The organism is Ornithinibacillus proteolyticus (assembly GCF_039581225.1).
Taxonomy (GTDB): domain Bacteria; phylum Bacillota; class Bacilli; order Bacillales; family Amphibacillaceae; genus Ornithinibacillus; species Ornithinibacillus massiliensis.
Genome location: NZ_JBCPXV010000031.1, coordinates 1 through 43,106 on the forward strand (window position 1 = coordinate 1; position 43,106 = coordinate 43,106).

The following is a 43,106-nucleotide window of genomic DNA, read 5'->3' on the forward strand; positions in this document are numbered from 1 at the left end:
TTTTCATTGAAAATGCCTCTATACTACTACCGCGCTCCGCTTGCTGGCCTCATCTTTGGTGTTGAAGTCGTAAGACTTCAACACCAAAGATGAGGTATATGTTCTCCCATAAACATTTTACTCTAACGCCCATGAATAGAGCTGTCACAGTTGCCGAAATATTACCAACAGAAGAAATTAAAAAAAGCCTGACAAAGATTTCTCTCTGTAGGCCCGATAATACTGATTCTGACTTTTATTCGTTTCCTTGATGATAAAAATCATTTAGATTATTTTCCACTTCTTCATCAAGGTTAGGGTTACTATTTTGGTTACGTCTACGATCCCACCAGGTTGATTCTGAGTATACAACAACTTCCTTATCTGAGACAATTTGTTTAACTTCTTCCTCGATAGTATCTGCTAAATTGGGGTAATATTTATTTCCGGTCATGATTGCAACAATAATTCGATCATCCGTCTCTGCCACCTGTGCTTGAACAATTTCTTTTCTTTCTGACAAATATTCCGAAATTTGCAACGTCCTTTCGTTCGTAAAACGATCCTCATTTTCAGCGTCTAAATTTTTATCACCTTCGTTGACATATTCTTGCTCACTTTGTGGATAGCCACCTAATTCTCCAATTGTTTTCTCCTGGTTATTTATTCGTTCTTCTTGTTCCTTCGGTGTTTCATAATTAATCGGTTGGATTGAATTATTGGTCGAATCATTCATTCCTTCTTCTGTTTCATTACCACAAGCAGCAGTTAATATTAAACTCACGAATGCAAGAAGTAATTTCCTACGCATAATAAACCTCCCTTACAGCTAGTTTGCTACTAGAGAGGTTATTTAGAAGCGGTTATATTATCCTTTTTACATAATTTTTGGAAATAGATTTATACCGATAACAAGACCATAAAATCCTTCTACCCAATAATCCGCTTCGACTCCTTTAGAAATTCTTTACGATTTATCCATTCTTGTTCCATCGATTGTAAATACATTTCCACACTAATCCGCCGTTTTCTCGTCAAAAAATGTAACCATTCCCGTAACATATCACTTGGAATAAATGTTGTCATTAAATACCGTTCCATCGCTTCTTCCTGTACCATATTATAAGATAACAAAGTATCCACTTCCCAATTAATAGCGGGTAAAAAACGTTGTGCCAGTTGGATGTAATCGTAATCCTGAAATGTACATTGTAATAAATCGAAATCAATGATAACTGTATCATCATGATGAATAAAATTATGTGATGCAACATCCCCATGAACCCAGGTACCGTTTCTTTCTGCCATTAATTGTTCTTTGTTCCATGGATAATTGGAGACTTTTTCTAAATAGTGCTTCATCGACATTGTTATATCCTGAAATAAATATAAATACCGATACTTTTCAAAAAGTTGCTCGGTTTCTATAAATTTCATTAGTCTTGCATGCCATCGTTTTACAAATAATTGTTTTCTAACCATATTTTTCACATAGATTTGATTAGCTGCAGCATGAAAATGTTTTAATGTGCTCACTGCTTTTTGCCTATCACTCTCTACTTGATAATTTAATTTTCTGCCGGAAACATATGGTGAAATCGTCCAATAATAATGTGTTCCTGTTGAGATTTCCTTTTTTCCATTCGGATAGCGTACAAATGGCACAATTTCCTTAGATTGAACTCGTTCAAAAAATTCCCATTGTTGTTTTAGATTTATGACATTGGAATGGCCTTTTAAGACATATTTATCTCCTGAGTTTGTTTCGATTAAATAAATATTACGTTTAATAGGATGAATCTTTCTCGCCTCAATCCTCCCCTCCCAATATAAAAGAGAAGAGAGACGATTGATTCGTTGATCGTCTCTACTTGATTGTTTACTCAATCTGCTGACTCTTCCTCATTATCCGCTCTTAATTCACCGAATCCGGGAGGGGTAGGAAAACCATTTTCAGGAAAACCCGACATAAATGGATACGTCGTATTCGGTCCCATTTGTGGCATATTAGCCTGCCCTTGGAACATACTTGGATCAAATTGTGGCATCATTGGCTGGCCTTGATTTTGCATCATATTCGGATCAAATTGTGGCATCATCGGTTGGTCTTGGCCTTGCATCATATTTGGATCGAATTGTGGCATCATCGGTTGTCCTTGCTCTTGCATCATATCCGGATCGAATTGCGGCATCATTGGCTGGCCTTGATTTTGCATCATTTCCGGATCGAATTGCATTGGCTGTTGTCCAGTACCCTGCATCATACTTGGATCAAATTGTGGTACCATTGGCTGACCTTGGTACATTGCAGGATTAAATGGGGATACATCACCCATTGGTGGGATTTTTGGAGCACCGCAACCACAATCCCCCGTTACATCCTCCACCATTGGCATTTGTTGCGGATAAACCATATGTGCTGGTAATGGTACTGGATGAATGGGAACCATCGGATGCATTCCCCAGCAAGGATTGATAGGATAACAAGGAATCATCTGAACCGGTTGGTGCATTGGTTGTGAAATTGGTTGATAGCTTATCGGCTGTGCTTTCGGTTGTTTTGCATGATGTACATCTTTCTCCGATGATTCTTTACTCTCAGAGCTTTCATCAATATTAAAGGTCATATTATACGTTGTATGCTTTTCCTGTTCTATTTTCGGAGCATGCATTAGCGGCATCGTCATTTGTGGAATTTGTGGCATCTGAGGCATTGGAAGTTCTGGTTTTACGACCATTTCTGGCTTCTCATCATCTTCTTTAATAACTGGAAGTGGTTTAGGACTGATATCCTTATACGGCGTCTCTACTTGCTTTTCTTTCTTGACCTCTTTTTTCACTTCCTTCACTTCTTTTACGGGCGCCTCTTTCTTTACTGTTTTAGCATTAGTTGGAATACGTATTTTCATACCAGGCATAATCATATCTGGACTAGAAATATGTGAATTTGCAGCTTTTAATGCTTCAAAATCAACTCCATATTTTTTAGACAGCTCCCACATTGTATCTCCCTTTTGTACAATATGAATTTTCAATGTTCAACGAACTCCTTTCACTTCTCGATTTCTGGGCTAATCACTCTATACCAAGATATGCAACTTAAATGGAAATGTTGAACTTTATTCGAAAAGAATGAAAATCATCTGAGCTCATATTATTGTCCTAAAACGATTATTTCCATATCTACTCCTGACTACAAGTTTTTTTACTTACCCTATCAGCAAAAAAGCCATTCTCAAGAGAGAATGACTTAATCAACAAATTCAAATTCGAATTGTAATATACGGATTGTGTCGCCGTCCTCTGCTCCTTTTTTACGAAGTTCTTCATCCACTCCCATGGAACGCATTTGACGTGCGAAACGACGAATTGCTTCTTCACGATTGAAATCTGTCATCTTAAATAATTTTTCAATTTTTGGACCTGAAACAACAAAGGCACCATCATCCTCACGAGTAATGGTAAATCCTTTATCTTCTTTTTGATAACGATAAACAACCTTTCCTTCTGTTTCCTCCAATTGCGGAGCGTACTTCGGTATTGTTTCTAGAAGGTCTGCTACGGCATATAATATATCTCTTAATCCATCCTTCGTAAGAGCAGATACTGGATATACAGGTACATCTTCACCAAGCTGTTCTTTAAATTTCTCTAAATTCTCCTCCGCACCCGGCATATCCATTTTGTTTGCCGCAATAACCTGTGGCCTTGTCATTAGTTTTTCATCATATTCTTTCAGTTCTGTATTAATCTTGACATAGTCTTCAAAAGGATCTCTTCCTTCTGTTCCTGCCATATCAATAACATGGATAATTACTCTTGTCCGCTCCACATGGCGTAAAAATTGATGCCCTAAACCTATTCCTTGGTGGGCTCCTTCAATTAATCCAGGTAAATCTGCTAAGACAAAGCTTCGTTGATCTCCAGTATCAACAACACCTAAATTAGGAGCTAATGTAGTAAAGTGATAATCAGCGATTTTTGGTTTAGCTGCACTTACAACAGATAAGAATGTAGATTTTCCAACACTTGGAAATCCAACAAGTCCCACATCTGCAATAAGCTTTAATTCCACTTTTATGTTTTTCTCTTCACCAGGCTCACCATTCTCCGCAAAATCTGGCGCTGGGTTTCTTGGCGTTGCAAAACGAGAATTCCCTCTACCACCTCTACCACCTTTGGCAATGACAGCCTCTTGCCCATGAATGGTTAAGTCGGCAATGACTTGTTCGGTATCCTCATCCATAATGGTTGTTCCAGGTGGTACTGAAACAATTAATGGTGCTGCATTTTTACCATGCTGATTTTTGCTCATTCCATTTTCGCCACGTTTGGCTTTAAAATGACGGTTGTAACGTAAATCCATTAGTGTATTTAATCCTTCATCCACCTTAAAGATAACGTCACCACCATTCCCGCCATCTCCACCCGCTGGACCACCCAACGGTACATATTTCTCTCTACGATAAGCAACAAGACCATTACCACCATCTCCTGCCTTTACGTAGACACTGACTTGATCGACAAACATAATACTCACCTCATCTATTCAAGCGAGGATAGGGAAAACGTAAACCTAACACTAGATTCCAGTTCCTCTGCTTGTATCCACACATTATTTAGCTTTTCAGCCATTCTATTTTTCCATCGTTCCGAGCTAATTGGCGGACCACTGAGTGTCACAACCAACTTAACGGCTGAATCTTCTTCAATTAGCTGTAATACACCATTTATTATTTCAAATTTATCCACTAAAATGTAATCAACTATTGTATTTCCGATATCCGTTAACACCTTATCATAGGCTTGTAGATTCCTATTACTTGTACCTATTTCATATGTAAATTGGATATGATTATGTTTTAAATTCGTCTGTATTAACCATAGTGCAAAGTTAGGGCAACTACTATTCATCAATAATCGCTCACGATTTAACCCCTCAATTATCTCGTCTACCTTTACTTTTACTTTATCCGCCTTACCCATGCTTAAGTATCCATGCACGATTTGTAAATCATTCATTAAATCATGCCTTTGTAATCGTAATAATTGAATCACTTCTTTAGCATCCACATTATCCTCCCCCATTATGTAGAATTATAGCAGAAAATGGGCATTCATACATTAAATGGAGAGCAAGGTGGATTGGATACTTAATTAAATCTAATAAAAAAACCCCAACCATCTAAAATGATTGGAGTTTGTATGTCATATTATGCTTCTTGAGCAACTGGGTATACACTAACTTTTTTGCGATCACGACCATAGCGTTCGAATTTTACAACACCGTCGATTTTAGCATAAAGTGTGTCATCACCACCACGGCCAACGTTTTCACCTGGATAGATTTTTGTACCGCGTTGACGGTAAAGAATAGATCCACCAGTTACGAATTGACCATCAGCACGTTTAGCACCAAGACGTTTGGACTCAGAGTCACGACCGTTCTTTGTACTACCTACACCCTTTTTAGATGCGAAGAACTGTAAATCTAGACGTAGCATTAGAGCACCTCCTATTTACTTTGTATCGTTATAAACTGACTATAATCACGTTCAATCGTTTGAAGTGATACAATCATACCTTCGAACAAGAGTTGTACGTTATCCATTATTTCTGATGGAACAGAATCTGGAATCGATACGCGAAGATAACCACCTTCACTACCTTGTTCAATTGCTAGATCAATATCTGTTAATTTCAATACAGCATTTACTGCTCCAAATGAAACCGCAGATACCCCTGCACAAACCAAATCATATCCGTAGGGTCCACTCTCTGCATGTCCAGATAATTCAAAGGTTTTTATTTGATTATTATCTCGGTATACAGTTATTTTTATCATAACAAGACCCTTATTGGTTAATTTTTTCGATTACTAATTTAGTATAAGGCTGACGATGACCTTGCTTCTTATGATAGTTTTTCTTAGGCTTGAATTTGAATACAGTGACTTTCTTTTGACGACCATGTTTTTCAACTTTAGCCGTAACAGTAGCACCTTCAACATAAGGAGAACCAACTTGAACGTTTTCCCCACCTACGAAAAGAACTTTGTCAAAAGTAACAGTTTCATCCACGTCTGCTGTAACTTTTTCAACGTAAATTACTTGGCCTTCTTCAACTTTAACTTGCTTACCACCTGTTTCGATAATAGCGTACATAACTGCACCTCCTTAATTAACTCAGACTCGCCATACAGGTAAACTATTATAGTTTTTCCATGACCTGTTCTGTGCGGTTGTAGCAACGGGTGCTACGATGAATAACATAAAAATGTTATCATGTATGCTTATCTTTGTCAAGAAACTTTCTATATCGTTGTATATGTTGCCACTTCACCGACCGTTTTATTGTAGTTTTGATCATAAAAATAACTTTTTAAGCATTCCGTTTCATCAATTGCTAGTCTTTGATTATCAGGCATTTGTATGTAAATCGCGTGCTTTACATCTCGCTTAAACTGCGAGAACACATCCATGAGCGTATACTGAAATGGCACTGTTATTGGGCTTACTGATTTTATCCAGTTGTTCCCTTTATACCGATTTAAGAGAAAACGAATGAAAACAAAATGTCTCTTCTTCCAATCGGCTCTGTTTTCTAAAAGTAAAAACACCATAATTAATAACGCACTGAGTGTAAATGGGAAAAATAACAGCTGTATTACAATAATTACCAAACAGATTATAATAGAAAAAACTAATGCCGTATTATAGGCGCGTTGAAACGAGTACCTTTGGGATAGCAAAAAAAATAATAGCTTTCCTCCATCCAGTGGCCATATAGGAAGCAAATTAAACACTAGAATTGTTGTATTATAGAATAAGATTGTATCAATGATTGAACTTGGTAGCAGAGAAAAAAAGGATGCAAAAAACATGAGAACATAAATAATAAGATGTTGAATGGGACCTGCTATCGTGACAAGAAATTCTTCTTTTACAGGTCTACTGCCTTGTTCATCGGTATCCATCACACCCCCAAAAACCCATAACATAACTTGATTAATTCGCCAATTAAAGTAGGAAGCTGCCATATAATGACCTAATTCATGTAATAAAACAATCATTAGAATGATGAACATTTCAACAAATGTACCAGTCAAAAAGGAAATAATCATAAAAACTAATAATAATGGATGAATGTGTATAGGAGGTATTAGTTTACGGATTTTCATCAACTTCTATCACCTGAACAGGGTCAACAAATTCGTTGTCTTTTTCAATCGCAAAATATACCATTTCATTATCCGTTGTAGGTGTAAACTCCCCAAGCCTTTGCTTACTATTTACAACTTGATACAGATGAACATCAATGGAACTTAAGAAGCCATATGTTGAAGTGGATCCATCGGCATGTTGAATAATTACTGTTTTATCGGTATCTTGTTTTTTCCCCGCAAATATAACAACACCTTCACTTAATGCAGCGACAGCTGTAGTTTCCTGAGGAGCAATCATAATTCCTTTACCATTAGATTGAAAAGTCTCTATCACATTACCAGAGACTGGTAATACGAGTGCTACTTCTTCCACTTCCTCTTTATCGCTAGGCGAGAAGGCTAGAGGAGTACCAAAAGAATCTTTATACCACTTATAAACACTAGCAAAAGGAAAATCCTCTGTCAGTACACTGCTCGTCCATTCTCGTGGTTTATCAAAAAATTCCGCATCACTTTGCCATATAATGGCGATAGAGAAAAACAACATGACAGAAAAAATACCTTTTAACATAATACCTGTGATAGCATTACTTCTTGTCTGATTAGAGGATGAAGGATCAATAAAGTTTGGATAAAATCCATGTCTTTCTTCATCCTGTGGTAAAGAAGGTATGATGGTACTTATTTTATTAGGATTTGATTTGGTTGGGATTCCACGTGATTTTTTCCGTTCATTGATTGATTTTCTAACATCTTTTATTTCTTTCTTCATTCGTCCTCATTCCTTCATTCATCATTTATACAATTGTATGAAGGGCTAGGACAAGATATGATTGTCCGAACTTAATTTAGTATGGTGAGAGGAACAAGCTTTACACGAATATTTGGATTTGCTGTTCAATCAAAAAAGAGGTTGGAACAAAACGAAAACATAGGGTAATAAAAAACGAACAATCACTATCATTACCAGGAAATATACGGATACTCCTGTGGGAGGAAAGGGCACTGCCTGAGACCCCGGAAGAGCTTTAGCTCTGAGGAGGCTCACCAGCCGCCCACGGACGCGTAGTATATTTCCGGGGCGGGTCTGATGCGCTAACTTTCATGTTCGGTTTTCCTATGTTAAAAATAGTTTTGTTCCATCCTCTTTTATTTTCTTACTGCTAGCTCCTAATGCCAAAGAACTTTTTAACTTTCTTGAACATACCGGTTTCGTCTTCTAGTGATTGTAATGGTACAGATTCTCCTAGAATTCTTCTTGCAATATTTCGGTATGCTATAGAAGCTTTTGTGTTTGGTTGGAATGCAACTGGTTCTCCGTGATTGGATGCTTTAATAACTTCATCGTCATCTAAAACAATTCCAATTAGATCAATCGATAAAATTTGTACGATTTCATCGATTTCAAGCATATCGCCATTCTTCATCATATGCTTACGTATTCTGTTAATGATTAAGGAAGGTGGGTCCATATCCTCTTTTTCTAGTAGACCGATGATTCGATCGGCATCACGAACACTAGATTTCTCAGGCGTTGTCACCACAATAGCTTTATCTGCCCCTGCTACAGCATTTTGATATCCTTGCTCAATACCAGCAGGGCAATCAATAATGATATAATCATATTCTGTTTTTAATTCCTTCACAATTTCACGCATGCCTTCTGGCGTAACTGCTGTCTTATCACTAGTTTGTGCAGCAGGAAGTAGTGATAAATAATCAAAACGCTTGTCCTTAATCAATGCTTGTTTTAATTTGCAACGGCCTTGAATAACATCTACTATGTCGTATACAATGCGATTTTCAAGTCCCATTACCACATCTAGATTTCGCAGTCCGATATCGGTATCAATTAAGCAAACCTTTTTACCCATTAATGCTAGTGCAGTACCTAAATTTGCGGTAGTAGTCGTTTTCCCAACCCCACCTTTACCAGATGTTATAACAATTGCCTCACCCATTGATTATTCTCCTTTCGAATCCACTTAAACGTTTGCGTTTATGTGTTAAAACTTGCAATCTATCAATGATAATTTTGTCTTTTTCTGTATCGATGAGACCACATTCCATATATACACCGTCTGATTGGTAATCTGGTGCACGACTTATGTAATCAGCTATACGGAGTTGACTTGGATTCATATAAGAAGCAGTTATAATGGCATTATGGTCACCATTTACCCCTGCATGAGCAATCCCATGCAGACTACCCATAATATATATATTCCCCGTAGAAACTACTTTCCCACCAGGATTGACATCCCCTATTAATAGCACATCACCGTTTACCTCGAGAACTTGTCCAGACCGAACAATTCGATTGTAAACCTTAATTTCTGTATCCTCGAGCATGGCAAGTGCTTCATCCCTAAGAATGACATTCGATTCTACGGATTGAACAGTAAATTGTTTCTTTTCGGTAATAATGTTCTCTAGTTGTTCCCTTTGATCATCATATAAGTAACGATTTCCAAGGTTAACTGTTACGGGTACAACCTGTTCATCCTTTTTGGAATGATTAACAGATAATTTTTCTTGTAATTCCCTACACGCATCTTCAAATGAACAACGATCATCAATGAATAGTGTAAGCCCGTCTCTCGTGCCTTTTATCGTAACATACTGTTTTGGTTTCATGTCTTGCAACGCTTTCACCTCATTAGTGCTTTCAAATCTTTACGTGTAGGTATAATGGAATAACAACTATCTAATCTATCATGTTTTATCCGTTTTCCATTTTGCAAGTCGTTTTGCAAATAATGGATAAATAATGAGTAGGAAAATAGAATTCGCCAAAATAGATGGTAATAATCGTAACATGATGTAATCCATCCATTCTGCACTCATAATTCCGATAACATAATAGATAAGATTTATCATCAACTCTGCAATTGTTATACTTATTATACCAAACAATAACGTTGAATAAATATTACTATGCAACATATTTCGTAGTTCAAGAATAATGTACATCGTAACACCATAGGTAAACATATATACACCCAATATGCCTGTATAGGCAATATCAAATAAAAGCCCGAAAATTAAAGCATACATAATAGAATAATAAGAATTATCGTGGTCGTAAAAGATGGCAATTAATACCAAAAACATTAAAATCCAATGTGGCGTAATCATGATGTCACCGTCAAGGAGACTACTTGGCAAAATATCTAATGCCACGCCCTCTAAGACAAGGATTAACAGTAGAATAAGGGGTAGGAATATACGTTTCATTCCTCTTCCCCCTCTTCTTCTTCATCCTCATCCTCATCATCTTGACCTAATAATCGTTCCACTACTACCACATGATTAATTTCATACATATTCGCTGCAGGCTCTACTAATGCAGTTCGCGTTAACCCATATTGATCTGGGATTATCTCTTTCACAGTGCCGATTGGTAGGCCAGCAGGGAATACGCCACCCATACCAGAAGATACAACTAATTCCCCTTCTTCGATGTCCTCGTCGGAATCCTCAATGATTTTAAATAACAGTGAATTTGTTTCCTTATCATAGGACTCAATTAGACCAAATATACCCTTTCCACCTTCTCTTGATACTGTTGCAGATATCCGATTAAATTCATCAAAACCGGTTAGCAATTGGACCGTAGCAGTCTTTGGTGAGACAGCTTGAACCTTACCAATCATACCCTCTGCGGTAATAACTGCCATATTTACTTCTACACCATCTGAACTCCCCTTATTAATTGTTAGCTGCTCAATCCATCTTTCAGGGGACCTCGCTGTTACCGTTGCATGAATAGGGTTGTAGGAGCGTATGGAATCTTCTTTATCGAGCAACGCTCTCAGTTCTTCATTTTCATCTTTAATTTCTTGTACTTCATAGATTAGCCCTTTGTATTGTGCTAATCTTTCTCTTAAGATTTGGTTCTCCTCATACGTATTTCGAATATCATCTATATTTTCAAAGATACCTGCTACGTATTTTACAGGTGTTGATATGACATTCTGTGCAACACCAATAACATCACTTACAAATTGCTCTGCTGTAGTTAAATTTACCCTATCCCTTATTGAGAACCCAACTAAGGCAACTAGGACAATGATCCCAATTAGGATAATAAATAATCTTTTTTTACGAAAAAATAACATGAAAACACCTACTTATTCTACTGTAGGACGAGAAGATACATTTGGTTGTCCTTTAAAATGCTGAATATATTCTAACGATTTTCCAGTGCCGATAACAACACTATCCAATGGGTTATCAGCGACAAACACTGGCATCTTAGTCTCATCACTAATTTTTTTATCAAGGTTACGCAATAATGCTCCTCCACCAGATAACACGATTCCACGATCCATAATATCAGCTGCTAGTTCGGGAGGCGTTTTTTCCAACGTGATTTTCACTGCATCAACAATAGCATCTACTGTATCCTGAAGAGCCTCAGAGACTTCACTACCAGTAATAGTTATCGTTTTCGGTAACCCAGTAAGTAAATCTCTTCCACGGATATCCATTTCCTCATCCGCTATCATTTCATCATTTGCTGAACCAAGGTCTAGCTTGATTTGCTCTGCTGTTCTTTCACCAATCATTAAACTATACTTCTTCCGAATATGATTTACAATAGAAGTATCCATATTGTCACCAGCATTGCGGATAGATTCCGAGGATACAATTCCTCCTAGCGATATCACAGCAACCTCCGTTGTTCCACCACCTATATCAACTATCATGCTACCTGTTGGCTCCCATACAGGTAGTCCCGCGCCAATTGCAGCTGCAAATGGCTCTGCAATTGGAAAGGCTTCTTTGGCACCAGCCTGTTTCGTAGCGTCAATAACCGCTCGCTCTTCCACCATTGTAATACCAGACGGTACACAGATCATTACATTTGGCTTCTTAGCGAATGAAGAGCGGCTTCTCATTGCTCGTTTTATATAGTATTGCATCATAGCAGCGGTAGTATCATAATCTGCTATAACGCCATCCTTCATTGGTCTAATAACGGAAATACTACCAGGATTTCTACCTAACATATTCTTTGCAGCATTACCTACTGCCTCTATTTCACCTGTATCTACATTCTTAGCAACCACAGATGGTTCTCGTAAGATTACACCTTTTCCTTTAACAAATACCAATGTATTTGCAGTACCTAAATCAATCCCTAAATCTTGAGAAAATCCAAAGATACCCAATAAAATCTTCCTCTCCAGTATCATGTAAGTTTTCTTTCTATGCCTGACAGTTCTCTTATATTTTATGTGGTGGACCGTATAATATAATCAAATATGCCATAATGATGGTATGGAAATATGTAACTGCGTCCAACTCTTTCCAATCTCAAGAAGCGCCACTTTCAACTAAATATGAAAATGGCGCTCATACTTTATCTATTTAATTATACGAAAAAACTATAAAAATTGATAGTACTTATACGTATCCTTTTTCCTTTAACGAGACAAATTTATGATCTCCTATAATTAAATGGTCTAGTAATTCGATCCCAATCATTTTTCCTGATTCAACTAATCGTTTCGTTACATGGATGTCTTCTTGTGATGGAGTAGGATCTCCTGAGGGGTGATTATGGGCTACAATAATCGAAGCTGCAGACCGTTTCACAGCCTCGCGAAACACCTCACGAGGATGGACTATAGAGGCATTTAAGGACCCGATGAAGATGGTCTGACGATGGATAATTTGATTTTTCGTATCCAAGAAGATGGTAACAAAATGCTCTTGATTAAGGTGTCGCATCTCTTCCATGATATAATCGGCACCATCTTCTGGAGAACGTATGACATAACGTTCATTTGGTTTATATTGACTTAGTCGCTTACCTAGCTCTAGCGCAGATAAAATTAATACACCTTTCGCACTACCAATCCCCTTAATTGCTGTTAATTCCTCGATGGTAGCATCTTTTAATAGCTTTAATCCTTCAAAATGCATGAGTAACCGATTAGCAAGGGTCATAACAGACTCTTCTTTAGTCCCACTACCTAATAAAATGGCGATTAATTCTTGATTGGAGAGGTGACTTGCTCCTAATGCTAAGAGTCGTTCCCTTGGTCGATCCCCTTTAGGAACATCCTTTATCATAATTGATGAAGCTTTCAAACTATTTCCTCCTTTCGTCTAGCAATAGAATAGCTCAAGATTCTACCTCTTACAAATAGACAAGATAGTATTTTTCCCTTCTGTAGATCCTTAAAATAGTAAAAAAGCAGAGCGGAAAAAACACTTTCCACCCTGCTTCGTATTTCATCAGCTTATTTTAGCATTTTTATTCTTCTACTATTGCCCCGATGATAGTACACTATCCAATACATTCCAGAGGTGTAGTAGAACTATTTCCGTATTATTATTTGAGGTGAACAGTTCCTCCATTTGTGTAACAAAGCTATTTAGTTCAGTAGATCCTTTTGGGGCCTGTTCGATTAACGCATTCCATGTCTCCTTTTCCAAGCTACCATTCTCCAAGGAAAGATTCCATTGTTCCTGGAAGGAGACGATCCAGTCATATTCTTCTTTCGCTAAGTCTATCTCTTTTTCACTAGTCTGCCAATCCTTTGCATATACTTCTATTCCTTTTTCTTTTAAGGAGTTAATATCGCTTTGTAAATCTTCTTTCGAGCGACCTATCGTTACGAGAAGATAAAATTGATTGTCCTTTTCCCAAATGACAGGAGCATATCCTTGCTCTACAAACTTCCCTGATTCTGCTTCGGCATTCTCAATTGATGAAAAAACACCACCTTGTAACACGAAGGCAGACATGGAATCTAACATATAAGGTGACGTGTCACCGGTAGAAGCATTACCTTGACTATCGTCCTTTCCTTTCTCTTCTCCTTCTATAGGCATAGCAACAGCAGGAGTACCATTCCAATTATTGTCAAAATTAACAATAATATTTAACAAAACTACCCCCATAATAGAACCTATTATTAAGGCAGAAATAATTGCGATAATAATGGGCTTAAACATATGAAAAGTTGTTTGTTTCTTCGCCGTAGAACTGGATAGGCTAGATGTATCATAGTTCCTAGCAAAGGTATGAATTTGATTATGACTAGTTTCTTCAGTAGCAGCTATCTCTTCACTTACGTTACGCTTATTGACTTGGATATGTCCTGACTTCTTCGTATTTTCCCTTTTCCCCTTACCATCTAATCTTACTACTACTTGTTTTTTAGCTGACATTTGCTGCTCCCCCACTTTGCTAGATTCGTTGGTTCAACTCTAGCATAGGCAAACTAAAAAGTAAGGAGAATCTTGTCACACAAGGAACAGTTTATTTCAACATAAACCGGAATAAGTTTACAAGGTTTGCTTTTTTACATAGGCTCTTATCAGCCCAATGAAATGTAGGGAACCAGCAAAGAAATACATCTCATCACGTTCTCCTATCTCTTTCCATTCTTCCTGCCACTTTATTTGGCGTACTTTTTCTACTGGTACCATCTCCAATAGATTCTCAGCAGTTTCCGCACGAGGATGGTCAAAGGAAGTCACCATAATGGTATCAAAATACGGCAAAGCCTGTTGAAGCATTTTCTTTAATTCCTTATCCTTAAATCCAGCAAATATAAGATTCTTCCGCTTCGTTCGGTATAGATCATTCACCGTATGAAGAAATGCCTCCATCCCCTTTGGATTATGTGCCCCATCTAAAATCACAATAGGATTATCGTGAATTTTTTCGAACCGACCTGGTAGATGGGCTGTTTTGATGCCTTGATATACGTTGTCCCAATTTAAGTCTACGCCACTTTTTTCAATCATTACTAATGCCATGAGAGCTGTTGCCGCATTGATAATTTGGTGTTTCCCTATCATTTGTATTTCCATTTCTAGCTTTGTTCCTTGATAACACCATTCAAAAAACTGCCGATTTTCGTCTATAAATGTCCTTTTGTAAAAGAAGTCTCGATTTAATTTATACATATTGGCATATTTCTTCCTTGCTTCTTTTTCCAATATCGGCATACAACTCTCCTCGACCGCCCCTATAACGACAGGTGTATGACCTTTTATAATGCCTGCTTTATGAAAGGCAATTTCCTCCAGTGTATCGCCTAAAAAGGTAGCATGGTCCATCGCGATATTTGTTATAATAGACAGGATAGGTTGGATACAATTGGTGGAATCTTCCCTTCCCCCCATACCAGCCTCGATAATTGCAATATCAACCGTTTCACTAAAGTACATATAGGCTATCGTAGTGATAATCTCAAATTCCGTGGCGTGCATTTCTACTAAATCTAATTCTTTTATGGATGGCAGTAACTGGTTAAATAGCGTTATAAACCGATCATCCGGGATGGGAAGATCATTAATGAATATATGACCAGTTAGCCCTGTCAAGCTCGGTGAAGTAAAAATTCCGACACGATAGTTATTTTCTATTAATGCTGCTTTTAAATAGGTTAAAGTTGACCCTTTCCCATTTGTACCAGCAATATGGATAGCTTTTATTTTTTGCTGGGGATTCTGTTGGGATTCTAATAACGCCACCATTCGATCAAGACCCGGTTTTATACCTAGGGTTCTACGTTCAGCAATAAATGCTTCTATTTGTTCAATACTATGAAACATACAATCACCATCTTATCTATCAATTAGAAATTAGTATAGCATAGGAAGAAAGGAAATCGAACATTGAATAAAATTGGTTGGATTATTTATAATGGTAATTTACCTGGAAATAAATTTTTAGACTTTGCCCAAATGCTACACGAAGCAGCTAAGGAGCAAAACACGAAAACATATATCATGAAAAATAATGATTTATTATCATCATTAGGTACTAATAGTCTAGAGCTTCTAACAGAATATGAAGTACCCGATTTTGTTATTTTTACGGATAAGGATATCTATTTAGCAAGGCAACTGGAATTACTTGGTATACCTGTGTTTAATCGTTCAGAGGTAATTGAAACAAGTGATGATAAGATCGCCACTTACCAAGTATTAGCTAATCATAACCTACCAATTCCAAAGACTATTATTGCACCGAAAGTGTATACAAATCGCGAGGAAAAACTTCTTCCGAACCTAGACCATGTTATCAATCAATTAGGTCTACCTATGATTGTGAAGGAAGCGTTTGGCTCATTTGGTGAACAGGTTTATCTTATCCATACAAAGGACGAGCTGGAAGAAAAGGTGAAAGAACTTTATGGAAAAGCCTTTATGTTTCAAGTGTTTATACAGTCAAGTAAAGGTCGGGACCTAAGACTACAAGTGGTTGGAGATAGAGTCGTTGCTGCGATGAAGCGATTTTCTGCCGAAGATTTTCGAGCTAACATTACTAGTGGTGGCATGATGGAAGCTTATGAACCATCCGAAAAGGCCAAGGAAATTGCCATCTCTGCATCAAAAGCAATTGGAGCAGACTTTAGTGGTGTTGATTTATTATTTGGTGAGAATGATGATTATATCATTTGTGAAATAAATTCCAACGCACATATTCGGAATCTCTATGATTGTACAGGGATTAATGCAGCAAACGATATAGTAAAGCATATACTAAATAAGTTGAGGGATTCGCGTGGCTAATGGCTGGTTACTATATAGTGAAGAAGATGCAGTAGCGAACAAAGCGTACATTGATTGGTTTATCGATGAAGCAGATAAGCAAGGATTGACATTACGATTAATCTTAAGGGAGAAGCTTCAAATAGGAATATTGCAAAATGAGTATGCCCTTCTATTAGATGGCTGTAAAACTGAAATACCTGAATTCGCAGTAGTTCGAACCATTGAACCGCTGCTTAATAAGCAACTAGAACAGTTCAATGTACACGTATTTAACTCCTCCTACGTTTCGGAAATCAGTAATCATAAAGCGAAAACCTATTTAGAAGTTTCCCGTCTTGGTATCCCGATGGTAGATACAGTCTTTCTAAATGGTAAAAATATTACGAAGGAACCCCCTTTCCCACTGCCATTTGTGATAAAAGAGGCGACTGGTAGAGGTGGCAAACAAGTGTATTTTATTCAAGAAAAAGCAGAATGGGACGTATTTTTAACCATACGGAAACCGATCGATTACGTGATCCAATCAACGGATGTACAACTTGGAAAGGATCTAAGAGTCTTTGTTGTCGATAAGGAAATTGTAGGAGCTGTTTTAAGGGAAAGCAATACAGATTTTCGAGCTAACTTTACACTAGGTGGTTCGGCAAGCTTATACCAATTAAACGAAGTAGAAAAAGCGCTTATCATGAAAATTATCGATCATTTTGATTTCGGTATGGTCGGAATTGATTTCTTAATAGGTCAGAGCGGGGAGCTTCTGTTTAATGAAATAGAAGATGTTGTCGGCTCGAGGACCCTTAGTACGGTTAGTAACATAAATATACTAGAAAAATATATTACCTATATAAAACAACAATTAAAACAGGGTTCTTAGATTTTTCTAAGAACCCTGTTTGTTTATTATGATATTAATTCAGCTAATCGCGCCTGTACTGCTGCTTGTTTCTCTAAATAATCCTGTTCCTTTTTCTTCTCCTCTTCCACAACCGCCGCTGGTGCCTTAGCGACAAAGCCTTGATTGGAAAGCTTCTTCTGAACTCGTTCCACTTCTTTATTCCACTTTTCTAGTTCTTTCTCTAATCGGGCAATCTCTTTATCGAAATCAATAAGCCCTTCTAATGGTAAGAAGATTTCAGCACCCGTAATAACTGCTGTCATTGCTTTTTCAGGAGCATCTACTTTAGATGCAATAACAAGCTCGCTAGGGTTACAGAATCGTTCTAGATAGCCACGATTATGTTCAAGTTCTTTGACGATTGCCTCATCCTTCGCTTGAATTAACAGGCTAATTTGCTTCGACATTGGTGTATCGACTTCGGCACGGATATTACGTACTGCCTTAATAATCGACACAAGACGCTTCATTTCTTCCGATGCCTTTTCATCATGGAAGTCTTCCTGAACCTTAGGCCATTCAGCAATCGTAATGGATTCCCCTTGATGTGGTAGCTTCTGCCATATTTCTTCGGTAATGAATGGCATGAATGGGTGTAGTAGACGCATAGTCTGATCTAGCACATAGGCTAATACCGACTGTGTCGTCTTCTTCGCCTGGTCATCTTCCCCATATAATGGAAGCTTAGCCATCTCAATATACCAATCACACAATTCATCCCAGATAAAGTTATGAAGATGTCTTCCTGCTTCACCAAACTCATACTTATCGGTGTTACGTGTTACTTGGTCGATGGTTTCATTTAATCGTGTTAGAATCCATTTATCTGCTAAAGATAACTCACCAGTTAAATCAATATCTTCATACGTAAATCCTTCTAAATTCATTAGAGAGAAACGAGAAGCATTCCAGATTTTATTAGCAAAATTCCAGGTTGATTCTACTTTTTCCCAATAGAAACGCATATCCTGGCCTGGTGAAGTCCCTGTTAATAAGAAATAACGTAGTGAATCTGCACCGTATTTCTCGATGACATCCATTGGATCTACACCATTCCCAAGTGACTTACTGAACTTTCTACCTTCTGAATCACGAATTAACCCATGGAGTAATACATCTTTAAATGGTCGTTTTCCAGTGAACTCTTTCGATTGAAATGCCATACGAGCCACCCAGAAAAAGATAATATCATAACCTGTGATTAAAACATCTGTAGGGAAATAACGTTTGAAATCCTCAGCCTCTTCATTTGGCCAACCCATTGTAGAGAATGGCCATAATGCGCTGGAGAACCATGTGTCTAATACATCCTCATCTTGCTCCCAATTCTCTATATCACTAGGCGCTTCTTTTCCAACGTATAATTCTCCTGTTTCTTTATGATACCATGCTGGAATACGATGTCCCCACCATAATTGACGACTAATACACCAGTCACGAATATTTTCCATCCAGTTTAAATATGTTCGTTCAAAGCGTTCTGGAACAAAGTTAATTCGTTCCTCAGTATTTTGCATTTCTAATACAGAATCAGCAAGTGGCTGCATTTTTACAAACCATTGTGTAGATAAATACGGTTCAACAACTGCCCCACTCCGTTCTGAATGTCCGACTTGATGAACATGTTCTTCGATTTTGAAAAGGACACCCATATCCTGTAGGTCTTTAACAATTTGCTTACGACATTCAAAACGGTCCATGCCTTCATATTTGCCTGCATTTTCATTCATGGTGCCATCTTCATTCATTACGAGCACACGCTCAAGATTATGACGATTTCCTATTTCAAAATCATTAGGATCATGAGCTGGGGTAATTTTAACTGCACCAGACCCAAATTCCATATCAACATATTCATCAGCAATAATCTGGATTTCACGGCCAACAATCGGTAGAACTACTGTTTTACCAATTAGGTGTTGATAGCGTTCATCTTTCGGGTTTACAGCAACCGCAGTATCACCAAGCATCGTTTCTGGTCTTGTTGTCGCAATTTCAATTGTTTCATCACTATCTTTAATTGGATATTTCATATGATAGAAATTGCCGTTTACTTCTTTATAAATAACTTCAATGTCTGATAGAGCCGTTTTTGTTTCTGGATCCCAGTTAATGATGTATTTACCACGGTAAATTAGTCCTTTTTCATATAGCTTTACAAACACTTCCTTAACAGCTTCTGATAAGCCTTCATCGAGTGTAAAGCGTTCTCTTGAATAATCTAACCCTAGACCTAATTTTTCCCACTGAGATCTTATAAAGGACGCGTATTCTTCCTTCCAATCCCAAGCTTTTTGTAGGAATTTTTCTCGACCAAGCTCATAACGGTTTGTGCCTTCTTCTTTCAGTCGTGCTTCTACTTTCGCCTGTGTCGCAATCCCTGCATGATCCATACCTGGTAACCATAGTACATCATAGCCTTGCATCCGTTTCATACGGGAAATGGTATCTTGCATTGTTGTATCCCATGCATGACCAAGGTGTAGGCGGCCTGTCACGTTAGGCGGTGGAATTACGATAGAGAATGGTTCTTTTTCTGGATCACCAGTTGCTTCAAAGTATTTCCCATCTAGCCAGAACTTATAGCGGTCTTGCTCTACTGCTTGTGGGTCGTATTTCGGTGGTAGAGTTGTGTTGTTTTCTTCCATTAATATCAGCCTCCTTTAAAGTTAAGGGTAATGTGATTTCCTAGCCACTAAAAATACAATCATGATTAGGCCTTTATCAAAATGAAATCAAAGATTTACCCTAGAATAAAAAAACCCTTTCCATCCTAAATAAAGGACGAAAAGGGTTGGATTTCCGTGGTACCACCTTTGTTTACAGGAATATATTCCTGTACACTCATTGTTTGATATCGGTTATGAACCGGCAAGCTCCTACTACTAATTCAGAGCTGCTGCATCAAGGGCGACCTTCCAAAACGTTTACCTAGAAAACTCTCACCACTGTTTTCCTCTCTTTGAGGTAACTATTCTGTACTCTTCCCTCTCATATGCTTTCGTATATGATTATTTTCTTATTTTAGCCAATTTTAATCCTAAAATCAACTATTATTTAGATAATGGCACGAAGTAGCTTGGTTTATACATATAGTATTAAAAAAAGAAGTATTTGGTGCATTCTTTATGGAGGTGATGACATATGGCAAGATATTATCGTTACCGATTACCACCATGGGCTAGAAAGTGCTTAATTATTGCCGAACAGATTACACTACCGATACTTATTTTCCAATTAATCCGAACTATTTTTCTCCCAACAACTTTTGATGTCTTACTAACTTTATTGTTAGCAGGAATTTATATTGCTTTTTATTTGAAGTGGATTTAATCCTCACTGCTACTTTCATCCAGTGTTACCATTTCAAATTCCTCCTCCACAAATATAGAAAAACGTATCCCAAACATTAATTGACGATGATATCGCTGTAACTTTACTACTAGTTCCATCATGCTGTTAGAAGATTTATCTTCCACATACGAATCGATGGCGCTTATATAATCTGAAGGATCCAGTAAATAAAGCGCTAATAGTGTTAGTTCGTGATTTTCCAATTGGTTTTCATCTGTATAAAACTTTAATTGTTCCAACAAAGGCCCTTCCTCTGTATCATGGTATAAGGTTTTATGCTTCCATATTAAAGTCAAATCTACAATGGGGTGGTTATAAGTTGCCTTCTCCCAGTTAATGAAATACATCTGATTCCCATGAAGAACATGGGAATCTTTCACATTTCCATGACAGAGACATACTTGCCACTCTGCTAATTCTTCAAGGGATTCTAGGTATTGATCTAGTCGCTTCTCTACAATATAAAAGACTTGTACAAGGTCACGGTACTGTGTACAAACTAATAATTCGACCGGTGACATAAAATGTTTCGATTCAAAACTTTCTACATGAGCTAGTAGCTTCTTTCTTAGCTCCATTATTTGTTTTTTATAGACGAGAAAATTTTCCCGTGCTTGTTCCAGTTCTTTCTCGTTTAACTGTAGTGTTTTCCTCGTTTTCGCATGAATATACCCAAGGTGTTGATATACTTTTCCAATAGAAGGATGTTGATGACTTGTTTCGATCCAGGGGGTTAAATAATAGATATCCTCTCCATCCTTCGTAAATAGTTTGCCTTTTTGGTTTACATATACTGGTAAGATATGTTGTATATTCTGGGCATGTGCCGTATGGTAGATGTCTAACCATAATGGAACTTTTTCTTCTTGTAAATTACTTCGCTTTAATGCATATTGCTGTTTATTACCTTGAATATGATATAGACGTTCGGTTACTTTTTCTATATCAACAGGAAAGACATGATACGATTCTAGAATTCGCCGAACATTCTCCAAGAGCTTCACCACCTATAATGTATCCCATTAATATGAGGCTTTAGACAATAACATAGGATAAAACGAACATGAAAATTAGCGCATCAAATCCGCCCCGGAAATATACTACGCGTTCCGTGGGCGGCTGGTGAGCCTCCTCAGAGCTAAAGCTCTTCCGGGGTCTCAAGCCGTGCATTTCCTCCCACAGGAGTCTCCGTATATTTCCGGGGCTAATTTGGTGATGGTTCATATTTTATTCCCTTTATTTTCGTTTTGTCCCAGCCTCATATCCGTTGTTCATTTATTTTTCACAGGAATATATAGTAATTGACCTTCTGTTATATCATCATCCTCTAATTGATTTTGATTACGTATATGAAGGGTTGTTGTTTCATATCGTTTAGCAAGTGATTCTAATGTATCTTTTTCCTGAACAATGCATAGCCTTACTTTGGCGTATTGTTCTTCTCCTCCTCGGAACATATCCGCTAGATAGGTCAAATCTGCTTTTTCAGTCCTACTTTCATCAGAATCATCCAGACTATAAGTCTCTTCCTCCGAGGATGATGGTTCATGCAATTCCTCTTCCACCTCTATTTCTGGCTCTTGGTTTTTATTGAAGAATTCTTCAAAGGTTTGGGTTTTTTGCATGAACTTCCATCTATCATCTTCAATAGGATCATTCACTTCTTCTTGCGACAAGGTTGGAAGTGGCTCTGGCGAATCTTCTATGTAGGTGGAAGATTCGTCTTCATGTTTTACATCAAACTCAAAAAACTCTTCCTCATTTCTTGCTAGAGCAGGTTCTTCTTCTGGAAGTGCTTCTGTGGTAGGCGCTTCGACTGTTTCTACTTCTGCTTCTACTTCTGTTTCTGTCTCCTCTTCTTCTACTTGATTACGTATACCATGAATTTCAATAGTGGAACGTAAATACAAATGATCTGTTTCTGGTAATTCATAATCAAACTCCGAGATAAAAACAGTGACATCATCTAAATTTTCTACTCGATAGGCTGGGACAGTGATTTCAACTGGAAAACGATGCCTAAATTCAGCTACACCATGCTCGGCGTCCGTTACCCTTTCCATATAACGCTTTGAATCATACCCGTCTAGGTAAGACTCCGTGCTTTCACCTATGGTTTGCGCTTTCTGATAAGAACCTTGTAATTCAATTACACCTCTAATGGAAATAAAATCAGCAAATTCTTGTATAGAAATCTCCGGTTCCAAGGAAATCCCCATTATTTCTGCAACTTCCTGACCCTTTTCAAAGTACAATGACTCATTCAAGTCAAAACGAAATACATTCTGTTCGTTTACCAAGTGGTTTCCTCCCTTCAAAACATACATTCCATATGCCTTATCTCTTAATTATCTATATGAGCCAAGACCTTAGGATATGCTAAGTAGAGGAAATCTCTTAATGGAAAAACATTTTTTGATTTGTGTATATGGAGTGGGTTATAGATTAACTAGGTGGGCTATCGGGAAAGGCTAGGAGATACATAAAAAAAACGAACTAATCTGCCATTCTTGTTATCAGAATGCATTAGTTCGTTTTTTTAGATTGGTTATGCAAGCTGTGAAAATGCTTTTCTAGCTGCTTGAATTGTTTTTTGGATATCTTCTTCTGTATGTGCTGTAGATAAGAATAAACCTTCGAATTGTGATGGTGGTAAGAAGACACCTTCTTCTATCATAATTCGATAATACTGATTAAAATGATCTAGATTCGATTTGGATGCAGTAGCAAAGCTAGTCACTGGTTCTTCTGCAAAGAAAACGCCGACCATCGATCCTGCTCGATTTATCTGTAATGGAATATGATAATCATTCGCAGCTTGCTGATAGCCTTCTACTAATAAATCTACTTTTTTATTCATTTCTTCATAAGATTCTTTCGTTAAAGCACTTAGCGTTTCATATCCTGCAGTCATTGCTAATGGGTTCCCAGATAATGTTCCTGCTTGATATATCGGCCCTGCAGGTGCTACTTGTTGCATAATTTCGCGCTTACCACCATAGGCTCCAACTGGTAAGCCTCCACCAATTACTTTACCTAGGCATGTCAAATCAGGCGTCACGTCAAAATGTCCCTGTGCACAATGGTAACCTACACGGAAGCCTGTCATAACCTCATCAAAAATTAACAGTGATCCATGATCTTCTGTTATCTTTCTGAGGAATTGTAAAAATTCATTAGTAGGAGGAACCACACCCATATTACCACATACTGGTTCCGCAATAACTGCTGCAATGTTATGACCGTATTTCTCAAAAGCAGTACGAACACCCTCTTGATCATTATAAGCAACGGTAATTGTATTTTGGGCAATTGTTTTCGGTACACCTGGGCTGTCTGGAAGACCTAAAGTAGCAACACCAGACCCAGCTTTAATTAATAATGAGTCACCATGGCCATGGTAGCTACCCTCAAATTTTAAGATAAGATCTCTACCAGTAAATCCACGAGCTAGTCGTAATGCGCTCATCGTCGCCTCTGTACCAGAGTTTACCATACGAACTACTTCAATAGAAGGTACTCGGTCAATTACTAACTTTGCTAGTTTATTCTCCAGTACCGTAGGGGCACCAAAGCTTGTTCCATTTTCAATAACTTCATGTAACTTACTAACAACTCGTTCATCTGCATGCCCTAAGATAAGCGGTCCCCAACTCAACACGTAATCAATATACTCATTGCCATCAATATCTTTGATTTTAGACCCTTTTCCACTTTCCATAAAAATTGGGTCCATCCCTACCGATTTAAATGCTCTAACCGGTGAGTTAACACCACCAGGCATCAAATTAACCGCTTCTTGATACGCATCAATTGATTGATTGAATTGTTTCATCATAACCACCCCGTTTAATTTTCTTCCTTCAACCACTTCGCCACATCTTTAGCAAAATAGGTAATAATTAAGTCTGCACCTGCACGTTTCATCGACGTTAATTTTTCCATTACTAAACTCTTTTCATCAATCCAACCATTTAAAGCTGCTGCTTTTACCATGGAATATTCGCCACTTACATTATAAGCAACAACTGGCAAGTTAAAATGATTGCGGACATCACGAACAATATCTAAGTAGGATAGTGCTGGTTTTACAATTAAGAAATCAGCACCCTCTACTACATCCGATTCCGCTTCTCTTAATGCCTCTAGGCGGTTGGCAGGATCCATTTGATAGGTTTTACGGTCTCCAAATTGTGGTGTACTATCTGCTGCATCACGGAAAGGACCATAAAAGGCAGAAGCGTACTTCACTGCATAGGACATAATAGGTATGTTGGTAAATCCTGCTTCATCTAAGGCTTGTCTAATTACTTTGACAAATCCATCCATCATATTAGATGGTGCAATAATGTCAGCACCAGCTTCCGCTTGCGATACCGCAGTTCGGGCAAGTAATTGTAAGGATTCATCATTATCTACATCATGGTCATGAATCACTCCACAATGGCCATGAGATGTGTATTCACATAGACAGGTATCGGCAACTATTAGAATTTCTGGATATGCGCGCTTTATCAATCTTGTTGCCTCTTGGACAATTCCAGTTTCAATAAAAGCACCTGTACCAACTTCATCCTTATCATTTGGAACACCAAATAGAATGATTGATTTAATACCAAGCTCGACAACCTCTTTCACTTCATCTAATAGAAGATCCATGGATACTTGATAGACTCCTGGCATAGAAGGTACTTCATTTTTTACATTACTACCTTCTACAACAAACATTGGATAAATAAAATCTTCTACATGGAGATGGGTTTCTCTAACCATTGCTCTCATCGAATTAGATGACCGTAAACGGCGATGACGTTTAAATTCAGAATTAAAATTCATGTATCTCAATCCTCTCTTTTATTCATTACACATTACTTCGATCATAGACTCAATCGTATAGGTTTCTGGAGTAATAATATTCTTAAGGCCAAGCTGTCTCGCCCTTGCTTCTGTTGTCCTTCCAATACAAACAGTTTTCGTATACTCTGGTAACGTCCTAGTAGAAAACGTTGTAAAAGCTTCGACCGTAGATGGACTAGTAAATGTAATAAAATCAAATGCTACGTTCTCTAGCACCTGTCTTAATTTAGTTTCAACAGCAAAATTATAATTAGTATCATAGACGACCAAGGATTGGTGTAGAACACCAGCCTTCGATAAACCCTTCGCAACAACATCTCTAGATCTATTACCTTGAACTAATAAGACTTGTTTAATTTCCTGATATTTTTCTAAAAACTCTTTTACTAAATTTTCACCATCGTAAATAGACGGGACAAAATCGGGCTTATATCCATAGTTAGCTAGAACTGTTGCCGTTTTTTTTCCTACAACAGCAAATTTCACATTATCCAATGTTAGGTGCGCTTCTTCTAGGATAGAAAAAAAACATTCCACACCATTCACACTCGTGAAAAAAATCCATTCTAACGTATCCATATTCTGCAGTCTTTGAACGACTTCTACTGCGCTTCTACTGGTAATCTTTAATAAAGGTACCTCATATACGTTAGCCCCATTATCAAGGAGTTGATTGGTAAATTTTTTTGCCAAACTCGCTTCCCTTGTAACCAATACGTTCTTCCCTGCTAATGGAAGCATTACTGATCTAACTCCTCTTTTACTCGTTCAATAATATCTTTTGCTCCTAGTTGTAACAACTTCTCTGCCGCTTCTTTTCCAACCTGTACCGGGTCTGTACCTCGTACGACTTCTTTAAGAATGGTTTTACCATCTGGTGTACCAACAAGGGCGTTTAGGACGACATCTTCATTTTCTAAATGAGCGAATCCACCGATTGGAATTTGGCAGCCACCTTCTAATAAATTCAAATAAGTCCTTTCAGCAGTCACGGTTTTAACGGTATATGCATCATTTATTTTTGCTAGTATATCATTTAATTCTTGGTCATCTTCACGGCTTTCAATAGCAAGTGCCCCTTGACCTACCGCAGGCACACAAACGTCTGGTTCTAAGTACTCTGTAATCAGATCCTCATTTAAGCCGACACGCTTTAATCCGGAGACAGCTAAGATAATGGCATCGTAGTCTTCTTCTTGTAATTTACGAATTCTCGTTTCTATATTTCCACGAATCCATTTAATTTCAAGATCCGGTCTTTCAGCAAGTATTTGCGCAGCACGGCGAAGACTACTCGTACCAACTACTGCTCCTTCTGGTAACTCTCTTAATGGAACTTGATTTTTCGATATAAGGGCATCCCGGTGATCTTCCCTAACTGGAATAGCGGAGATAATTAAGCCTTCTGGTAAGGAAGCAGGCATATCTTTCATGCTATGAACTGCAAAATCAATTTCCTTATCATATAGCGCTTTTTCAATTTCCTTGACGAATAATCCTTTACCACCAACTTTAGACAGTGTGACATCCAGGATTTTATCTCCTTTTGTTACAATCTTTTTAACCTCAAACTCGTTCTCCACTCCTGCCTTTTTCAGCTCATTAATCACCCAATTCGTCTGAGTTAGGGCAAGGTTGCTCTGTCTTGATCCAACGATTATTTTACGCATAGTAATCCTCCTAGTTAAATGTGAAAATTTGAGAGCCTAGTAAATAAAAAGAAGTTAATAATCAATATTAAGAATGCAAAAGCATTGTAGGTAGCAAGAGATTTTCCTGCCATTCGCCGTACAACTCGTAGTAGTAAATACGTGATATAGATACCCAAAACCAGTATCGACCCTATTGTTTTTAAATCAAACCAATAAAATTCAACATCCTCGGTATATGCCCACGCAAATCCTAAAATAATTCCAATTAATAATAATGGGACACCAATGGTGATCGTACGAAACGTATAACGCTCTAATCGGTTTAAGTCCCCTAATTTCCATACCCATTTTATCGCTTTCTTTTCTTTTAAGAAATGATATTGCACAATATACATAAGAGAGAATATAAACGAAATGGTAAAGAAACCGTATGAAATAATTGCCAAGGAAATATGTGCAATTAATATTTCATCAACAAGCTGTATCCCACTCTCTGTCACCTGGTTTTTCGCGACAAGCGATATATGCATCAGTAAGACAAAAAATCCAAATAAATTAATAAAAAACACCATGAAATACGTTTTAAATAAGCGATTCATTAGTACAGAAAAGGTTACTAATACCCATGCGTAAAAATATAAGCTATCGGTTAACGTTGCAATAGGAAAACGATTCTCTATTATAACAGTAGATAATAAAAAAACGGTTTGAAAGAGCCAAACCATACAAAGTAACCAGAAGGCAGATACATTTGCCTTCCGGTTTTGCTGTACAAAATCAATAAAATAACATATCAGACTTAATGCATAAACACATAGTATTCCCTCATAGATCCAACGTACCTCTACCATACGACAAACCCTTTACTGCGTTACTTCCGCAAATTTACTCGCTAATGGAATCTCTTTCTTTAATGATTGAAGTAATTCATCATTTTTTACTGCTTGTTTGGCGAACTCTTCTTTCACTTCTTCTTCAATACCAAAGATATCAACAAATAGCTGTAACGCCTCACTTGCATTATCTGATCCTGCTAGTTCTTTTGCTTGTGTAATCGGATCCTTAAGTAATTGATTAATAATACTTTTCGTATGCTTACTTAAAACCTTCTTCTCTCGGTCCGTTAAGTCAGGCATCTTTCGCTCAATACTTTTCATTGTTTCTGCTTGAATGGTGAGTGCTTTTTTCCTTAATGCAGAAATTACTGGAACAACACCTAATGTTTTCATCCATTCTTTAAAGGTAATGATTTCTTTCTCTAGCTGTAATTCAATTTGCTCTGCAGCTTTCTTACGTGTTTCTAGATTCTCATCCACGATATGTTGTAGATCATCAATATCATATAAAAATACATTATCTAATTTTCCTAATTCAGGATCCAAATCTCTAGGAACAGCAATATCTACTAAAAATAAAGGTCGTCCTTTACGTTTCTTTTGAATTGGTTCCATCATGTCATGCGTCATGACAAACGAATCTGATCCAGTAGAACTGATTAATATATCGGTATTTTCTAAGACTGCACTTAATTTATCCAGCTGTTCTGCTTGTGCATGAAACTGTTCTGCTAGCATATTTGCCTTTTCCAAAGTTCGGTTTACTACCGTTATTTTCGTAGCACCAGATCCTTGTAAGTTTTTAGCAGCAAGTTCGCCCATCTCTCCAGCACCAACAATTACGACATGTTTGTCTTGCAGCGTTCCAAAAATTTTCTTGGCTAATTCGACAGCAGCATAGCTAACCGAGACGGCATTTTCACCGATGGCCGTTTCTTTTTGAGCTCGTTTAGCAAAGGTAATGGCCTGCTTAAATAACTCGTTAAAAATGGTTCCTGTAGCTTTTACTTCTTGTGAAGATAGGAATGCCTGTTTAACTTGTCCAAGTATTTGCGTTTCCCCAAGCACCATAGAATCAAGTCCTGATGAAACTCTAAATAAATGCTCTAAAGCCCCATCATCCTCTGTTATTCTTAAAAAAGAGGAAAGCTCTTCTTTATCAACATGAAACCATTCAGCTAGAAACTGCTTTATATAATAACGCCCTGTATGTAGTTGATCTACTACAGCATAGATCTCTGTACGATTACAGGTTGATAAGATAACATTTTCTAATATACTTTTTCTTGTTTTTAATTCTTGCATAGCATCCTGAAGAGAGTTTTCTGAGAAAGTTAGTTTTTCTCTAATTTCGACAGGGGCTGTTTTATAATTTAAACCAACTTTTAAAATATGCACCGTATCTCTCCTCCGAAAATATAGCGGTTCAAATTCAACCTAGATTTCCATACTGTAACTAGTATATCACAGTACAAACGTTTCGTTTTTTGGTTTTGTGAACAGATTATGAAAGTATGTTTTACAGATATATGCTATCATAAAGATAAACTCAGATGTACTCTAACACACCATACTATAAGAATCAAGAAATCAACTTACAGTATATAAATGCGTGAAAGGTGAGGAAATGAAAAATAAAAATACCCTTACAGCCTACTTACTAATTGGCATTGGTTTATATTTTTTATTTAGAGAATTAAAGTTGCCTATTTTTACTGACTTTTATTCTTGGCCGACTATACTAATTATTATTGGCCTTGCGATGCTAATCTATAGCTTCAAAGTAAAGGATTACAATTCACTATTTAGCGGAACGCTCTTATTAGGATTCGGAATACATTTCCATGGAATTAGACATTATAGCTTCTGGATTGACCATTGGGCCATGTACCCTCTCATTATAGGTATCGCCTTTTTGATTCGTTATATCAAAACAAAAAAAGGCTTACTACCGGGCCTTATTCTTACTTTACTATCTGGTGTTTTCATCTTTTCGGTTAATATTCCACCATGGTTTAATTGGATACATGATGTAGTGAATTTCGCACAAGTTTATTGGCCGATCGTGTTAGTTGTAATCGGGATATACTTACTAATGAAAAAATAAAAAGGGTTTTCTTAGGTCTTTTCCTAAGAGAACCCTTTATTGTTATATAGTTGAACTTAAGAATGCTCTCGTTCGTTCTTCCTTTGGTTGTTCAAAAATTTCATCTGGTTTTCCGTATTCTACAATTTTTCCATCATGCATATACACGACCCAGTCCGCTACTTCTCTAGCAAAGCCCATTTCGTGTGTGACAACTACCATGGTCATTCCTTCATCCGCTAGCTCCTTCATCGTTGTGAGAACTTCACCCACTAACTCAGGGTCTAATGCAGAGGTTGGTTCATCAAATAACATCACATCTGGTTTCATTGCAAGGGATCGAGCAATTGCCACACGCTGTTTCTGTCCACCTGATAATGTTGAAGGATAGACATCATACTTATCACCAAGTCCTACTTTATCAAGCAATACTTTTGCCTCTTCTATTGCTGTTTTCCTAGGAAGTTTTTTAACTAATACTGGGGCCTCGATGATGTTTTCTAATACCGTTTTATGTGGAAAGAGATTAAAATGCTGAAAAACCATCCCTACCCGTTGACGAATATGATTTAAGTCATGCGAATCTTTTTCAATCTGAACCCCTTCCACTAATATCTTGCCGTCATCCTTTAACTCAAGAAAATTGATGCAACGTAACAATGTGCTTTTACCGGAGCCACTGGCACCAATTAATACGACAACATCACTTTCTTCTACCGTAAGATCAACATCTTTCAATACATGTAAATCACCAAATGATTTATTTAATCGTTCCACCCGAACCATTTCTCTCCTAGCCATTTCGTTTACCTCCCTTAATCACTTTTTGCTAATTTCTTTTCTACCCTATTTACTACAGCCGTTAGGATAAACACAATAAATAGATAATAGACGGCAGCAATGGAATAGAATGTTAGGAAATCAAAAGAGTTTGATCCTAAGGAACTGGAAACTCCAAATAGCTCCTGTGCTCCTATAAAGGAAACTAATGACGAATCTTTTATTCCAATGATAAATTGATTACCAAGGGAAGGAATCGCTCGACGAAATGCTTGTGGTAGAATGATTCTTCTCATTGTTTGTAGCTTGGTCATCCCTAAGGAACGCCCTGCTTCCATTTGACCTTTATCAATCGACTGAATCGTTCCGCGAATAATCTCAGCAATATATGCACCACTATGGATGGCTAGCCCTATAGCACCCGCCCAAAATGCATTAATTAAGATGAGTTCTGTAATGCCATAATATAGAACGAAAATCTGAACGATTAATGGCGTACCTCTTATCACCCAAATATACGCATCTGCAATCCATTGAAGTGGTCTAATGTTGGAGATTTTAAGAATGGCAAAAAATAACCCGATTACAAAAGCAATTACTAACGATGCGATGGATAAATAGATGGTTATCTTCAGCCCTTGAAGAAATAAAGGATAGCTATCAATAAATACTTGTAGAAAATGAGACAAGTGTTCCAACTCCTTATCATTTTACTCGATGGGAATTACTCTAACTCTTCTGGTTCTTGCGTAATGTCAACACCGACCCATTCTTCGGCTAAATTAGCCAGCTCTCCACTATCCTTTAATTCTTGAAGTGCATCATTAATAGCTTCTAACAAAGCATCATTATCCTTGTTCACAGCAACAGCTTGCTCACTGACACCTAATTGCCCACGGTTTTCAATTTCTAAACCATTCTGAATTGCAGATTGTCCTGTGATTTCATCCGTTATAACAGCATCATGATGCCCGGATGCTAATGATTGTAATGCCACTACATCACTGTCTACTTGTGGAATATTATCTGTATACTCCTGCGCTATTTCTACATAGGTTGAGCCCCTAGATACAGATATTTCCTTGCCGTTTAGGTCTGTAGCTGTTTGTATGTCACTATCTGGCCTTGTATAAATAACTGGACCGGAATAATAATACGGTATGGAGAAGTTAACTTTTTCCAGTCGTTCTTCTGTAATGGTATGACTCGCAACCGCAATATCGTAACGTCCTTCATTCACTCCTGTAACGATTCCGGAAAACTTAGCCTTTTGGGCTACTGGTTCTAGACCAAGTTTTTCAGCAATCGCTTCTGCTACGGCAATATCATAACCAACCATTTCAGCACCTTCCATATAACTAAACGGCTTGAACTCACCTGAAGCAGCAAAAATTAGCTTACCTTCCTCTAATAATCCATATTCTGAACTTCGGTTTTGATCTTCATGATGTGCTTGATTGTCTGATGATTCATTAGGGCTCTCCTCTGTCCCACATGCAGCTAGTACAACTAATAAAAACGCGAAAAAAAGTGTAATTTTCAGTTTTCTCATAGTATAACGATTTTCTCCCTCTCTTGTTATTTTGAAATGATTCACTCACTTCCCACTTCAAAAGTATAACAAGATACAAATTGAACATCGAATTGGAAATAATCAGATTAATTTTGATATAAGATGCACTAACCTCATTATAGGCATATATGTACTCATCTCTTACAATTGCTTCATAATACTGTCTTGCAGTAGGAATTCATCAAAATGTCCAATATTTTGCAGGCTACTGTGAGGGAAAAGATGGATGCAATTGGTTGGTAAACTTCACACGCTTGCCCCTTGCATCTTAAAAAGAGCTAGACACAAAAGTAATTTTCACAAAAAAACCGAATGATGAGCACGGCATCTGCATGTGTATCATTCGGTTTTCCATCTATTTTCTTTTTATTACATTTACACTATAAATACTTCTTCAAAATTCCCCAAGCTTCATCCTTACCTTCACCAGTTTCCGCTGAGAAAGGTAACACGAGATCACCTTTGTCCATTTGTAGCGTATTAATGGTTCGTTTAATATGTTGTGCTCGTTTCCCTTTTGGAATTTTATCTAATTTCGTCGCAACAACCACTACAGGAAGATCAAAATGCTTTAAGAATTCATACATTTGGATATCGTCACGAGTTGGTTCATGGCGAATATCGGTTATTAGTAATACAGCCTTTAATGTCTCACGAGTCTGGAAATATTCTTCCATCATGACTCCCCATTTTTCACGTTCCGTTTTGGAAACCTTCGCATATCCGTATCCAGGAACATCGACAAAATAAAAGGCGTCATTGATACGATAGAAGTTCAATGTTTGTGTTTTACCTGGCTTTGATGATGTTCGCGCTAGGTTCTTGCGGTTGATTAACTTATTAATAAACGATGATTTCCCAACATTCGATCGGCCTGCTAGAGCAATTTCAGGTAGTTGATCATTTGGATATTGTTTCTTACTAACGGCACTAATTACAATTTCAGCGTTTGTTACTTTCATTTTTCTCCTCCACTAGGGCATGCTTTAATACTTGGTCCAGATGATTTACTGGGATAAAGGTTAATTCTTTCCTTACACTTTCTGGAATATCATCTAAATCCTTTTTATTATCTTCTGGGAAGATAATTGTCGTGATACCCGCCCGATGGGCACTCAACGTCTTCTCTTTCAGTCCACCAATCGGAAGCACACGTCCTCTTAATGTAATTTCCCCTGTCATGGCTACTTCTTTTTTCACGGCACGGTTCGATAGAGCTGACACGAGCGCCGTTGCCATTGTTATTCCTGCAGAAGGACCGTCCTTAGGTGTGGCACCTTCAGGAACATGAATGTGAATATCATACTTTTCATGAAAATCTTGTTCGATGCCAAGCTCCTCTGCTCTAGAGCGGATATAGCTAAATGCAGCTTGAGCCGATTCACGCATGACATCACCAAGCTTACCTGTCAGCGTTAATTTACCTTTTCCAGGATAATGTGATACTTCGATAGATAATGTATCACCACCAACCGTAGTATACGCAAGTCCGGTTGCTGCTCCAATCTGGTTTTCTTTTTCCATTTGACCATATCGGAAAATCGGTTTGCCGAGCAACTCCTCTAAACTCTTTTCTGTTACAACCACTCGTTTTTTCTCGTTCGATACAATAAGTTTTGCTGCTTTACGGCATACTTTAGCAATCTGTCGCTCCAGTGTACGTACACCAGCTTCTCTAGTATATAGACGAATTAATTTGAGCAATGCTTCATCTCTAACTTGGAGATTGCCTTTTTTCAAGCCATTCTCTTTCAATTGTTTAGGGAAAAGATGCTCTTTGGCAATATAAAGCTTCTCCATCTCTGTATAACCGGAAAGTGATATGAGCTCCATACGGTCTAATAATGGTCCAGGAATGTTATTAACATAGTTAGCTGTAGCAATAAATAATACATTCGATAAATCGTATGTCTCTTCAATATAATGATCACTAAAGCTACTGTTCTGCTCTGGATCTAATACTTCAAGCATAGCAGAGGAAGGATCTCCTCTAAAGTCATTAGACATTTTATCAATTTCATCTAATAAAAATACTGGGTTAATGGTCTTTGCTTTGCGCATTCCTTGGATGATTCGCCCAGGCATCGCACCAATGTATGTTCTTCTATGTCCTCTGATTTCCGCTTCATCTCGAACTCCACCTAGAGAAATTCGCACAAAGTTGCGATTTACCGATTTGGCGATGGACTTTGCTAAAGATGTTTTACCAACACCCGGTGGCCCAACAAGACAAAGAATAGGCCCTTTTATAGAATTAGTTAACTTTTGAACTGCCAAGTATTCTAATATCCGTTCTTTAACTTTATCAAGACCGTAATGATCTTTATCCAATATTTCTTGTGCACGTGGAATCTCAATTGTATCTTGAGACTTTTCCGTCCATGGCAATGCTAACAGCCACTCTAAATAGTTTCGAATCACAGAACTCTCTCCAGATGACTGTGGAACCTTTTCATAACGCCCTAATTCTTTTAAAGCAACCTCCATGATTCGTTCAGGCATATTGGATTTCTCGATTTTTTCCCGTAAATCACTTACCTCACCAGATTTACCATCCTTATCACCGAGCTCTTGTTGAATTGCCTTTAGTTGTTCACGAAGATAGTATTCCTTTTGTGTTTTCTCCATGGAGGATTTTACACGCTGCCCAATTTTTTTCTCCAGATCTAATACTTTCTTTTCGTTAGAAATTAAATTGATTAGATGCTGTAATCGTTCTTTCGTGTTAACCATCTCTAGTAGCTCTTGTTTATCTTTTAATTTCAATGATAAGTGTGAGGTAATAATATCTGCTAATCTTCCTGGCTCTTCTATATCACTAACCGTCGCCAGGGTTTCTTTCGTAATTTTTCTAGAAACTTTTACATATTGCTCAAATTGCTTTTGGATATTTCGCATGAGAGCTTCTTCCTCTATCCAATCACCAGAAACCTCATCTAATTCCTGAACCTCAACTGTAAACTCATTATCCTCATCTATGAATCGAATTATTTCTCCTCGATTTAAGCCCTCAACAAGCACACGAAATGTTCCATTAGGAAGCTTTAACATTTGCTTAATCTTCGCTAGTGTTCCAATACGATATATTTCATTAGGCTTAGGTTCATCGATACTTACTTTCTTTTGAGCAGCTAAGAAGATAATCTGGTCATCTACCATAGCTTTCTCTATTGCAGCAACAGACTTATCTCTACCTACATCAAGATGTAACACCATCGTTGGAAAGACTAATAAACCACGTAACGGGAGGAGGGGAACCTGTTTTGTATCATTATTCATCTTAGTATGTACCTCCAAATAATAAATTGAATTAAATTTTATGTATATTAAAGTTTATAGAAGTGTATTAACTTTGTAAAACAAAAGAGCACGACCGTGACATTATTTAGCTTACCCTCTGCGTGTCTCGGTAATTCTTTCCTTGTCATGAAAATAAAAAAGACTAACTAGGGACTTTCATTCCGCTTCAGATGGTTCATCTGGTTGGGACAAGAATCCTAGTCAGCCTCTTCTTACCTGAATGTTAAAACCTTACGCACTTTCTTTTGGAAGCTCCGTAATTCCTTCAGCTACAGTACCATCTGTGAAATATAGTCTTGGACTACCATTCTCATTGATTACTGTATCTTTCGTAATTACACACTTCGTAATATCTTCTCTTGATGGAAGTTCAAACATCACATCTAACATGATGGTTTCTAGAATAGAACGTAATCCACGAGCACCTGTACTACGTTCGATTGCCTTTTTAGCAATTTCAACTAGTGCATCTTCTTCAAATTCTAGTTCAACATTATCGATTTGGAATAGTTTTTCGTATTGCTTAACAAGTGCGTTCTTAGGCTTTGTTAAAATTTCAATTAATGCTTCCTCATCCAATGGTTCAAGGCTACCGATCACTGGAAGTCTTCCAATGAATTCAGGAATTAGACCATAACGATGTAAATCCTCTGGTAACACTTTAGAAAGGAGTTGGCCTTTATCTAATTCTTCTTGTTTTTCATTAGCGCCGAAACCAATAACTTTCTTACCAAGTCTTCTCTTAATCACTTGTTCAATTCCATCAAATGCTCCACCACAAATAAATAAGATATTCGTAGTATCGATTTGGATAAACTCTTGATGTGGATGCTTACGACCACCTTGTGGGGGCACACTAGCAACGGTTCCTTCTAGTATTTTTAGAAGAGCTTGCTGTACACCTTCCCCAGAAACATCTCTTGTAATAGAAGGATTTTCTGATTTACGAGCAACCTTGTCTATCTCATCAATGTATATGATACCTTTTTCGGCCTTTTCTATATCATAATCCGCAGCTTGGATTAGCTTTAGAAGAATGTTCTCAACATCTTCCCCAACATATCCAGCTTCTGTAAGAGAGGTTGCATCTGCCATCGCAAATGGAACATTAAGAATACGAGCTAAAGTTTGAGCAAGTAATGTTTTACCACTACCAGTAGGACCGATCATTGCAATATTACTTTTTGATAATTCAACATCATCGGTAGACTTTGGTGAATTGATACGTTTGTAGTGGTTATATACTGCTACTGACAAGTTCTTCTTCGCCTGTTTTTGTCCGATTACGTAATCATCTAAGATTTCACAAATCTCTTTAGGCTTTGGAACCTCTTTGAATTCCATTTCCTCTTCCGTACCTAGTTCTTCTTCTACAATTTCAGTACATAATTCAATACATTCATCACATATATAAACACCAGGACCAGCAACTAACTTTCGTACTTGTTCTTGACTCTTACCACAAAATGAACATTTTAGCTGTCCCTTTTCTTCATTAAATTTGAACATTAATTTTTCACCCCTAAAATTTCTGGTCGATAACACAAAACGTTCAGTTATAATAGATATCATATCAGATGGCGTTTTGAAAACAAAATAATATACACTTTGCTCTGTTCTCTAAGTAGTATATACCTTTTATTTTCTCCTTACGATGTTACAGATAACCTATTTTTTTCTGTGTTATTTAGTATATGACACGATACCTAATAAAATTGATACTGATTCTTAGACTGCTTTGTTTCTTATCATACTAAATTACACATAAAATTACTAAAGAAAACCATTCTCGAAAGCAAGAAAAGTACAAGGTACTCCATTTATCGAAGTGTAAAGATGTGGTAAGTTTTACTTGTTGCTTGCTTACGAATCTTGGATCCTTAGAATATACATCCTTTTCTGTTTAAAAAAACAAGGTACGAATTTTCGCACCTTGTTTTTTGTTGTATATTACCAGTCCATTATTATATTATGCAACTGTTTTACTATTATCCACTAAGAAATCAATTGCTTTACGGAATAATAGATCTTCTTTAATTGCCTCTGTGTTACCACCAAGCATTTGTGTTAGTTGCTCTGTGTCTACACCATACATAGAAGCCATGTTTTCTAATTCAGCTTTTATATCCTCTTCTGTTACATCAAGGTTTTCAGCTTTCACAATAGCTTCAAGAGTTAGATTAGTTTTGACACGTTTACCAGCATCTTCACGCATTTGCTCTTTTAAAGCATTCTCGTCTTGACCAGAGAATTGGTAGTAAAGGTCTAATGTCATCCCTTGCATCTGTAGGCGTTGTTCAAATTCACGCATCATACGATCAAGTTCTGTTTCAACCATTACTTCTGGAACTTCTACTTCTGCATTTTCAGAAGCTTTGTTAATTAATTCTTCACGTTTTGCATTTTCAGCAGATTGTTTCTTCTCCGTTTCAAGCTCTTCACGTTTTTTCGCTTTAAGCTCTTCTAGAGTTTCCACTTCATCATCGACATCTTTAGCAAACTCGTCATCTAGCTCTGGAAGTTCTTTTGATTTAACTTCATGAATGGTTACTTTGAAAGTAGCTTCTTTACCAGCTAAATCTTCCGCATGGTAATCCTCTGGGAATGTTACTTGGATTTCAGTTTCCACGCCAACCTCTTTACCAACTAGTTGTTCTTCAAATCCAGGAATAAATTGACCTGAACCAATTTCAAGAGAATGGTTTTCACCTTTTCCGCCATCGAAAGCTTCACCATCTAAGAAACCTTCAAAATCCATTACAACAGTGTCGCCTTCTTCAACAGTACCTTCTTCTTTTACGACTAGTTCAGCATGACGCTCTCTAAGTTGTTGTAATTCGTTATCCACATCTTCATCTGTTACAGTAGTATCTAATTCTTCTACTTCAAGACCTTTATAGTCGCCAAGTTTAACTTCAGGCTTAACTGTTACATCAGCAGTAAAGACTAATGCTTGACCTCTTTCGATTTGTTCAATATCAATGCTCGGTTGATCAATTGGCTCAATACCAGATTCTTCAACAGCTTTCGTATATGCTTCAGGTAATACGATATCCACTGCATCTTGGTATAATGCTTCTACACCAAAGCGCTTTTCAAAAATTGGGCGAGGCATTTTACCTTTACGGAACCCAGGAACTTGAACTGTTTTTACTACTTTCTTGAAGGCTTTATCTAAAGCAGTTTCAAACTCTTCTGCAGAAACTTCAAAAGTTAAAACTCCTTCATTTCCTTCTTTTTTTTCCCATTTTACTGACATATATTTTTCCCTCCAAAAATCTATTATTTCCATTAACTACTTAATTTCATTAATTAGATTCATTTAAGTATTTTTATAAACACTTTTCTAAAATTGCAACCATCTTATTATAACATAATTACTAAGCCTTTCAAGACATAAGCTAAAGTTTTGATTTAATCCTCAATGATAGATAAATATAACTGTTCACTGGTTAATATATCATCTCGATACAACAATATCTTCCCCTTATCTTGCATAGATGGTAGACCTTGTTGATCCATTATTTGATAGCCTATCATCTTCAAGCTCTCCGCCAGTAGTTCTGTGTCGGATTCGGGTGGTAGAATCGGGTATTGAACATAACAATAACGATAGAGCAACTGATGTAAGAACTGATATAAGGTTGGGTTCTCCTGTTCCACTTCATGTAGGTGGGCTAATGTCCCTTTAAAGGTAGGGTGTATTGCTATCTCTGGAACATCATGAGGTTTTACATTAATTTTCACGCCCTGTTTTTCTACATCAACTTGTTTTGTAACATGTTGTTCTTGTAGCCAACAGAAGATAGCGGTTTTCACCACTGGATGTACCTCATTTTGTCCTAATAATTGGATTACCCTATTATCTAGCTCCGCTTCCATCGAACGTAGCCTTATTATGGTTTGCCACTGTTTTTCATAGTTCGAAAGGGAAACAGCTTCCAGTAGCTCTTCGATAAATATCGTTGACTGCTTTTCTACTATATCTGACTCCATTTTTTCACTCAGGTTATATAGCTCTATAAACTGCTCTCGTAACATTGCAGGTAGATTTTCCGAAGCTAACTCCACTTCGATCAAATCCATTAATACATCATATTTATTCGTTTGGAACAATATCGTTAAATAAATATGTACATAGTGGAAATAGTGTTCATCTTGTTTATTCTCAATCATGCTTTCGCACAATTCTTCAGCCTCTTGATAGCGACCTAACTCCATTAAGCACATTAATTTGCCAATTATCACTTCATGATCATGTATATGATATTGAAGCAACTCATTCAATTTCGTTAAGGCATCATGATACCGTTTCTCTTGTAATGCTTGGAATCCCTCTTCCTTTAAGGTCATTCCCCATTTCGGAAAGAGAATGATATTTTCGTCTTCATGATTCATAGCCTTCCTCCCTTAATACACTATTTTAAACCAATCGAATAAGAAGAATACGTGGCAGTAAACATGGTGCGCTTCTTCCCTCTTTACCTAATACATGTAAAAAAAAGAAACCTTCTAAGGTCTCCAGTAAGTTTATTTTCAAATATCATGTTATATAATTGCATAATCCTAAAGGAAAAGCAATTTTATCGAAGGGGAGAATGTTATACTATACCAAAACCTAATGATATAGTTCCTTATATGCTATTACTTTTAATGCCATTATCTCTTTATCCGTTAATTTCTGTTCCATTTCTTGGATAAGTTCATCCTTCGTAATAAGGCCCTGTTCTGCTTTCGTTTGAATATCTTGTAGTCCCGATATACCCACTCTTTGCACTAAAAGCCTGACAGCTTCTTCCTTCGTTGTAAATGGCAATGTACTTTCATCAACAGATTGAGCATCTTGTAGAAAAGCTCGTAATTCCGGATCACTTTCTATTGCCCTTTTTATCTTATCCAATTCACCGCTATTCTCTAATTGTGAAGTTAAAGCTTCCATCAATTTATCTGATGCTAGATTAATGCCAACATAATAGACACCATATCCTAGACCGATAAGGACCAACACGGTAATAAACAAGTACTTCAAAAACTTTCGCATCCCCTAGCCTCCCTTTCCTTATCATACACGCATATTCTAATTTGATGCTAGCGTATCCGATTTATGACTACTTTTCACCACGTTATATACATTCATTTCCTTGCTTTAAGTAAAGTGAAACAAAGGGAAAAGAAGTTTCAACTTATTTGTCCATTATACTAAAATTCATCTACAAATAGAAAAAAAGCTACTTTTTACTAAACGAGCCGTTGATACGTAATGAATCTCCGGAGCAGAGTAGGTATGTAAAAGTGGTTTGTACCTTAAGAATTTGAGTTAAGGCTCATTAGACCATTAATGACAAATAATGCAAATTCCCAGGTTGGATTGCGATAGTAGTACAGATTAACTTCTTGCTTTCTCGCCGTGTGTAATATTATCGGTCAATTCCATTTATCATGGTGTATTACGAAATGAGAAAATTGATATGCTTGCTGCGAATTTCATGTTTATTATTGAAGGATTAGGCATCTTTTTTCTTGTCGTAGGCATAATAGAGGAGCATATATCTATACAATTCTCACTTTTAGAATCTACGCTCCCGCTAAGAGGATAACGATTAATGAATAATCAATTTTAAAGAGAATTAGGTGATATTACTCTACCCTACTACTATTTTCTGACTAAAAAGTACATAAAACTAAAAAATCTAGTCACCCTAAAGTAGAGGTGACTTTATTAATGAAAAAGAAACTGGATAGAAACATTGAATTATCCGCATGGGGTATTACTGCTATATTACTACTTATTTTTGTTCCTAAAAAAAGAATCCGTGAAGCACAAATAGCATTCTTATTTAAGCATATAATTACTTGGCTTTTCGGTTTACTAGTTGTAGAGAAAAAGCTCATCATATACCCTAAGCGTCTATTTTTTTCAAAGGCCATTAAATCTAGCTTTACATTTGAATACTTTGTCTACCCTGCCCTATGCGCTTTATTTAATTTGTATTATCCAGAAAAACGCCCTGCTTATATTAAGATGCTTTATTATTTCTTCCACACCTCTGTCATAGCAGGTTTTGAATTATTTGCTGTTAAGTATACGAATCTGATTAAGTACAAGAAGTGGACGTGGTACTGGAGTTTTATAACCGTCTGGTTAACGTACTATGTATCACATCTTTATCATAAATGGTTTTATCGTAATAAAGAAAGTGAATAAGGCCGATACTGGTACGAAGAATACCCTATATCATAAAAAAAGAGTCAGCCCCCTTACGAGTAAGAGGTTTGACTCGATTTCTAGGCAAAACAATCAGGGACGGACACTTATTAAACTAAGTTGTCCGTCCCCTATATTTATGACTATATTAAGCTAATTTTGCTAATATCTCACGAATAAATGCAGGTTCATCTGCAGGTGTACGTGATGTTACTAGGTTTTCACTAACTACGACTTCCTTATCGTGATAGTTAGCGCCTGCTAACTTCACATCATCGCGAATTCCGATGTAGCTTGTTGCTTCTTTTCCTTTAAGGATATCCGCACTAATCATAACTTGTGGACCATGACAAATCCCAGCAATTAACTTACCTGCTTCGTTAACTTCTTTTACAAAACGAACCACATCATCATTAACACGTAATGCTTCTGGTGCTCCACCACCCGGGATCACAACCGCATCAAAATCCGCAGCCTTTACTTCAGATGCGCCAAGATCTGCTGTGTATGAAACGGTACCTTTCTTGCCGTTACATTCGACACCTTTTTCTAACCCAACAATTACTGCCTCATGTCCAGATTCTTTTACTGCCTCATATGGATTTTTCATTTCTGAGTCTTCAAATCCATTTGCTAGAAGAAAAGCTACTTTTGCCATTATTAATTCCTCCCGTATAAAGTTATGGTCATCTATATTGTATGGGAATACCATAGAAAGAAGCAAAAGATGTGCTTCATAAGGTAGAGAACTCCAGTGCAATAGATAGTTGTTAGAGTAAAATGTTTATGGGAGAACATATACCTCATCTTTGGTGTTGAAGTCTTACGACTTCAACACCAAAGATGAGGCCAGCAAGCGGAGCGCGGTAGTAGTATAGAGGCATTTTCAATGAAAA

Annotated in this window: 42 protein-coding genes and 2 other annotated features; of the genes, 5 read left to right on the forward strand and 37 right to left on the reverse strand. The window is 37.2% G+C overall.

Going from position 1 to position 43,106, the window contains the following annotated elements:
* Nucleotides 1-235 precede the first annotated feature (235 nt).
* From AAIB49_RS13920 to AAIB49_RS14005, 18 genes are all read right to left on the reverse strand, one after another.
* Nucleotides 236-790 (reverse strand): YhcN/YlaJ family sporulation lipoprotein, encoded by a 555-nt coding sequence (locus AAIB49_RS13920; RefSeq protein WP_339214518.1) that lies wholly within the window; start codon nt 788-790, stop codon nt 236-238.
* A 119-nt stretch (nt 791-909) separates the two neighbouring features.
* A complete protein-coding gene (locus AAIB49_RS13925; protein WP_343458366.1) occupies nt 910-1,866 on the reverse strand; it encodes a phosphotransferase in 957 nt (318 codons plus the stop codon).
* Nucleotides 1,863-3,014 carry a SafA/ExsA family spore coat assembly protein gene (gene safA, locus AAIB49_RS13930; RefSeq protein ID WP_343458367.1) on the reverse strand — a complete coding sequence of 384 codons (1,152 nt, stop codon included), beginning with the start codon at nt 3,012-3,014 and terminating at the stop codon, nt 1,863-1,865. Before safA ends, AAIB49_RS13925 begins: the two co-directional genes overlap by 4 nt.
* A gap of 215 nt (nt 3,015-3,229) precedes the next feature.
* Nucleotides 3,230-4,510: a GTPase ObgE gene (gene obgE, locus AAIB49_RS13935; protein ID WP_343458368.1), complete on the reverse strand. Its 1,281-nt coding sequence runs from the start codon at nt 4,508-4,510 to the stop codon at nt 3,230-3,232.
* A 14-nt stretch (nt 4,511-4,524) separates the two neighbouring features.
* Entirely contained in the window at nt 4,525-5,052 is a 528-nt protein-coding gene (locus tag AAIB49_RS13940; RefSeq protein ID WP_343458369.1) for a Spo0B domain-containing protein, read from the reverse strand.
* Between the two features lie 140 nt (nt 5,053-5,192).
* A complete protein-coding gene (gene rpmA, locus AAIB49_RS13945; RefSeq protein ID WP_010098994.1) occupies nt 5,193-5,483 on the reverse strand; it encodes a 50S ribosomal protein L27 in 291 nt (96 codons plus the stop codon).
* A gap of 11 nt (nt 5,484-5,494) precedes the next feature.
* Nucleotides 5,495-5,824: a ribosomal-processing cysteine protease Prp gene (locus tag AAIB49_RS13950; protein WP_339214513.1), complete on the reverse strand. Its 330-nt coding sequence runs from the start codon at nt 5,822-5,824 to the stop codon at nt 5,495-5,497.
* Nucleotides 5,825-5,834: 10 nt separating this feature from the next.
* Nucleotides 5,835-6,143, reverse strand: coding sequence for a 50S ribosomal protein L21 (rplU, locus tag AAIB49_RS13955; RefSeq protein ID WP_186870292.1), 309 nt, complete (start codon nt 6,141-6,143; stop codon nt 5,835-5,837).
* A gap of 13 nt (nt 6,144-6,156) precedes the next feature.
* Nucleotides 6,157-6,232: a sequence feature (ribosomal protein L21 leader region), on the reverse strand.
* Nucleotides 6,233-6,292: 60 nt separating this feature from the next.
* Nucleotides 6,293-7,159, reverse strand: coding sequence for a M50 family metallopeptidase (locus tag AAIB49_RS13960; protein WP_343458370.1), 867 nt, complete (start codon nt 7,157-7,159; stop codon nt 6,293-6,295).
* Nucleotides 7,146-7,916: a peptidoglycan DD-metalloendopeptidase family protein gene (locus AAIB49_RS13965; RefSeq protein ID WP_339214511.1), complete on the reverse strand. Its 771-nt coding sequence runs from the start codon at nt 7,914-7,916 to the stop codon at nt 7,146-7,148. The genes AAIB49_RS13960 and AAIB49_RS13965 overlap by 14 nt, the downstream gene beginning before the upstream one ends.
* 391 nt (nt 7,917-8,307) lie before the next feature.
* On the reverse strand, nt 8,308-9,105 hold the full coding sequence (minD, locus tag AAIB49_RS13970; RefSeq protein ID WP_339214510.1) for a septum site-determining protein MinD: 798 nt from the start codon (nt 9,103-9,105) through the stop codon (nt 8,308-8,310).
* Entirely contained in the window at nt 9,098-9,790 is a 693-nt protein-coding gene (gene minC / locus AAIB49_RS13975; protein ID WP_445254507.1) for a septum site-determining protein MinC, read from the reverse strand. Before minC ends, minD begins: the two co-directional genes overlap by 8 nt.
* Before the next feature lie 69 nt (nt 9,791-9,859).
* Nucleotides 9,860-10,381, reverse strand: coding sequence for a rod shape-determining protein MreD (gene mreD, locus AAIB49_RS13980; protein ID WP_339214508.1), 522 nt, complete (start codon nt 10,379-10,381; stop codon nt 9,860-9,862).
* On the reverse strand, nt 10,378-11,265 hold the full coding sequence (mreC, locus tag AAIB49_RS13985; RefSeq protein WP_343458371.1) for a rod shape-determining protein MreC: 888 nt from the start codon (nt 11,263-11,265) through the stop codon (nt 10,378-10,380). Before mreC ends, mreD begins: the two co-directional genes overlap by 4 nt.
* A 12-nt stretch (nt 11,266-11,277) precedes the next feature.
* Complete coding sequence (locus tag AAIB49_RS13990) at nt 11,278-12,321, reverse strand: rod shape-determining protein (RefSeq protein WP_339214506.1); 1,044 nt, start codon at nt 12,319-12,321, stop codon at nt 11,278-11,280.
* Nucleotides 12,322-12,556: 235 nt separating this feature from the next.
* The gene (gene radC / locus AAIB49_RS13995) at nt 12,557-13,228 is read right to left on the reverse strand and encodes a RadC family protein (RefSeq protein ID WP_186870343.1); all 672 of its coding nucleotides are present in this window, start codon (nt 13,226-13,228) and stop codon (nt 12,557-12,559) included.
* Between the two features lie 195 nt (nt 13,229-13,423).
* A complete protein-coding gene (locus AAIB49_RS14000) occupies nt 13,424-14,332 on the reverse strand; it encodes an SPOR domain-containing protein (RefSeq protein WP_343458372.1) in 909 nt (302 codons plus the stop codon).
* A 117-nt stretch (nt 14,333-14,449) separates the two neighbouring features.
* On the reverse strand, nt 14,450-15,727 hold the full coding sequence (locus AAIB49_RS14005) for a bifunctional folylpolyglutamate synthase/dihydrofolate synthase (RefSeq protein ID WP_343458373.1): 1,278 nt from the start codon (nt 15,725-15,727) through the stop codon (nt 14,450-14,452).
* A gap of 63 nt (nt 15,728-15,790) precedes the next feature.
* On the opposite strand from AAIB49_RS14005, the gene AAIB49_RS14010 reads away from it, so the two are divergent.
* Entirely contained in the window at nt 15,791-16,690 is a 900-nt protein-coding gene (locus AAIB49_RS14010) for an ATP-grasp domain-containing protein (protein WP_343458374.1), read from the forward strand.
* Nucleotides 16,683-17,546, forward strand: a complete 864-nt coding sequence (locus AAIB49_RS14015; protein WP_343458375.1) for an ATP-grasp domain-containing protein — start codon at nt 16,683-16,685, stop codon at nt 17,544-17,546. Before AAIB49_RS14010 ends, AAIB49_RS14015 begins: the two co-directional genes overlap by 8 nt.
* A 26-nt stretch (nt 17,547-17,572) precedes the next feature.
* Here AAIB49_RS14015 and AAIB49_RS14020 read toward each other — a convergent pair whose 3' ends face one another.
* A complete protein-coding gene (locus AAIB49_RS14020) occupies nt 17,573-20,215 on the reverse strand; it encodes a valine--tRNA ligase (RefSeq protein WP_343458376.1) in 2,643 nt (880 codons plus the stop codon).
* Between the two features lie 129 nt (nt 20,216-20,344).
* Nucleotides 20,345-20,572: a binding site (T-box leader), on the reverse strand.
* A gap of 139 nt (nt 20,573-20,711) precedes the next feature.
* On the opposite strand from AAIB49_RS14020, the gene AAIB49_RS14025 reads away from it, so the two are divergent.
* Nucleotides 20,712-20,900, forward strand: a complete 189-nt coding sequence (locus AAIB49_RS14025; protein ID WP_186870280.1) for a hypothetical protein — start codon at nt 20,712-20,714, stop codon at nt 20,898-20,900.
* Here the strand turns inward: AAIB49_RS14025 and AAIB49_RS14030 are convergent.
* The 8 genes from AAIB49_RS14030 to hemA all read right to left on the reverse strand — a co-directional run bounded on the left by AAIB49_RS14030 (nt 20,897) and on the right by hemA (nt 29,664).
* Complete coding sequence (locus AAIB49_RS14030) at nt 20,897-21,916, reverse strand: phosphotransferase (protein WP_343458377.1); 1,020 nt, start codon at nt 21,914-21,916, stop codon at nt 20,897-20,899. The two genes, AAIB49_RS14025 and AAIB49_RS14030, sit on opposite strands and share 4 nt — an antisense overlap.
* 276 nt (nt 21,917-22,192) lie before the next feature.
* A complete protein-coding gene (spoVID, locus tag AAIB49_RS14035; protein WP_339214480.1) occupies nt 22,193-23,221 on the reverse strand; it encodes a stage VI sporulation protein D in 1,029 nt (342 codons plus the stop codon).
* Between the two features lie 248 nt (nt 23,222-23,469).
* Nucleotides 23,470-24,756, reverse strand: a complete 1,287-nt coding sequence (gene hemL / locus AAIB49_RS14040) for a glutamate-1-semialdehyde 2,1-aminomutase (RefSeq protein WP_339217952.1) — start codon at nt 24,754-24,756, stop codon at nt 23,470-23,472.
* Between the two features lie 14 nt (nt 24,757-24,770).
* Nucleotides 24,771-25,757, reverse strand: a complete 987-nt coding sequence (hemB, locus tag AAIB49_RS14045; RefSeq protein ID WP_339214478.1) for a porphobilinogen synthase — start codon at nt 25,755-25,757, stop codon at nt 24,771-24,773.
* Between the two features lie 18 nt (nt 25,758-25,775).
* The gene (locus AAIB49_RS14050; RefSeq protein WP_339214475.1) at nt 25,776-26,519 is read right to left on the reverse strand and encodes a uroporphyrinogen-III synthase; all 744 of its coding nucleotides are present in this window, start codon (nt 26,517-26,519) and stop codon (nt 25,776-25,778) included.
* A complete protein-coding gene (gene hemC, locus AAIB49_RS14055; RefSeq protein ID WP_339214474.1) occupies nt 26,519-27,448 on the reverse strand; it encodes a hydroxymethylbilane synthase in 930 nt (309 codons plus the stop codon). Before hemC ends, AAIB49_RS14050 begins: the two co-directional genes overlap by 1 nt.
* A gap of 14 nt (nt 27,449-27,462) precedes the next feature.
* Entirely contained in the window at nt 27,463-28,281 is an 819-nt protein-coding gene (locus AAIB49_RS14060) for a cytochrome C assembly family protein (RefSeq protein WP_339214472.1), read from the reverse strand.
* A 12-nt stretch (nt 28,282-28,293) separates the two neighbouring features.
* Complete coding sequence (hemA, locus tag AAIB49_RS14065; protein WP_339214470.1) at nt 28,294-29,664, reverse strand: glutamyl-tRNA reductase; 1,371 nt, start codon at nt 29,662-29,664, stop codon at nt 28,294-28,296.
* 229 nt (nt 29,665-29,893) lie between these two features.
* Between hemA and AAIB49_RS14070 the strand changes: the two genes are divergently transcribed.
* Entirely contained in the window at nt 29,894-30,373 is a 480-nt protein-coding gene (locus tag AAIB49_RS14070) for a LiaI-LiaF-like domain-containing protein (protein ID WP_339214468.1), read from the forward strand.
* Nucleotides 30,374-30,415: 42 nt separating this feature from the next.
* Here AAIB49_RS14070 and AAIB49_RS14075 read toward each other — a convergent pair whose 3' ends face one another.
* The 9 genes from AAIB49_RS14075 to AAIB49_RS14115 all read right to left on the reverse strand — a co-directional run bounded on the left by AAIB49_RS14075 (nt 30,416) and on the right by AAIB49_RS14115 (nt 41,046).
* The gene (locus AAIB49_RS14075) at nt 30,416-31,153 is read right to left on the reverse strand and encodes an amino acid ABC transporter ATP-binding protein (RefSeq protein WP_339214466.1); all 738 of its coding nucleotides are present in this window, start codon (nt 31,151-31,153) and stop codon (nt 30,416-30,418) included.
* A 14-nt stretch (nt 31,154-31,167) separates the two neighbouring features.
* Nucleotides 31,168-31,830 carry an amino acid ABC transporter permease gene (locus AAIB49_RS14080; RefSeq protein ID WP_339214465.1) on the reverse strand — a complete coding sequence of 221 codons (663 nt, stop codon included), beginning with the start codon at nt 31,828-31,830 and terminating at the stop codon, nt 31,168-31,170.
* A gap of 26 nt (nt 31,831-31,856) precedes the next feature.
* Nucleotides 31,857-32,684 (reverse strand): transporter substrate-binding domain-containing protein, encoded by an 828-nt coding sequence (locus tag AAIB49_RS14085; protein ID WP_339214464.1) that lies wholly within the window; start codon nt 32,682-32,684, stop codon nt 31,857-31,859.
* 401 nt (nt 32,685-33,085) lie between these two features.
* The gene (gene yihA / locus AAIB49_RS14090; protein WP_343458378.1) at nt 33,086-33,667 is read right to left on the reverse strand and encodes a ribosome biogenesis GTP-binding protein YihA/YsxC; all 582 of its coding nucleotides are present in this window, start codon (nt 33,665-33,667) and stop codon (nt 33,086-33,088) included.
* A complete protein-coding gene (gene lon / locus AAIB49_RS14095) occupies nt 33,648-35,984 on the reverse strand; it encodes an endopeptidase La (protein WP_339214462.1) in 2,337 nt (778 codons plus the stop codon). The genes yihA and lon overlap by 20 nt, the downstream gene beginning before the upstream one ends.
* 252 nt (nt 35,985-36,236) lie before the next feature.
* Entirely contained in the window at nt 36,237-37,514 is a 1,278-nt protein-coding gene (gene clpX / locus AAIB49_RS14100; RefSeq protein WP_339214460.1) for an ATP-dependent protease ATP-binding subunit ClpX, read from the reverse strand.
* 460 nt (nt 37,515-37,974) lie between these two features.
* Complete coding sequence (tig, locus tag AAIB49_RS14105) at nt 37,975-39,264, reverse strand: trigger factor (protein ID WP_339214458.1); 1,290 nt, start codon at nt 39,262-39,264, stop codon at nt 37,975-37,977.
* 155 nt (nt 39,265-39,419) lie between these two features.
* Nucleotides 39,420-40,403 carry a tetratricopeptide repeat protein gene (locus tag AAIB49_RS14110; protein ID WP_343458379.1) on the reverse strand — a complete coding sequence of 328 codons (984 nt, stop codon included), beginning with the start codon at nt 40,401-40,403 and terminating at the stop codon, nt 39,420-39,422.
* Nucleotides 40,404-40,623: 220 nt separating this feature from the next.
* Complete coding sequence (locus tag AAIB49_RS14115) at nt 40,624-41,046, reverse strand: hypothetical protein (protein WP_343458380.1); 423 nt, start codon at nt 41,044-41,046, stop codon at nt 40,624-40,626.
* Nucleotides 41,047-41,727: 681 nt separating this feature from the next.
* Here AAIB49_RS14115 and AAIB49_RS14120 point away from each other — a divergent pair.
* Entirely contained in the window at nt 41,728-42,210 is a 483-nt protein-coding gene (locus tag AAIB49_RS14120) for a CBO0543 family protein (RefSeq protein ID WP_339214453.1), read from the forward strand.
* A 148-nt stretch (nt 42,211-42,358) separates the two neighbouring features.
* Here AAIB49_RS14120 and AAIB49_RS14125 read toward each other — a convergent pair whose 3' ends face one another.
* Nucleotides 42,359-42,868, reverse strand: a complete 510-nt coding sequence (locus AAIB49_RS14125; RefSeq protein ID WP_343458381.1) for a type 1 glutamine amidotransferase domain-containing protein — start codon at nt 42,866-42,868, stop codon at nt 42,359-42,361.
* Between the last annotated feature and the right edge of the window lie 238 nt (nt 42,869-43,106).

Bases quoted from the DNA above. Each gene is read 5' to 3' on its own strand.
- AAIB49_RS13920 (WP_339214518.1), bottom strand. From the start codon at position 790: ATGCGTAGGAAATTACTTCTTGCATTCGTGAGTTTAATATTAACTGCT.
- obgE (WP_343458368.1), bottom strand. From the start codon at position 4,510: ATGTTTGTCGATCAAGTCAGTGTCTACGTAAAGGCAGGAGATGGTGGT.
- rpmA (WP_010098994.1), bottom strand. From the start codon at position 5,483: ATGCTACGTCTAGATTTACAGTTCTTCGCATCTAAAAAGGGTGTAGGT.
- AAIB49_RS13950 (WP_339214513.1), bottom strand. From the start codon at position 5,824: ATGATAAAAATAACTGTATACCGAGATAATAATCAAATAAAAACCTTT.
- rplU (WP_186870292.1), bottom strand. From the start codon at position 6,143: ATGTACGCTATTATCGAAACAGGTGGTAAGCAAGTTAAAGTTGAAGAA.
- AAIB49_RS13960 (WP_343458370.1), bottom strand. From the start codon at position 7,159: ATGAAAATCCGTAAACTAATACCTCCTATACACATTCATCCATTATTA.
- AAIB49_RS13965 (WP_339214511.1), bottom strand. From the start codon at position 7,916: ATGAAGAAAGAAATAAAAGATGTTAGAAAATCAATCAATGAACGGAAA.
- minD (WP_339214510.1), bottom strand. From the start codon at position 9,105: ATGGGTGAGGCAATTGTTATAACATCTGGTAAAGGTGGGGTTGGGAAA.
- mreD (WP_339214508.1), bottom strand. From the start codon at position 10,381: ATGAAACGTATATTCCTACCCCTTATTCTACTGTTAATCCTTGTCTTA.
- mreC (WP_343458371.1), bottom strand. From the start codon at position 11,265: ATGTTATTTTTTCGTAAAAAAAGATTATTTATTATCCTAATTGGGATC.
- radC (WP_186870343.1), bottom strand. From the start codon at position 13,228: ATGATAAAGGATGTTCCTAAAGGGGATCGACCAAGGGAACGACTCTTA.
- AAIB49_RS14000 (WP_343458372.1), bottom strand. From the start codon at position 14,332: ATGTCAGCTAAAAAACAAGTAGTAGTAAGATTAGATGGTAAGGGGAAA.
- AAIB49_RS14005 (WP_343458373.1), bottom strand. From the start codon at position 15,727: ATGTTTCATAGTATTGAACAAATAGAAGCATTTATTGCTGAACGTAGA.
- AAIB49_RS14020 (WP_343458376.1), bottom strand. From the start codon at position 20,215: ATGGAAGAAAACAACACAACTCTACCACCGAAATACGACCCACAAGCA.
- AAIB49_RS14025 (WP_186870280.1), top strand. From the start codon at position 20,712: ATGGCAAGATATTATCGTTACCGATTACCACCATGGGCTAGAAAGTGC.
- hemL (WP_339217952.1), bottom strand. From the start codon at position 24,756: ATGAAACAATTCAATCAATCAATTGATGCGTATCAAGAAGCGGTTAAT.
- hemB (WP_339214478.1), bottom strand. From the start codon at position 25,757: ATGAATTTTAATTCTGAATTTAAACGTCATCGCCGTTTACGGTCATCT.
- AAIB49_RS14050 (WP_339214475.1), bottom strand. From the start codon at position 26,519: ATGCTTCCATTAGCAGGGAAGAACGTATTGGTTACAAGGGAAGCGAGT.
- hemC (WP_339214474.1), bottom strand. From the start codon at position 27,448: ATGCGTAAAATAATCGTTGGATCAAGACAGAGCAACCTTGCCCTAACT.
- AAIB49_RS14060 (WP_339214472.1), bottom strand. From the start codon at position 28,281: ATGGTAGAGGTACGTTGGATCTATGAGGGAATACTATGTGTTTATGCA.
- AAIB49_RS14070 (WP_339214468.1), top strand. From the start codon at position 29,894: ATGAAAAATAAAAATACCCTTACAGCCTACTTACTAATTGGCATTGGT.
- AAIB49_RS14075 (WP_339214466.1), bottom strand. From the start codon at position 31,153: ATGGCTAGGAGAGAAATGGTTCGGGTGGAACGATTAAATAAATCATTT.
- AAIB49_RS14085 (WP_339214464.1), bottom strand. From the start codon at position 32,684: ATGAGAAAACTGAAAATTACACTTTTTTTCGCGTTTTTATTAGTTGTA.
- yihA (WP_343458378.1), bottom strand. From the start codon at position 33,667: ATGAAAGTAACAAACGCTGAAATTGTAATTAGTGCCGTTAGTAAGAAA.
- lon (WP_339214462.1), bottom strand. From the start codon at position 35,984: ATGAATAATGATACAAAACAGGTTCCCCTCCTCCCGTTACGTGGTTTA.
- clpX (WP_339214460.1), bottom strand. From the start codon at position 37,514: ATGTTCAAATTTAATGAAGAAAAGGGACAGCTAAAATGTTCATTTTGT.
- tig (WP_339214458.1), bottom strand. From the start codon at position 39,264: ATGTCAGTAAAATGGGAAAAAAAAGAAGGAAATGAAGGAGTTTTAACT.
- AAIB49_RS14110 (WP_343458379.1), bottom strand. From the start codon at position 40,403: ATGAATCATGAAGACGAAAATATCATTCTCTTTCCGAAATGGGGAATG.
- AAIB49_RS14115 (WP_343458380.1), bottom strand. From the start codon at position 41,046: ATGCGAAAGTTTTTGAAGTACTTGTTTATTACCGTGTTGGTCCTTATC.
- AAIB49_RS14120 (WP_339214453.1), top strand. From the start codon at position 41,728: ATGAAAAAGAAACTGGATAGAAACATTGAATTATCCGCATGGGGTATT.
- AAIB49_RS14125 (WP_343458381.1), bottom strand. From the start codon at position 42,868: ATGGCAAAAGTAGCTTTTCTTCTAGCAAATGGATTTGAAGACTCAGAA.